Source organism: Streptomyces sp. NPDC058664 (assembly GCF_042716635.1).
In the GTDB taxonomy this organism is placed as follows: domain Bacteria; phylum Actinomycetota; class Actinomycetes; order Streptomycetales; family Streptomycetaceae; genus Streptomyces.
In genome coordinates this window covers 1-56,571 of the sequence record NZ_JBHXRW010000043.1, presented here as the reverse complement: position 1 = coordinate 56,571, position 56,571 = coordinate 1, and the positions used below count along the sequence as shown (strand labels likewise).

Below are 56,571 nucleotides of genomic sequence, written 5' to 3'. Positions count from 1 at the left end.
CAGACGACCCGGGCCTCGCCGGCGTCGGTGGAAACGGTCTCGTACCGTGCGTCGGTGGAAGGGGTCTCGTACTGTGTCACGTCGGTCACAGGGCCATCCTGCCGTCCGTTCCTCTCCTCCCGCCTCTCCTCCCGTCCCTCCCGGGCGGTCAGAACAGCGTGGCGATCTCCGGGCCGTCCAGCTCCTGGAGGAGTTCGGGGCCGTTGTTGCGGACGTTGCTGACGGCGGTGGACACCGGGTAGGCCCGCATCAGTCCCCCCGGCGGCGGGGCGAGCAGCCCGCGCAGCTCCTCCGGGTCGGTGCGCGCCGGGTCGAGCCAGGCGTCCCAGCGGCCCTCCGTGAGCATCAGCGGCATCCGGGGGTGGATGTCGGCGAGCGAGCGGGGGCCCTCGGCCGGGGCCACGCCCAGCGGCCCGGTCTCCGCCTCGGTAGTGATCACCGAGCAGGTCACCCACCACGCGGAGGGGTGGTCGTCGGGGAGGGTCCGGTCGCGCCAGAACTCGTAGATCCCGGCCATCGCGAAGACCGAGCCGTCCGCCGGGGTCACGAAGTACGGCTGCTTCCGGGGCCGCTTCTTCTTCCCCTCGACCTCCAGGTCGCGCTCCCCCGACCCGGTGACCCATTCGTAGTAGCCGTCGGCGGGCAGGATGCACCGGCGGCCCGCGAAGGCCCGCTTGAAGGAGGGCTTCTCGTCCACGGTCTCCGCGCGCGCGTTGATCATCCGGGCGGCGCCCTCCGGGGACTTCGCCCAGGACGGCACGAGGCCCCACCTCAGTGCGCGCAGCTGGCGAACCGGACGAGGGGATTCCGCGTCTTTCAGGGGGCGCTCCAGGACGGCCCAGACCTCTTTGGTGGGCGCCACGTTCCAGTCGGGGGCCAGAGCCTCCTCCGGCTCCCACTTCTCCACCCCGAAGACGTCGACCAGGTCCTCGGGCCGCCTACTCGCCGCATACCTTCCGCACATACGTGCCAGACTGCCACGATCCACGACCCTCCGAGGAGCGGCCCGAGACATGGACCTCTTCAGCCCGCAGACCGCCCCCGACGAATGGCTGGTGATCGCCACCGGCGTCGCCGCCCTCGCCGTCACCGTGCCCCGCCGCGTCTGGCTCCTCGCCCGCAACGCGATCACCATCGCCCACGAGGGCGGCCACGGCCTCCTCGCCCTCGCCACCGGGCGGCGCCTCGAAGCGATCCGGCTGCACTCGGACACCAGCGGGCTGACCGTGAGTCGGGGCCGCCCGACCGGCCTCGGGGTGGTCCTCACCCTCGCCGCCGGCTACCCGGCGGCCCCGCTGCTCGGCCTCGGCGGCGCCGCCCTGCTCGGCACCCACCGGATCACCCTGCTGCTGTGGATCGCGACCGCCCTGCTCCTCGCGATGCTCGTGATGGTCCGCAACGCCTACGGGATCCTCACCGTCCTCCTGACGGGTGCCACCTTCCTCCTCGTCTCCTGGCTGACCGGCCCCGACGTCCAGTCGGCCTTCGCGTACGCGGTGGTCTGGTTCCTCCTCCTCGGTGGCGTCCGCCCCGCCTTCGAGCTCCAGGCGAAACGGCGCCGGGGCGGCACCGGCGACTCGGACGCCGACCAGCTGTCGCGACTCACCCATGTGCCCGCGGGCGTGTGGCTGTTCTTCTTCCACGCGGTCTCGATCTCCACCCTGATCGGCGGCGGGCGCTGGCTCCTGGGTTACTGACTCCCCCGTACAGTGAGTTCCATGACCGCAGCTGCTTCCGCGCACACCGACCCGTCCACCGACCTCTGGCCCGCTCCGTACGCCCGCGGCGCCGTCGACGCGACCGTCACCGTGCCCGGCTCGAAGTCGGTCACCAACCGGGCCCTGGTCCTCGCCGCGCTGGCCTCCGAGCCCGGCTGGCTGCGCCGCCCGCTGCGCTCCCGGGACACCCTCCTGATGGCCGAGGCGTTCCGCACCCTCGGCGTGCGGATCGAGGAGACCGTGTCGTCCAGCTCCGCCGCCGGTGGCGCCGACGGTTCCGGCGAGGCCTGGCGGGTCATCCCCTCCCCGCTGCGCGGCCCTGCGGCCGTCGACGTCGGCAACGCGGGTACGGTCATGCGCTTCCTGCCCCCGGTCGCGGCCCTCGCCGACGGCCCGGTGCGCTTCGACGGCGACCCCCGCTCCCACGAGCGCCCGCTGCACGGCGTGATCGACGCGCTGCGCGCGCTCGGCGCCCGCGTCGACGACGACGGCCGGGGCGCGCTCCCCCTGACCGTGCACGGCGCCGGTGGCCTGGACGGCGGCACGGTCGAGATCGACGCCTCCTCGTCCTCCCAGTTCGTCAGCGCCCTGCTGCTGTCCGGCGCCCGTTTCAACCAGGGCATCGAGGTACGGCACGTGGGCACGCGACTTCCCTCGCTGCCGCACATCCGGATGACCGTCGACATGCTGCGCGCGGTCGGCGCCCAGGTCGACGAGCCGGAGCACGGCGGCGCGCCGGACGTGTGGCGGGTGGCGCCCTCCGCGCTGCGCGGCCGGGATCTGGTCGTGGAGCCCGACCTGTCGAACGCGCAGCCGTTCCTGGCGGCCGCCCTGGTGACCGGCGGCCGGGTGACGGTCCCGGACTGGCCCGCGCGGACCACCCAGCCCGGTGACGCGCTGCGGGAGATCTTCACCGAGATGGGTGGTTCCTGCGAGCTGACCGACGCCGGTCTGACCTTCACCGGCACGGGCCGGATCCACGGCATCGACGTGGACCTCGGCGAGGTCGGCGAGCTGACGCCGGGCATCGCGGCGGTCGCGGCCCTCGCGGACTCCCCGTCCACCCTGCGCGGGGTCGCCCATCTGCGGCTGCACGAGACGGACCGGCTCGCGGCGCTCACCAAGGAGATCAACGAGCTCGGCGGCGACGTCACCGAGACCGAGGACGGTCTGCGCATCCGCCCGCGCCCGCTGCACGGCGGCGTCTTCCGTACCTACCACGACCACCGCATGGCGACGGCCGGCGCGATCATCGGCCTCGCGGTCGAGGGCGTGGAGATCGAGGACGTGGCGACGACGGCGAAGACCTTGCCCGACTTCCCGACGATGTGGACCGACATGCTCGGGGCCGGAATGCTCGGGGCCTGAACCATGCGGCGTTACGGCAAGCACACCGACGAGGACGACATCCGCCAGCGGCCCAACCGCAAGGGCACCCGTCCCCGCACGACCATCCGGCCGAAGCACGAGGACGCCGTCGAGGGCATGGTCCTCACCGTCGACCGAGGCCGGCTCACCTGTCTGGTCGACGACCTGGTCATCACGGCGATGAAGGCGCGCGAGCTGGGCCGCAAGGCCGCCGTGGTCGGCGACCGGGTCTCGATCGTCGGCGACCTGTCCGGCGAGAAGGACACGCTGGCCCGGATCGTGCGGATCAGCCCGCGCAGCTCGGTGCTGCGCCGAACGGCCGACGACGACGACCCGTACGAGCGGGTGGTCGTCGCCAATGCCGACCAGCTGGCGATCGTCACCGCGCTCGCCGATCCCGAGCCGCGCCCCCGGCTGATCGACCGCTGCCTGGTCGCCGCGTACGACGGCGGCCTCAGCCCGCTGCTCGTGCTCACCAAGTCGGACCTGGCGTCGCCGGACGCGCTCCTGGAGATGTACGGCGCGCTCGGCGTGCCGTACGTGGTGACCACCCGCGACGAGTTCGTGGACGGGGTGGCGGCCGAGCGGGTCCACGAGCACCTCAAGGGCCGGACCACCGCGTTCGTGGGGCACTCGGGCGTCGGCAAGACGACCCTGGTCAACGCCCTGGTCCCGCCGGACAGGCGGCGGACCACGGGGGTGGTCAACGCGGTCACAGGACGCGGCCGGCACACCACCACCTCGGCGCTCGCGCTGCCGCTCGACGACAAGGAGGGCGGCTGGGTCATCGACACGCCGGGCGTCCGCTCCTTCGGCCTGCACCACGTCGATCCGTCCCGGGTGATCCTCGCCTTCCCCGACCTCGTACCGGGTACGGAGAACTGCCCGCGCGCGTGCAGCCACGACGAGCCGGACTGCGCGCTCGACGCGTGGGTGGCGGAGGGGCACGCCGATCCGGCGCGCCTGGTGTCGCTGCGGCGGCTCCTCGCGACCAGGGAGCGACGCGAGGGCGACTGAGCCGTCCGCGTTTAGGGCCGACCGCTCCAGGTAAGTGCATAATCGCACCAAGTGCGACGAAGCAGTCACCGACGGCGTGGGAGGCACTGACGATGGCGTGGCTGCTGGTGGTGGTCGCAGGCTTCCTGGAGACCGGTTTCGCGGTCTGCCTGAAGCTCTCCCACGGATTCACCCGGCTGTGGCCGACGATCGCCTTCGCCATCTTCGCCATGGGGAGCTTCGGCCTCCTCACCCTCGCGCTGCGGAAGCTCGACGTGGGTCCGGCGTACGCGGTGTGGACGGGGATCGGCGCGGCCGGGACGGCGATCTACGGCATGGTCTTCCTCGGCGACCTGGTCTCCACGCTCAAGATCATCTCCATCACCCTGGTGATCCTCGGGGTCATCGGACTCCAGCTCTCCGGCTCCTCCCACTGACCGCCGCTCCCCCGCCCCTCCCCGGTCGGGAGGGTGGGCGCCACGACATGGCTGAGGGCGAGCCGTACGGCCAGTTCGCAGCCCGCCGCCCACCGCTCGTCCGCGCAGGCCACGGTCGCCGCCACCAGCTCGCCCGGCGCGGGCGGTCCCTCGTCGGCGCGGCGCTGGGCGGGGACGGCCGCCGGGCGGGCGCCGGACCTGGCGGGCCGGGGCGCCGGCAGCCGCCCGTCCCAGGCGCCGGTGAGCAGGGCCCGGAGCACGGGGCGGGCGGCGGCCCTGGTCACGATCCACTCGGCGACGGCGACCAGGTTCCGCTCGGGCGGGGCCGGGGCGGCGAGCAGGCGCCGGACGCCCTGGAGATAGGTGTCGGCCTCCCGCCGTACCAGGGCGCGGGCGAGCCCCTCCTTGCTGCCGAACTCGTTGTAGAGGGTCTGCCGGGAGACCCGGGCGATGGTGGCGAGGTCGGCCATGCGCACGGCGGACCACGGCCTGTGCGCGAGCGCCGCGTGAGCGGCGTCGAGCAGGGCCTCGCGGGCGGGCGCCATCGCCACCTCCGGGAGGGAACGGTTCTCCGCCCCAGCGTCGGCAGCCGCCCACGGCCTGTCAAGGGCGCCCGTGGACGGTTCTCCGCGTGGGGATCGCACGGGGATAGAGTGCCGACCATGGCCGATTACCACGATGATCTGCGTCTCGCCCACATCCTCGCGGATGCCGCCGACGCGGCCACCATGGACCGATTCCAGGCGCTCGACCTCAAGGTCGAGACCAAGCCGGACATGACCCCCGTGAGCGAGGCCGACAAGGCGGCCGAGGAACTGATCCGGGGGCAGCTCCAGCGGGCCAGGCCGCGTGACGCGATCCTGGGCGAGGAGTACGGCGTGGAGGGCTCGGGCCCGCGCCGCTGGGTGATCGACCCGATCGACGGCACGAAGAACTACGTGCGCGGGGTGCCGGTCTGGGCGACCCTGATCGCGCTGATGGAGGCCGGGGACACCGGGTTCCAGCCGGTGGTCGGCGTGGTGTCGGCCCCGGCGCTCGGCCGGCGCTGGTGGGCGGCGAAGGGCCTGGGGGCGTACACCGGGCGCAGTCTGGCCTCGGCGACCCGGATCGGCGTCTCGAAGGTGGCCTCCCTCGAGGACGCCTCCTTCGCGTACTCCTCGCTGAGCGGCTGGGAGGAGCAGGGCCGCCTCGACGGTTTCCTGGACCTCACGCGCGCGTGCTGGCGGACCCGGGCGTACGGCGACTTCTGGCCGTACATGATGGTCGCCGAAGGGTCCGTGGACATCTGCGCGGAGCCCGAGCTGTCGCTGTGGGACATGGCGGCGGTGGCGGTCGTGGTGCAGGAGGCCGGGGGTACCTACACGGGCCTCGACGGCCGGCACGGCCCGCACAGCGGGAACGCGGCCGCGTCGAACGGGCTGCTCCACGGTGAGCTGCTGAGTTACCTCAACCAGGAGAACGCGGAGGGCTGAGCGCCGCCGTCACTCCCCGGGGGGCGCCTCGCGCGCCCCCTTGTCAGACCTCCGCACCGGTGCCACCCTCAGAATCCCCCCACTTGTGAACTTGTGAATCGTTTCCCATGGGGTGGTACACCAAGGAGGTGGCTCCGTCCATGCTCGTCCGTGACGCCATGAGCACACTGGTCCTCACCATCGGCCCCGCCCACACCCTCCGGCAGGCGGCCCGGCTGATGTCGGCGCGCCGCGTCGGCGCCGCCGTCGTCCTCGACACCGACGCCGGCGGGCTCGGCATCCTCACCGAGCGCGACATCCTCAACTCCCTCGCCCTGGACCAGGACCCCGACCGCGAGACCGCGGGTTCCCACACCACCCGCGACGTCGTGTTCGCCGCCCCCACCTGGACCCTGGCGGAGGCGGCCGAGGCCATGACCCACGGCGGCTTCCGCCACCTCGTCGTCCTCGACGACCGGGGGCCCGTCGGCATCGTCTCCGTACGCGACATCATCCGCTGCTGGATCCCCGCGCACAGCGTCGCCGGCTGAACCACCCGCCGGGAAACGCGGAAGCGGGCCGGATCCCGTACGGAAATCCGGCCCGCTTCCTCTACGACAAGCGCCCTCAGCCGCGCAGGGCCTGGACCGCGGCCTCGAGCCGCTTGCCGAAGTCACCGTCCGCCTGGCGGAAGTTGTTGATCGCGCGCTCGGCGATGTCGTCGCGCGAGACCTTGGCGATGAAGCCCGACAGGTTCTCGATCAGACGGCCCTTCTCGTCCTCCGACATCAGGCGGTAGAGGTTGCCCGCCTGCACGAAGTCGTTGTCCTCGGAGTGCACCGGGGCCGCGTGGTCGCCGGTCACACCCGTCACCGGGACCGGCTGCCACAGCGGGCGGTCGATCTGGTGCGGGCCGCCGAAGGAGTTCGGCTCGTAGTTCTTCGTGCCCTTGTGGCGGCCGTCGTAGAGGAAGCCGTCACGGGAGTTGGTGCGCGCCTCGGTGGCGTGCGGACGGTTCACCGGCAGGTGGTCGGCGTTGATGCCGACGCGGTAGCGGTGGGCGTCGCCGTAGGCGAAGAGCCGGCCCTGGAGCATCTTGTCCGGGGACGGACCGATGCCGGGCACGAAGTGCGCCGGGCTGAAGATGGACTGCTCGACCTCGGCGAAGATGTTCTCCGGGTTGCGGTTGAGCTCCAGCTTGCCGATCTCGATCGGCGGGTAGTCCTCGTGCGGCCACACCTTGGTGAGGTCGAACGGGTTGAAGCGGTAGTTCGCCGCGTCGGCCGCGGGCATGATCTGGACCTGCACGGTCCAGGTCGGGAAGTCGCCGCGCTCGATGGCCTCGCGCAGGTCGCGCTGGTGCGAGTCGGGGTCCACGCCCGAGAGGCGGACGGCCTCCTCGGTGGTGAGGTTCTTGATGCCCTGGTCGGTCTTGAAGTGGTACTTGACCCAGAAGACCTCGCCGGCCTCGTTGTTCCACTGGAACGTGTGCGAGCCGTAGCCGTTCATGTGGCGGTACGAGGCGGGGATGCCGCGGTCGCCGAAGAGCCAGGTCACCTGGTGGGTCGACTCGGGGGAGAGTCCCCAGAAGTCCCAGACGTTGTCCGCCTCCTGCGAGCCCGTGTACGGGTCGCGCTTCTGGGTGTGGATGAAGTCGGGGAACTTGATGGCGTCCTTGATGAAGAACACCGGGGTGTTGTTGCCGACGAGGTCGTAGTTGCCCTCTTCGGTGTAGAACTTCAGCGCCCAGCCGCGGGGGTCGCGCACCGCGTCGGCCGCGCCGAGGTTGCCCGCGACGGTGGAGAAGCGCAGGAAGGTCTCGGTCTCCTTGCCGACCTCGGAGAGGAACGCGGCACGCGTCCACTGCGAGACGTCACGGGTGAGCGTGAAGGTGCCGTAGGCGCCCGCGCCGCGCGCGTGGACCACTCGCTCCGGGATGCGCTCACGGTTGAAGTGGGCGAGCTTCTCCAGGAGGAGCTGGTCCTGTACGAGGACCGGACCGCCGACGCCCGCCGTCTCGCTGTTCTGGTTGTCGGCGACCGGCGCGCCGGCCTCCGTGGTGAGCGGTCCCTGCGTCACGTGCGCCTCCTGCGTCATACCTGCGAGTCCTGTCCTTCGGCCGTGCCCGGCGGGGCCCTTGGCCGATGCCGGTTCAGATCCTACGATAGACATTGTCTAAGTCAAGTGAACTTCCAAAGTCACACCCGTTCGGGATCAAGGTCCCGCGACTGTTAGGCTGGCCCTCATGAGTGACCTGTTGGAACGACTGCGCGGACGCGGCTGGCGGATGACCGCGCAGCGCCGCGTCGTGGCCGAGGTCCTCGACGGGGATCACGTACACCTGACCGCCGACGAGGTCCACGCGCGCGCCGTGACGCGACTGCCCGAGATCTCCCGCGCGACCGTCTACAACACACTGGGCGAGATGGTCACCCTCGGCGAGGTGATGGAGGTCGCGACCGACGGACGCGCCAAGCGGTACGACCCCAACGCCCACCGGCCGCACCAGCACCTCGTCTGCGGGCGCTGCGGCGCGATCCGTGACGTCCACCCGGGCGGCGACCCGCTGGCGGACCTGCCGGACACCGAGCGCTTCGGCTTCACGATCTCCAACGTGGAGGTCACGTACCGGGGCGTCTGCCCGAGCTGCGCGACGACCGCCTGAGCGACATCCGAAGAAGCCCCCGCCGATGCGGGGGCTTCTTCGCGTCGCCGGGCCGCCGGGTCGTTGCGTCACCGGGTCGTTGCGCCGTTGCGTCAGGGAAGGTTTCGTCCTGGGACACGACGAAGGCCCGGATCCGATCGGAATCGGATCCGGGCCTTCGTTGCTACTGAGTAGCGGGGACAGGATTTGAACCTGCGACCTCTGGGTTATGAGCCCAGCGAGCTACCGAGCTGCTCCACCCCGCGTCGGTGAACCAGACTCTACGGGACCCCCGTCACCAGCGCAAATCCGTTAACGCGGCGAGCGGCGCTACGCCGTCAGCTCCTGGTGCAGCGCCTCGCTCAGCCGGGCCGCCCGCTCGGCGACCTCCGCGGGACCCAGCTCCACCGCGCGGGCGCACCAGCGGCGCCCCTCGGTGAGCTCCCCCCGGCGCGCCGCGAGCAGCGCGAGCCGGAGGGCGGCTCGGCCGTGGCCGGCCCGGGCGGCCCGGGTCCACCAGAGGGCGGCCTCCCGCTCGCTGCCCTCGCGGGCGAGGAGCAGCCCCAGGTTGAAGGCGCCGTTGCGGCTGCCCGCCTCCGCCGCCTCGCGGTACCAGCGGTCGGCCTCGGCCAGGTCGCCGCGCCCCGCGGCGAGCATGCCGACCCGCACCTGGGCGCGCCGGTGCCCCTGCTGCGCGGCCCGCTCGTACCACTCCTCGCACTCGGTCTTCTCCTCCCGGGACGCGCCGAGGACGGCGGGGCCGGGGTCGGGGCGACGCGCGTCGAGTACCGAGGCGAGCCGGAAGGCGGCCTCGGCGCTGCCTCCGCCGGCCGCGCACCGCAGGTGCCGCTCGGCGGTCCGCTCGTCGCCGTCGCGGAGGGTCGCGATGCCCACCTGGAGGGCCGCCTCGGTGTGCCCGGCGGCGGCGGCCCGCTCGTACCAGACGAGGGCCGTACGGTCGTCGTCACGGCCCGCGTGGAGGATGCCCAGGTTGAAGGCGGCGTCCACGCTGCCCGCCTCGGCGGCCTTGGAGAACCAGGGCTCCGCGCCGTTGGCGTCGCCGGCCTGGAGGAGCAGCACGGCGAGCGCGTTGGCGGCCTCGCGGTGGCCCGCGTAGGCGGCGCGCCGGTACCACTGCTCGGCCTGCGGGATGCGGTCCTGCGCGGCGCAGAGCAGCCCGAGGTTGTACGCGCCGTTCACGTCGCCCGCGTCCATGGCGGCCCGGTACCAGCGCTCGGCGGTCTGCTGCTCGCCCCTGGCCGCGTGCAGCGCTCCCAGCGCGTTGGCGGCGTTGCCGTCGCCGTCCTGGGCGGCCCGCAGCCACCACACGGCGGCGCTCTCCTCGTCGCCCGCGTCGCGGAGCAGGAAGCCGAGCGCGCAGGCGGCCTTGGCCTCGCCCTCCTTGGCGGAGCTGAGGTACCAGCGGCCGGCCTCCTTGAGCTCGCCCCGGTGCTCCAGGATCGCGCCGAGGTGCAGCGCGGCCCGCCGGTGGCCGCGCGCGGCGGCCTGCCGGAACCACTGCTCGGCCTCGGTCGGCTCTCCCCCGGGGCCGCCGGCGGTCCGTCCGGGAGCGGCGGCGCCCGTGCCGGTGGGCACGACGGCGCCCGTGCCGGGCGCCCTGAGCCGGGTGCCGGTGTCGTGCGGGCCGCGGGTCGTCTCGGTGGCGCGGCGCTCCAGGAGGAGGGCGAGCCGGTACGCGGCCTCGCGGTGGCCCTGCTCGGCGGCCTGGCGCAGCCAGCGCTCGGCGCCGACGTCGCTGCGGTGCTCCAGGAGGTCGGCGAGGGCGTACGCGCCGAGGGCGTGGCCCTGCTCGGCGGCCTGGCGCAGCCAGTACTCGGCGGCCGGCTCGTCGCCGCGCTCGCGGTGGTGGCGGCCGAGGGCGTGGGCGGCGGGCGCGGAGCCGGCGACGGCGGCGACCCGCCACCAGCCGGCGGCCTCTTCGGCGTACCCCCGCTGGTGCAGCAGGACGCCGAGGTTGTTGGCCGCGGCCCGGTCTCCTTCGGCGGTGGCACCGCGCAGATAGGGCTCGGCGCCGTCGAGGTCGCCGCGGCGCAGCAGCAGCGCGCCGAGGGCGCTCATCGAGGCGAGGTCTCCGTGCTCGGCCGCACGCCGGTGGCGGGCCTCGACCTCGGTCTCGTTCTCGGTGTCGGGATCGGTCTCGGCGGTGGTGTCGACGGCCGCATCGACGGCCCCTACTGCCTCGATGATCTCGTCCGCGGCGTTCCTGGCGTGCCGCTGCACAAACCGCCCTGTCTCCAACAGAGTTGCCCTGTCCCCCATAAATACCATCGTCGCACCACCCGCAACCCGAGCACACCTGGTATACCGCAGCCAGTGAGGTCACTCAGCGTTTTGTCGACATGCCCACAGAGAGACAAGTCAAACACGACTCACGCCAACTCGCCCCCTCCCTACCGCTCTTCGGGCCCCGGCGCACGCCGACACACGACGAGGGCCCGGATCCTTATGGATCCGGGCCCTCGTCCTCTGAGTAGCGGGGACAGGATTTGAACCTGCGACCTCTGGGTTATGAGCCCAGCGAGCTACCGAGCTGCTCCACCCCGCGTCGGTGAACCAACAGTATCACGGGCGCGGGGTGGAAAACCTCAGGTCAGCCGCTTGATCCGGTCGCCTTCAGCTTCGCTCCGGCCTCCGCGGCCTTCTGGAGGGCAGCCTGGAGAGCGTCCTGTGCCTTGCCGTACGCGGTCCAGTCACCCTTCTGCAGGGCCGCCTCGCCCTCGTCGTACGCCTTCTGCGCGTCGGCGATCGCCTGCTTGAGCGCGGCGTCGTTCGACACCGGCGGCGGGGTGGTGCCCGGCGGGTCCGTGGGCGAGGTGGGCGGCGGCGTGGTGGGCGCCTCCACCCCGAAGACCGCGTTGAGCGCCAGGGTGAGGTTGTCCTCGAACACCGTGGTGTCCTTGGTCGTGTCACCGTCCGGCTGGTCCGCGTCCACGTACGACACCGCGACCTTCTTCAGGAGCGGGTAGAGCGCGTTGCGTCCCTGGGCGTACACCGGCTCCACGTACAGGAAGCCGCCGTCGAGCGGGACGGTCAGCAGGTTGCCGTACTGGATGTCGGAGTCGGCGCCCTTCATGTCCCGGACGAAGGTGGCCACCGCGGGCAGACCGTTGAGCTTGCTCTGCACCTGGGCCGGTCCCGGGACGTCCTCGGTGACCCGCAGCAGCCTCAGCCGGCCGTACTCCTTGCTGGTGGCGTCGGCGTCGACCGCCATGAAGCCGCCCAGGTTGGGCCGCCCGTTCGGCGTGAACGTCGTCGTCAGCGAGAAGCGCTGCGTCGTGTCCCCGGGCATCTTCATGCTCAGGTAGTACGGCGGGACCGCGTTGCCGTCCTTGTTGGTCGGGTCGTCCGGCACCTGCCAGGCGTCCGAGCCGCTGTAGAACTGCGCGGGGTCGGTGACGTGGTAGCGGGTCAGCAGCTCGCGCTGGACCTTGAACATGTCCTGCGGGTACCGCAGGTGCTGCATCAGGTCGGACTTGATCTCGGACTTCGCCTTGACCGTGTCGGGGAAGGCCTTCATCCAGGTCTTCAGGACCGGGTCCTGGGTGTCCCACTCGTAGAGGGTCACCGTGCCGTCGTAGGCGTCGACGGTGGCCTTCACCGAGTTCCGGATGTAGTTGACCTGGTTCTGCTGGGCCACGACCGCGCGCTGCTGGTTGCCGACGGTCAGCGAGTCGGCCGTGGTGTCGCCGAGCGTGGTGCGCGAGGCGTACGGGTAGCCGTTGGTCGTCGTGTAGGCGTCGATGATCCACTGGATCCGGCCCTCGACGACCGCCGGGTAGGCGTCGCCGTCGATGGTCAGCCAGGGCGCGACCGCCTCGACGCGCTCCTTCGGGGTGCGGTTGTAGAGGATCCGCGAGCCCTCGCCGATGGCCCCCGAGTAGAGGATCTGCGGCTCGCTGAAGGCCACCGCGTACGCGGCGCGGTTGAAGGTGTTGGAGAGGCTGACGCCGCTCTTCTCCTTGTAGCTGGTGGTCTTCTCGCCGTTCTCCTCGTAGTCCAGCTCCTTCTGCGGGCCGCCCACGATCGAGTACTGGTCGGTCTTCTCGCCGTAGTAGATCCGCTGCTGGTACGGGCCGAGCGTCCCCGTGGTCGGCAGGCCGGCCTCGGTGAAGACCGGGGAGCCGTTGGCGTCGGTCTGCGTGCCCGAGGCCATGATCGCCCCGAAGCCGTGGGTGTACGTGAAGTGGTCGTTGATCCAGTTGCGCTTCGGGATGCCCTTGATGTTGAGCTCACGCAGACCGACGACGGTGTCCTTGCCCTGGTAGCGGTCCACGTCCAGGGTCGTCGGGAACTGGTAGTACTTCCGCTTCTGCTCCAGCTGCTGGAACGTCGGCGACACGATGTTCGGGTCGAGGACGCGGTAGCTGGCCGCCGAGTCGGCGTTCGAGCGCAGCTGGTCCTTGGCCTTCACCGTCGACTTGCCCGAGTAGTTCTCGGGCTTCGTCCCGTCGATCGCGTACGCCTTGCGGGTCGCGTCGATGTTCTTCTGGATGTACGGCGCTTCCTTGGCCTGCTCGTTCGGCTGGACCTGGAACTTCTGCACGATGGCCGGGTACAGGCCGCCGATCAGGATCGCGGAGAGCACCATCAGGCCGAAGCCGATCACCGGCAGCTGCCAGGTGCGGCGCCAGAGCGTCGCGAAGAACAGCACGGCACAGATGGCGGCGATGCAGAACAGGATGGTCTTCGCCGGCAGGTACGCGTTGGCGTCGACGTACCGCAGGCCCGTCCAGTTGCCGGTGGCCTTGAAGTCGCTGGACTTCACGGCCAGGCCGTACCGGTCGAGCCAGTACGCCACGGCCTTCAGCGACACGAAGACGCCGAGCAGCACCGACAGGTGCCCGGTGGCGGCGGCGGTGGCCCGCGTGCCCGGGCTGGTGATCCGCAGCCCGCCGTACAGGTAGTGCGTGAGCGCGGCGGCGATCAGCGACAGGACGGCGGCGGCGAAGCCGAAGGCGAGGAGGAAGCGGTACCAGGGCAGGTCGAAGGCGTAGAACGCCACGTCGAGCCCGAACTGCGGGTCCTTCTGGCCGAACTTCACACCGTTGACCCACATCAGCCAGGTGCGCCACTGGCCGGAGGCGGAGGCACCGGCGATCAGCGCCACCAGGGCGGTGACCGCGAGCAGCACCCACTTCTTGAACGGGGCCAGGCCCATCCGGTACCGGTCGAGGCTCTGCTGTTCGAGCGACATCGCGCTGAGCGGCGGCCGCAGCCGGTACGCCAGCCAGATGTTCAGGCCGACGGCGAGGCCCATCAGCAGACCGAAGACGGCGAAGAGGCCGATCTTGGTCCACAGGGTAGTGGTGAAAACGGACGAGTACTGGACCGAGCGGTACCAGAGCCAGTCCGTCCAGAACCCGGCGAACATCACGAACGCCATGGCCAGAACGGCCAGTACCCCGAGAGTCATGAGCAAGGTGCGGGCCCGCCGGGACGGCCGGCCGACTCTCGTCCTCGGCCCGGACGGGCTACCGCCGCGGTCCGGCATCTGGAAAGCCAACGTGCGCCCCTCGATGTTGATGCGTCTGAAAGCAGGCCCCGCGATCGTAGAGCCCACTGGTGCAACTTACTGAGGCTTTACCTAGTTCCCGTGTTCAGGGGAAGAGGAGGCAGGATATTGGTCATGTCCAACGTTTCCCCTTCCGGCCCGGCGATGGCCGCGAGCCCCCTCACCCGCGCGGTGCTCGAGATCGACGAGTACGCGGCGGGCCTCGGCTGGGACCAGCCGGCCCGCCTCTTCGCCCTGGTCGACACCGCACGCCTGCGCGCCAAGGAACCCGCGCTCGCCTCCCAGCTGGGCCTGGGTGACGACGCCACCGCCTACACCCCGATCGAGCAGGAAAAACTGCCGCGCGGAAAGCCCCTCGACGAGTTCCTCGGCACGATCGCCTGGCCGGCGGGCGTGGCCGGCTGCGCCATGACGGTGGAGCGGCTCATGCTGCCGCCGTCGGCGGAGGCCCAGGTCCCGCAGGGCCTGAGCGAGAAGCAGCTCGCCAAGTGGGTGGCCGCCCACCCGGACCGCCAGGAGGTGCGGATGACCGTGGCGGTGCTGCGCGGCGGCGCGCGCGAGGCGGCGATCCGGCTGCGCGAGAAGGACACGGCGACCGAGGTCCTGACCGGTCCGGACCTGGTGCCGGGCCTGGCCGAGGCGCTGTCGGCGACGTTCGAGTCCTGACCCGTCCCGTACGAGAAACACGAGGAAGGGGCGCCCGGTCATGTCGACCGGGCGCCCCTTCGGCGTATCGGCGCGCCCGCCGGTTCCGTCCGTCAGCTCTTCGAGCAGCTCGGCAGGGACTTCGTGTCGCCCGCGCGGAGCTTCTCCAGGGACTTCGTGGCGTCGTCGATGGTGTCCACCTTGACGAGGGTGAGCCCCTCGGGGATGTCGGACGCGGCGGTCCCGCAGTTGTCGGCCGGGGTGAGGAAGTACTCCGCGCCGGCGTTCCGCGCACCGACCAGCTTCATCTCGATGCCGCCGATCGGTCCCACCTTGCCCGCGTCGTCGATGGTGCCGGTACCGGCGACGAACCGGCCGCCCGTGAGGCTCTCCGGGGTGAGCTTGTCGATGATGCCGAGGGCGAACATCAGCCCGGCGCTGGGGCCGCCGACGTCGGCCAGGTTGATGTCGATCGTGAACGGGAAGACGTGGTCGGTGCCCGCCTGGATGCCGACGACGGCCCGGTCGCCCTCCTCCGACGTGGTGGTCGTGATGACCACCTTCCGGGTGACGGTCGGCTCCTTGCGCGCCTTCTCGGCCGCGGCCGCCTCCTTGGCGGGGACGATCGTGAACTCGACGTCCTGGCCCGGCTTCCGCTTGACCACCTGCTTCGCGACATCGGCCTGCGCGGCGATCGGCACGCCGTCGACGGCCTTGATCACGTCACCGGCGTGCAGCTTGCCCTCGGAGGGCGAGCCCTTGATCACGCTGCCGACGACGACCCGGGAGACCACCGGGATCCCCAGCTCCCCGAGGGCGGCCACCTTGGCGCTCTCCTGGGACTGGCTGAACTCCTCGGCGTTCTCCTGGCTCGACTGCTCCTCGGTCTTGCCGTCCGGGTAGAGCGTGTCGTGCGGCACCACCACGTTGTCGTGGGCCAGCCAGCCGTAGACGGCCTCCACGGCGTTCATCTTGTAGTCCGCGCTGGTGACCCGGACCGTCGTCATGTTCAGGTGGCCGTCGGTCGGGTAGGTCTTGCGCCCCGCGATGTGGAGCACGGGCTCTCCCCTGGCCTCGCCGAGGGTGTTGACCGTGGGGCCCGGGCTCATCTCCGCGTACGGCACCGGGATCAGGACGCCCGCGATGAGCAGACAGATCAGGACCAGGGTGGAGGCGAGCATCGTCGCGGTGCGGCGTGGCATGGAACGACAGTACGGGACTCGTCCGGGGGTGCACCCCTGGGGCGGTCCGTACGGGGCGGGCCGGAGTCAGCTCGACGGCGAGGTGGTGACGCCACCGGCCGCGGCGGCCGGTTCGAGGTCCGTGCGAGCGGACTGGGAGGTCATGGTGTGGGCGCGTTCCATCGCGTCCCGGAAGCGTGCGTAGCCGGCGAGTTCGGCCACGTCGCCTATGGTCTTGTTCCTCGAAGCCCAGCTTCCCCATATCGCCGCGCCGACGACTGCGAAAAGCGGAATCAGCAACCAGGCCAGCGCTGCCATCCCGGCCTCCCATCCCCAGTGAGTTGATCAGCAGACTGTGTCATCTGTGAGGTCAACGCTCGCGCGTGGGGGCCGGTTACGCAAATCGGGCGTTCGGCTACGCCCTGTCGGCGCGCCTTCTTGCCCTCCTAGCAAGCACCGACCCACTCTTCGGTGCCGTCCGAGAAGGTCTGGTGCTTCCAGATCGGGACCTCGTGCTTGAGGTCGTCGATGAGCTTGCGGCAGGCCTCGAAGGCCTCTCCGCGGTGCGGGCAGGAGACCGCGACGACGACCGCCAGGTCGCCCACACGGAGGTCGCCCACGCGGTGTACGGCGGCCAGCGCGCGGACCGGGTAGTCGGCGACGACCTTCTCCGCCACGCGCCGCAGCTCCGCCTCCGCGGTGGGGTGGCAGGAGTAGCCCAGGGCGTCGACGTCCGCGCCGCCGTCGTGGTTGCGCACGGTGCCCACGAAGAGCGTCGTGCCGCCGGAGGCGTCGTCCCCGACCGCCCGGAAGACCTCGTCGACGGAGAGCGGGGTCTCCCGGATCGCGAGGAGCTTGATCGGGTCGGCTGCTGCCTGCTCGCCGGGGTGGTCAAACGTCGGTGCCATGGCCCCATCGTGCCGCACGCGCGCGGGATCCCGGAATAGCGGTTTCGACCGGCGGTCGGCGGCCGCCGTAGGAGGGTCCTACAGATCGCCGCCCACCGGCCCCGCGGGCCGACCCGCGCCGGTCGCATCCCGCGTCGCTTCCGCGGCCGGTCAGATCCCGCGTCGCTTCCGCATCTGCCGGACGAGCGCCGCCGTGCCGAGCAGTGCCACCGTCGCACCCGCCGCGCCGGCCGCCGTGGCGTCCTTGCGGCCCAGGCGGCGGCCGGCGACCGTGTGACGGCCTTCGACCTCTTCCAGGAGCGCGCCGAGGACCTCCTCGTTCGTCCACTTCGGCCGCCAGCCGGCGTCGTGCAGCCGTCCGACGCTCACCACCCAGGGGTGCATCGTGTACGCGAGGTCGCCCGCCGGGGACGGGGTGAGGCCGATGCGGTGGAGGCGGGCGGCCGCGCCGAGGGCGACGGCGGAGGGCAGCTCCATGCGCCGGATGCCGGAGAGCTCCTCGACCTCCTCCTGCTCCAGCCAGCCCTCGCAACCGACGGCGAACTCCCCGTCGACCTTCTCGAGAGCCGCGTACTCCAGGGCACTGACCAGGTCCTCGACGTGGCAGAACTGCCAGGTGGGCCGGGACCCGGCGACGACGAGCAGCCGGGGCGACTCGAAGTAGCGGGTCAGCGCCGTGTCCGTACCGCCGACGAGGACGGCCGGGCGGACGACGGTGACGTTGAGGCCGGGGTGCGCGCGGGGCGCCCGGCGGCCGAGGCGCTCGATCTCCAGCATGTCGCCCACGCCGGTGGCCTCCGCGGTGGCCCTGAGCTCGGCGTCCTCGGAGAGCGGGATGTCGTTCTCGGGCAGGGCGCCGTAGACCATCGCGGAGGTGCACAGCACCACCCGGTGGACGCCGGCCGCCGCCGCGGCGGTCAGCACGGTCTGCGTACCGCGCACGTTGTAGGCCGTCCGGGCGGCGGGGTCGGTCTCCAGGTCGAGATCGACGGCGAGGTGCACGACGACGTCCGCGCCGCGCAGCTTCTCGGCGATGGCCGGGTCGCGGACGTCGAGGATGTGCCACTGCGCCTCGGCGACCTCGCCCCGGCGCTCGTCGATGGCGACGACCTTCTTGACCTCGTCGGAGGCGGCGAGGCGCCTGGTCAGCAGGTCACCGACACCGGACGCGGCACCGGTGACCGCGACGACGGGGCCGCGCGCGGCGGACCGGGTTGAGTGGTTTCGCGCTCCGCGAACCTGAGGATCTGGGGAACTCACCGGGCGTCTCCAGCGGTTGTCTTCAGTACGTACGCGCGTGACGCGTACGGACCAGGTGGCGTCCATCCTGCCGCAGGGCACGGCCCGGCGGAGCACCGAGCCCATTTCCGGCCCGGATGTCTACGCTGGTGGTGTGCAAGGGGCAGTCGCCGTCGGCAGGAGCCGGCGGCCCTACGAGCCGAGGAAACCTGTGAGTGACACCCCATTCGGATTCGGCCTTCCGCCGGAGGAGCCGGAGAACGGCGACGAGGGCAAGAAGAAGGACCCCGCCGGAGGTGGGCAGGGGTCCGGTGGCCAGGGCGGCAACCCGTTCGGGGCGAACCCGTTCGGCTTCGGCGGACTGCCCGGCATGGGCGGCATGGGCGGCCCGGGCGGCGCGGACAACCCGTTCGCGGCGATGTTCGGCTCGCTGAACCCCAACGACCTGGGTGCGGCCTTCCAGCAGCTCGGCCAGATGCTGAGCTACGAGGGCGGTCCCGTGAACTGGGACATGGCCAAGCAGATCGCGCGCCAGGTGGTGGCCCAGGGCACCGCCGACGGCACCAAGGACGCCAGTGTCGGCCCGGCCGAGAAGTCCGCGGTCGAGGAGGCCGTACGCCTCGCCGACCTGTGGCTCGACCAGGTCACCTCGCTGCCCTCCGGGGCGAACACGGCGGTGGCGTGGAGCCGCGCGGAGTGGGTCGAGGCGACGCTGCCCGCGTGGCAGCAGCTGGTGGATCCGGTGGCGGAGCGCGTCGGCGCTGCGATGGGCGACGTCCTGCCGGAGGAGATGCAGGCCATGGCCGGCCCGCTGATCGGCATGATGCGCTCCATGGGCGGTGCCATGTTCGGCCAGCAGATCGGGCAGGCCGTCGGCGCGCTCGCCGGTGAGGTCGTCGGGTCGACCGATGTCGGGCTGCCGCTCGGTCCCGCCAACCGCGCCGCGCTGCTGCCGCTGAACATCGAGGCCTTCGGCAAGGACCTGGGCGTGCCCTCCGACGAGGTGCGGCTCTACCTGGCCCTGCGCGAGGCCGCCCACCAGCGTCTCTTCGCGCACGTGCCGTGGCTGCGGGCGCACCTGTTCGGCGCGGTCGAGGGGTACGCGCGCGGGATCAAGGTCGACACCTCGAAGCTGGAGGAGGCGGTGGGCCAGCTCGACCCGACGCAGCCGGAGCAGCTTCAGGAGGCGCTCCAGCAGGGCATGTTCCAGCCGGAGGACACCCCGCAGCAGAAGGCGGCCCTGGCCCGTCTGGAGACGGCGCTCGCCCTGGTCGAGGGCTGGGTGGACGCGGTGGTCCACGAGGCCGCCAAGTCGCGGCTGACCTCGGCGGACGCGCTGCGCGAGACGCTGCGCAGGCGCCGGGCCTCGGGCGGTCCCGCCGAGCAGACCTTCGCGACCCTGATCGGTCTCGAACTGCGTCCGCGGCGGCTGCGGGACGCGGCGCGCCTGTGGGCCTCGCTGACCGACGCGCGCGGGGTGGACGGCCGGGACGGTCTGTGGGAGCACCCGGACATGCTGCCGACGGCGACCGACCTGGACGACCCCGACGGCTTCGTGCACCGCGAGCACCTCGACTTCTCCGAGCTGGACAAGATGCTCGGCGAGGCGGCGAAGGGCGACGCCCCGGAGGACGGGGACGGGGACGGCAAGGAGTGAGCCTGTACGACGACGCGGTCCTCGTGCTGAAGGAGTACGAGGACCAGCCGGAGCTGCGTGACCTGTATCTGGAGCACCTGGCGGCGCACCCGAACGGCGTGTACAAGCCGTGCGGGGCGGGCCACCTCACCGGCAGCGCGCTGGTCGTCGACCCCTCGCGGGGTCAGGTGCTGCTGACCCTGCACAGGAAGCTGGGCATGTGGCTGCAGATGGGCGGTCACTGCGAGCCCGGGGATCCGACCATGGCGTCGGCGGCGCTGCGCGAGGCGACGGAGGAGTCGGGGATCGCGGGTCTGACGCTGCTGCCGGGCGGTCCGGTGCGGCTCGACCGGCATCCGATCCCGGCGCCCTGCCACTGGCATCTGGACGTGCAGTACGCGGCGCTCGCCCCGGCGGGGGCCGCCGCGGAGATCAGCGAGGAGTCGCTGGACCTGCGCTGGTTCGCGTACGACGAGGTGGCCGGTGTGGCGGACACCTCGGTGGTACGGCTCCTGGAGAGCACGCTGGCCCGTCTGTAGCGGGACACGGCGTCCATGACGGGACACGGGGAAGGGGCGGTCGCCGGGCGACCGCCCCTCACCTGTGTCCGGTGCTCAGTACCTGTGTCCGGTGCTCAGTTCCAGGCGTTGTTCTGGTTCTGGGCGTGGGAGCCGTGCTGGCCCGCGCCGAACTGGGCGGCGATGCCCTGCCCGATCGCCGCGTTCTGCGGGGGCATGACCTCGCTGGGCTGGACGAGGGCGAAGCCCTGGCCGAGGAAGCTGAGCTCCCAGCCCTCGCCGGTGCTGCCCCGGCGGGTGCGGACGCTGGAGTTGTGCGTCTGCGCCTGCATCTGGACGCGCAGCGAGGTGGACCAGGCGACGATCGCGTCCGCGTCGACGTTGACGTACTTGTCGGGCGTGACGTGCATCATCAGCGGCTGCCCCGAGGTCATCAGGGCGACCTTGCCACGGCCGGAGATGTTGAGCTGGTACTTGCCGGAGCCGGAGATGCCGTACTGGCTGTCGACGGCGATGACCTCGGTGTTGAGGGTCGAGTCGAGCGCCAGGACATAGGCGCTGTCGACGGTCAGGCCCTCCTGCTCGACCTCCACGACGTGGACGTACTGGGCGAGGTTGGCGAAGTAGACCGTGCCCTGGCCGGAGCAGCGCATCAGGTCGAGGCCCTCACCGGTGCGGGCCTGGGCCCGCCGCTGGCTCGGGGTCTTGTACTCGCCGTCGAAGTCGACGAGCCCCTGGTACGCGACCATGGCCCCCTTGCGGGCGAGGACGTCGTCCTGTCCGGTGAGGCTGACCCGCAGGAGCTGCGGGTTCTGGATGACGTACCGCTCCTGGCTCTGCTGCTCTGCGTGGTTGAAAAGCGGGCTCTGCATGGTGTGTTCTTCCCCTCAGCCCCGGAGCCGCAGGCGGTCGGTGCTGTCCTCGCTCGGCTGTACGACGACGATGCCCTGTCCGGAGAAGGCCATCTGGAATGCCTCGCCGCTGCCCCGCCCGATGAGGGAGGACGCCTTGAAGCTGCGCTTGCCCTTGACCTTGAGCGCCGGCGACCAGGCGACGAGCGCGTCGGGGTCGACGTACGTCTCGTCGTCGCCGCGGCCGCAGTCGACGACGATCGGCGTGCCGCGCGAGGTCAGCGCGACCCAGCCGGTGCCGGCGATCTCCACGTTGAACAGGCCCTGACCGGCGAACTTGGCGAGCCCCTTGACCTTCTCCACGCCCCACTGGAGGTGGGCGTCGAAGGCGAGGAGGTTGGTGCCGTTGACCGAGATCGAGTCGTTCTGGAGGTTGATCACGACCACGTCGGCGCCGTAGTCGGCGAGGTAGAGCAGTCCGTCGCCGGCGCACTTCATGATCGGCGCACCCTCGCCGGTGATCCACTGCTGCGCGACCTGGCGGGCCGCGGGCGGGTTGGGCTCGTAGGTGATGTACCCCTCGTAGGAGACCATCGAGCCGGTCCGGGCGTAGAGGTCCTGGCCGGAGGCCATGGCCACCTTGAGCATGGTGCGGCCGTGGTTCTCCATCCGGGCCGCGACGGGGGTCGGGGCGTAGCCCGCGAGTTGCTGGTTCATGACTTCGGGCTCCCTCAGACCTCGTAGGGCTGGACGACGATGAAGTTGCCGGGGGCTCCCCGGAACTGGAGGTTCACGGTCTCCCCGCTGTGGCCGGGATAGGCGTTGCGCCGGAGCCGGACCTGGCTGGAGAGGATGACCTGGGACGCGGACGACCAGGCGACGACGGCGTTGCAGTCGGCGAAGGTCGTCGGGGTGACGGGCAGCACCACGGGGATGCCGTGGGTCTTCACGACGACGGTGCCGGTGCCCTGGAACTGCATGGTGAACAGGGCGCCGCCGGGGATGCCGTGGCCCTCGATGCGCCGCACCTCGTACTGGAGGGACTCGTCGAACGCGAGGACGTTCTCGGCGGAGACGCAGATGCCGTCGCCCTGGAGCTCGATCGGGTGCAGATGGGCGCCTTCCTCGGCGAGGAAGAGCTGACCGCGACCGGTGCAGCGCATCAGCTGCATCTCCTGGCCGGTGGCGTTGCCGACGATCCGGCCGGCGAAGCCCGCGCCCTTGTGGGAGAAGTCGACCTTGCCCTGGTACATGACCATGGAGCCCTGCCGGGCGAGGACGGGCGTGCCGCCCATGGCCAGGTCGACCCGCATGAGCTGCTGGTTCTGCGGGGTCCAGCGGGCGCCGGTGGCGGTCTCCTTGTACGGCGCGAGCGCGGCGGCGAGTCCGGGGCCGGTCGCCGGAACGCCCTGCGGGACGCCGGGCTGCTGACCGTACGGCGGCTGCTGCCCGTACGGAGCCGGGGCGGCCTGCCCGTACGGAGCCTGCGGCGGCTGGCCCTGGCCCGGGTACTGGCCGGCCTGTCCCGGGACCTGCCCGGGGTACTGACCGGGCGGCTGGCCCGGGACCTGGCCGTACTGCGGCGGCTGCGGCTGCCCGTACGGACCGGGGGCCGCCGGGGCCGGCGGCGGGACCTGCGCCGGAGCCATCGGCGCCACCATCGTGGGCGCCGTGTGCACCGGCTGCGCCGGAGCGGGCTGCGGCGTGGGCGCCTGCGGGGCGGACGGCGCGCCGAACGCGGGCGCCGGAGCCGGTGCGGCGGGTGCGCCGAAGGCGGGAGCCGGGGCCCCGGGCGCGCCGAAGGCGGGCGGCGTCGCCGCCTGCGGCGGCGGGCCGAAGCCGGGGGCCGCGGCCTGCTGCTGCGCGGCCGGCTCCTCCTCGGCGACCTCGCCGCCGAAGTTCCGCAGGAGCGCGTCGAGACCGCCGTCGAAGCCCTGGCCGACGGCGGCGAACCGCCACACGTCCTTGAGGTAGAAGTCACCGAGCATCACGGCGCGCTCGGTGCTGAACTCCGCGCCCGTGAAGGAGTACCGGGCGACCTCCTCGCCGCCCGCCACGATCCGCAGGTGACCGGGGCCGATCTGGGACATCTGGCCGGCGCCGTCGATCGTCGCGGTGAACGACAGCTTGTGGATGTTCGCGGGGATGCGGTCGAGGGTGACGCGGAACGACTCGGTGTCGCCGGACTGGGCCCCGAGCAGCTGGACGGACTCCTCCGGGGTCTTCGGCTGGTTGAAGAAGACGAAGTAACGGTCGTCGGAGAGCCGCTCTTCCGCGTCGAGCCCGAAACAGCTGATGTCGAAGGTCAACCCGGGCGCCGCGATCTGCACACCCACGTACAGATCGGTTCCCGCGGTGAGATCACTGATCTTGGCCTTGTGGCCGCGTTGGAATTCCCTGGCCATGCGTAACGACCGTCCCCCATCCCGAATGGCGAATGCTCGCGCCAGGCTAACCGCTGAGTGCGACATTGAGACAGGGCAGGTCGTTTTCGGTACGGAATCGGGAAACCCGCTCGCGTCCGCGTACCGGCGCTGTCACTCCTCGCGAGCGGCGGGACGGTGCGGTGGACGTTCGGCGGCGACCACGCCCTCCAGGTAGCCGCGCGCCCGCTCGGTGCGGGGGTACGCCTCGAGGAGCCGCCAGAATCCGGGGCCGTGCCCGGGGACGAGCAGATGGGCCAGCTCGTGCAGGAGGACGTAGTCGACCACGTACTCGGGCATGCCCTGGAGCCGGTGGGAGAGGCGGATGCTGCCCTCGGAGGGGGTGCAGGAACCCCAGCGGGTGTTCTGGTTGGTGACCCAGCGCACGGAACCGGGGCGGGCCCGGCCGTCGAAGTACTGCTCGGACAGGCGCAGCGCCCGCTCGGTCAGCTCACGGTCCCCGAGGACGCTCCGGCTCTCCTTGGCGGCGAGCTTGTCCAGCATGACGCCGACCCAGCGGCGCTCCTCCGCCTCGGACATCCGGGCCGGGATGAGCACCACGGTCCGGTCGCCCTCGCGGTACGCCGAGACGGTCCTGCTCCGCCGCGGGCTTCTGCGGACCTCGACCGCACTCGTCCCCGCACCGAGGTGCGGGGAGTCGGTCACGCTGCGCTGTGGGTCGGCGGGCACGGACCCGACGTTACCCGCTGCCGGCGGGGCGAGTCCCGCCCGAGGAGTGGTTTCGCGAACGATCCGTCCCGGCTCCGCGCCATTCGAATGACTAATCCCTTCGCCTGTGGACAACTTTCGGCGGCTCTCACGGCGACCGGGCAATCTCACCCGGGGACGGCGAATGGACCGTCGACGATCATGACGTCGTCGATCACGAATGCGGATCGGCGCGGGGCGGGGGCGAGGGAAATGCGTCCGATGGTGAAACCGGCGCTGCGGCGGGCCTGGCGGGGACTGCGCTGCGTCCAGTTCGGGGTAGGCCCCGCCCACGCGGTGGTGCTCGACCCCGTCGACCAGGACACGGAAGCGCTGCTCGGACTGCTCGACGGCACCCGGGGGACCGAACTGCTGCGGGCCGAGGCGCGGGCACGGGGGCTGCCGGAGGGGCGCCTCGACGCGCTCCTCGGCCGGCTGGAGTCGGCCGGGCTGCTCGCCGACGCCACGACCGGACGGCCCGGGAGGACGGGGCCCGCGGCCGGCGCGGTGGACCCGGCCCTCGATCCGCTCCGCGCCGACCTGGCCTCCCTCTCCGTGGTCCACCCCGCGCCGGAGCGGGCGGCACGGACCCTGGCCGCCCGGCGGGCCCTGCGCGTCCAGGTCCGTGGTGCCGGGCGGGTGGGGGCGACGGTGGCGGCGCTCCTCGCCGCGGCGGGCGTGGGCGAGGTCGAGGTGCTGGACTCGGGCCGGGTCGAACCCTGGGAGACGGCTCCCGGCGGACTGCCGGCCGAGTCCGTCGGCGAGCGCCGGGCGACGGCGGCCCGACGCCTGGTCGGCCACTGGCGGACCGGCCGGGGCGGTCCTGGCCCGTCGAGAGCCCCGGCATCGGGCCGCCGGAGCGGATCGGTCCGGTCGAGCGCGTCGGCGTCCGGGGGCCGTGGCGGATCGGGTGAGGGCTCCGGCGACGCGGGGCTGTCACTCGTCGTGGTGACGCCGAGGGACGGGCTCGGCGCGTACGTCCCCGATCCGCTCCCGGCCCAGCGGTGGGTCGCCACCGGCACCCCGCACCTGTACGCCGGAGTGCTCGAGGCGACGGGAACGGTCGGGCCGCTCGTACTGCCGGGCGGCACCGCCTGCGCGCGGTGTCTCCAGGAGGAGCGGACCGACCGGGAGCCGGTCTGGCCCCGGCTGCTCGCCCAGTGGCGCTCCGGCGCCCCGCATCCGCTGCCCGCCTGCGACCTGGGCCTCGCGACCGCGGTGGCGGGTCTCGCCGCCGCCCACGCGCTGGCCTTTCTGGACGGGGACCTCCCGGCGAGCACGGGCACCCGCTGGTCGGTTTCCCTGCCGTTACTCGAGTGGCGTGTGGAACGGTTGGCACCTCACCCCGCCTGTCCCTGCGGAGCGGCGCGCGGACGAGAAGGGGAGCGCGCCTCGGCAGCCGGAAGGGCGCAGGACACAATGGCGGGGTAACGGCCCTGCGCGGCACGGCAGTCTGGGTTTTGGAGGGGCGTATGTCTGATCTTCCCCGGAAGGCGGTCACCCGGACCGCCAAGTTGGCCGCGTTGCCGCTCGGCTTCGCGGGCCGGGCCACCTGGGGCCTGGGCAAGCGGATCGGCGGCAGATCGGCGGAGATCGTCGCCCGCGAGCTCCAGCAGCGCACGGCCGAGCAGTTGTTCAAGGTGCTCGGCGAGCTCAAGGGCGGGGCCATGAAGTTCGGGCAGGCGCTGTCCGTCTTCGAGTCCGCGCTGCCGGAGGAGGTGGCCGGACCGTACCGGGCGGCGCTGACGAAGCTTCAGGACGCGGCACCGCCGATGCCGACGCGGACCGTGCACGCCGTCCTCGCCGAGCGGTTGGGCCCGGAGTGGCGGGAACTGTTCCTCGAGTTCGAGGACAAGCCCGCGGCGGCGGCCTCGATCGGCCAGGTGCACCGGGCCGTGTGGCACGACGGGCGCGAGGTCGCGGTGAAGGTGCAGTACCCGGGCGCCGGGGAGGCACTGCTCTCCGACCTGACGCAGCTGAGCCGCTTCGCCCGGCTCCTCGGTCCGCTCATTCCGGGCCTGGACATCAAGCCGCTGATCGCCGAGATGCGGGACCGGGTCTCCGAGGAGCTGGACTACGCCCTGGAGGCGGAGGCCCAGCGGAAGCACGCGGAGGAGTTCGCGGACGATCCCGACGTGGTGGTGCCCGCGGTGGTGCACCAGTCGGAGCAGATCCTCGTGACCGAGTGGATGGACGGGGTCCCGCTGGCCGAGGTGATCGCGGACGGCACGGAGGAGCAGCGGAACTGGGCCGGCCAGCTGCTGGCCCGTTTCCTCTTCTCGGGCCCCGCGCGCACCGGTCTGCTGCACGCCGATCCGCATCCGGGGAACTTCCGGCTGCTGCCGGGACCCGGTGAGGGCGGGCACCCGGAGGAGTGGCGGCTCGGAGTGCTCGACTTCGGCACCGTGGACCGGCTGCCGGGCGGGCTCCCGGAGACGATCGGCACCTGTCTGCGCATGACGCTCGCCGGTGAGGCCGAGACCGTCTACGAGCTGCTGCGCGCGGACGGCTTCGTCAAGGACTCCGTCGCACTCGACCCGGACACGGTCCTGGAGTACCTGCTGCCGATCATCGAGCCCGCCGAGGCGGAGTCCTTCGTCTTCACCCGCGGCTGGATGCGTACCCAGGCGGCCCGGATCGCCGACCCCCGCTCCCCCGCCCACCAGTTGGGCAAGCAGCTCAACCTGCCGCCCTCGTACCTGCTGATACACCGGGTGACGCTGAGCACCATCGGGGTGTTGTGCCAGCTCAACGCGACGGTGTGGCTGCGGGCCGAACTGGAGGAGTGGCTGCCGGGATTCGTGGCACCCGCCGCCGACTGAGCGGGAGGCGGGCGGCCGGGAGACCCGCGGCCGGCGGCGTCACCACCAGGAGGAGTCGAGACGGCCCTCGATGGAGCGGATGTTGGCGCGGGCGCAGTCCTCGCAGAAGTACGTGCGCCGGCCGTTCTCCACCGAGCAGGTCCAGGTCAGCGGCAGCGTGTCGGCGGTCTTGCCGCAGCGTGCGCAGGCGAGGGGTCCCTCGGGGGTACGGGCGTCGTTCATCTTCGTGACGATAACCCGACAGGGCCCCGAGGCCCCGTCAACGCACCGCGGGGGCCGGTCCGTCAGGACCGGCCCCCGCGACGGCGCCCCTGGGGGCGCGAGATCACCTAGTGCATGACGGCCATGGCCAGCGCGCGGCGGGCGCGCAGCGAGGCGCGCTCGGCGTGGCGCTGCATGCGCCGGGCGGCGACCAGGCGCAGGGCCTGGCGTTCCGCGTCGGCCTCACGCCGGCGCTCGTGCATATGAGCACGGGCCAGGGCTTCTGGGATGAGTTGCATTTCACGGGTCCTGTTCTGACGCGCGGTGGGCGCGGCGGCGGGGGAGAAGACTGGGGTCGCGGAGCCGGCGGGCTCGCTGGTGGAAGAGGTCATCGGGGCCTGCTTCTGGGGATCGTGCGTGAGGGGGCGGTCGATGGTTCCGGTGGCGCTCATGCCGCGACCGGGTTCTTGCGCGGGCGGCCGCGGGGCCGCTTCCGGGCTACGACCACGCCCTGGACGAAGAGCTCGCCGCCCCAGACGCCCCAGGGCTCGCGGCGCTCCTTGGCACCGGCCAGGCAGGCCGCCACGAGCGGGCACGTCCGGCAGAGGGACTTCGCGTACTCGACGTCGGCCGGGGACTCCGCGAAGAAGACCTCCGGGTCGTAGGCGCGACAGGGAACGGGTACGCCGAGGTTCTCGATGGCGTCGTCGAGCGCGGTGAGCGTGGTGAGGGGGGTCAAAGCGGGGTCCTCCGTGAGGCCGGGCTGGGGGATCGAATCGGAAGGCGGTACGGACGGGGCGTGCGCTTCGAGTTGCACGGTGGTCTTTCCTCGTCTGGTCGTTCCGGCCTGTTGACCGGAGTTTCGGCTGGTACCGGGTGTGTCTGTCCCGAGGCGCCTTCACGCCGTCGTCCCCGTTCGGGGACAAACAGAAGGGCCGCGGATCCCGGGTGGGGTTCCGCGGCCCTGAAGGCGCCGGTCTGATCATGGATCAGACTGGATCACTCCAGGGTTCGAGCCCACGGAAGGCCCACATCATGTGGTGGTGCTTCGTCGTCTGCTGCTGGTTGCCGGCACCGGTCGCCGCAAGGCCATAGGCCGTGGCCTCGCCTGCTGCTACTGCTTCCAGTGCCTTGGTCGGTCGCTCGTCGCGCCGCTCGATGGCGGCCTTGCCGAGACCGGAGAGACCGGTGACGGGCAGGCCGGCAAAGGGCAGACCGGCGACAGGCAGACCGGTGCCGACGAACGCCGAGGCGGAGAGGCCGAGCGTGCAGGCGGAGACGACCGAGGGATCGGTCATTTTGGCGGTGCTGACGAAGCTGGCGGTGCTGACGTTGCTGGCCTGAATGATGCTGCTGATCACTGAAATCGCCTCCTCTCGGCGTCTCGGAGGGCTCGGGTGCGAGCCGGACCCTCATGTTTACTTGGACAAGTACAACACGGCGACAGGGCTTCGAAGAAGCCGCTGTTTCCGTGGTTAAGAACCTATGGGGCTTGACGGGGCAGGCGCAAACTATTTTTCCGACGAGTTTTCATCAACTCTCGCCGTCTCCTGCCCCGCCCTCCCCACCTGCGCAGATGGCCAGGACATCGTCCCCGAAGCGGCCCAGCTTGCGGGCTCCGACGCCGGAGATCGAGGAGAGCTCACCACCGGTGGCGGGGACGCGCTCGGCGATGGCCATCAGCGTCTTGTCGGTGAACACGCAATACGCCGGCTGGCCGAGCTCCCTCGCCTGCTCGGCGCGCCAGTCCCTGAGCCGCTCGTAGAGCCCCTCGTCCATGTCGGAGGGGCAGTCCTCGCAGCGCATGAGCTTCATCGCGCCCGCCTCGGTGAGGGTGGCTCCGCAGACCCGGCACCGGACGGGGCCGCGCGACTTGCGCCGGCCTGCGGCGGCGCCCCGCTCGATCGAGCCGGAACCGCCGGTGCCGGTGGAGCCGAGGGTGCCGGAGCCGGGCCGCAGCCCCGTGAGGAAGCGGCTGGGGCGCCGGGAGGCGCGGCCGCCCGGGGAGCGGGAGAGCGCCCAGGACAGCGTGAGGTGGAGCCGGGCGCGGGTGACACCGACGTACAGCAGGCGCCGTTCCTCCTCGACCTGCTCGTCGGTCTTGGCGTAGGTGATGGGCATCATGCCCTCGGTGAGGCCGACCAGGAAGACGGCGTCCCATTCGAGGCCCTTGGCGGCGTGCAGCGAGGCGAGGGTGACGCCCTGGACGGTGGGGGCGTGCTGGGCGGCGGCCCGCTCGTCGAGTTCGGCGACCAGGTCGGAGAGGGTGGCTCCGGGCTTGGCGCGGGCGAAGTCCTCGGCGAGCCGGACGAGGGCGGCGAGGGACTCCCAGCGGTCACGGACGGCGCCGGAGCCCGCGGGCGCCGTGCTGGTCCAGCCCTTGGTGGAGAGGACGGCCCTGACCTGTGCGGGCAGGTCCTCGACGTCGTCGAGCAGGGAGTCGTTCCCCCCGGCGCGGGCCGCGCCCCGCAGCGCGATGCCGGCCTCCCGTACCTCCTGGCGCTCGAAGAAGCGCTCGGCGCCGCGGAGCTGGTACGGCACTCCCGCGTCGGCGAGGGCCTGCTCGTAGACCTCGGACTGGGCGTTGATCCGGTAGAGGACGGCGATCTCGCCGGCCGGGACCCCGGCGGCGACGAGGTCGCGGATGCGGCGGGCGGTGCCCTCGGCCTCGGTCGGCTCGTCGGCGTACTCCGTGTAGACGGGCTCGGGGCCCGGGTCGCGCTGGGAGATCAGCTCCAGGCGGTGCTCGGCGGCCCGGCCGCGGGCCTGGCTGAGCAGCCCGTTGGCGAGGTGGACGACCTGCGGGGTGGAGCGGTAGTCGCGGACGAGCTTGACGACCGTGGCGTCCGGGTGCCGGGTGCGGAAGTTCAGGAGGTGGTCGGGGGTGGCGCCGGTGAAGGAGTAGATGGTCTGGCTGGCGTCCCCGACGACGCACAGGTTGTCGCGGTCGCCGAGCCACAGGTCGAGCAGCCGCTGCTGGAGCGGGGAGACGTCCTGGTACTCGTCCACCACGAAGTGCTGGTACTGGCGGCGGATCTGGTCGGCGATGTCGTGCCGGTCCTGGAGGATGCCGACGGTGAGCAGCAGCACGTCCTCGAAGTCGATCACCGAGCGGTCGCGCTTCAGCTGCTCGTACATGGCGTAGATCTGGCCGATTTCCGCCGGGTCCCGGGGGGCGTCCCTGAGGGACTTGGCGACGACGGCCGGGTAGTCGGCGGGGACGGTCTGGGTGACCTTGGCCCATTCGATCTCGCCGGTGACGTCCCTGAGCTCGTTCCGGTCGAGCCGGACCCGGCAGCGGGCCGCGGCCTCGGCGACCAGCTGGACCTTCCGCTCCAGAAGCCGGGGCAGATCACCACCGACGGCTTTCGGCCAGAAGAACTGGAGCTGCCGGAGGGCCGCGGAGTGGAACGTACGGGCCTGGACGCCGCCCGCGCCGAGCTGGCGGAGCCGGCCGCGCATCTCTCCCGCGGCACGGTTGGTGAACGTGACGGCCAGCACACTGGACGGCTGGAGTATGCCCGCCCGCACCCCGTACGCGATCCGGTGGGTGAGGGCCCGCGTCTTGCCCGTGCCGGCTCCCGCCAGCACGCACACCGGACCGTTCAGAGCCAGGGCGACCTCGCGCTGCTCGGGGTCGAGCCCGTCGAGCACCGCGTCGGCCGTCTCGGGGACCTGCGGGAAGAGAGTGGAGTGCGTTGCTGCTGTCACCCCCCAATGCTGCCAGGTCGCGCGCGATCGGCGCCGAGGCTTGTCCACAGGTACGTGCCGCCGGTCATACGAACTCCGGGAATGGGGCGGCCGGGGCGTACGTTCTCCTTCTCGGCACCCGTCAGCGAACAAGAGGAGCGCCTCGCCATGCAGGGCACTGTGACGATGTACAGCACCACGTGGTGCGGCTACTGCCGTCGGCTGAAGAGCCAGATGGACCGTGAGGGCATCGCGTACACCGAGATCAACATCGAGCAGGACCCCGAATCGGCGGCGTTCGTCGAGAAGGCCAACGGCGGCAACCAGACGGTGCCGACCGTTCTCGTGCTCCCCCACAACGACGGCCCCGAGGTCGTCATGACGAACCCGAGCCTCGCCCAGGTGAAGCAGGCGCTCGGCGCCTGACCCGCGCGACGGAACAGTGGCCCCGCCGACCGGTGAGAACCGGTCGGCGGGGCTTTTGTGCGGGCTCGTCCGGATCGGCCCGCTCGGGCGTGGACCCCGGACCGCCCGCGCACCCCGCGCGTCCCATGAAGAGCGCCACAGGCCGATGAATGTTCACCTGCTGTACGAATTGATTCTTGAAGCCATACCTACGCTCTCGTCGGCCCCACCTCTCGACGGGTGATTCACGGCTGCACATCCAGGTGGGGAATCGATGCTCGACCAGATAGTTCGCGGCGTCCGCGCACCTCGCGAGTCCATAGGCGCTCCGAGCCCGGAGGGCGGCGCCGCGGACGGAAGGCCCAAGCGCCTCCACGCACTCGACGGTCTGCGCCTCGTCGCCGCGCTCATGGTGGTCGTGTACCACTACACGGCCCGCGGGCCCGGCTGGTCGACGCCGGTCGCCGACATCTTCCCGGAGACCTTCCGCGTCGCCTCCTACGGCTACCTCGGCGTGGAGTTCTTCTTCCTCATCAGTGGCTTCGTCATCTGCATGAGCGCCTGGGACCGTCCGGTGCGGGACTTCTTCGTCTCGCGCGTGGTGCGCCTCTACCCCGCGTACTGGTTCGCCGTCATCGCCACCTCCGTCACCCTCGCGGTGATCCCCGGCGGGCGTACGCACCTGCCCTGGTACGACATCCTCACCAACTTGACGATGATCCAGGAGCCGCTGGGGGTGAAGCTCGTCGACGGGGTCTACTGGACCCTCTTCATCGAACTGCGCTTCTACCTCCTGTTCGCGCTGCTCGCCTGGTGGGGGCTGACGTACAGCAGGGTGCTGGTGTTCTGCGGCGTGTGGGGCGCGGCCTCGATGCTGGTCCTCAACGAGCCGCCCGGTCCGCTGCGGCTGCTCCTGATCCCCGAGTACAGCTGGTTCTTCATCGCCGGCATGGCGTTCTACCTCATGTACCGGTTCCGCCCGAACCTGATGCTCGTCGGGGTCGTCGCCTTCTGTTACTGCGCCTCGCTCGCCACCACCGTCCGCCAGTTCAAGCGGCTCACCTTCCTCGGTGACCGACCGGTCTGGCCCGTGCTCGTGCTGCTCGCCGTCTGCTTCGGCCTGATGGCGCTGATCGCCACCGGCAAGCTCTCCGGCATCCGGTGGAAGTGGCTGCCGATCGCGGGCGCCCTGACCTACCCGCTGTACCTCCTGCACCAGGTCATCGGCTACGAGTTCATCGCCCACTACGGTGAGCGCGTCGACCCGTGGACGCTGGTCGGCGTCCTGATCGCCGCGATGCTGGTGCTGTCGTACCTGGTCCACCGGATCATCGAGAAGCCGCTCAGCCGGTACCTCAAGCGCAAGCTCGCCCGCGCCTGATCCCCCGCGCATACGAGGAGGTCCCCGTCCGGCGCTGCCGGGCGGGGACCTTCTCGTCGGTGGGCGGGAGCCCGGTCAGACCACGTCGCCCGGCTTCGGGAGCGGCTTGCCGTACCAGCGCTCGATCAGACGGGAGGCGATCGAGATGCCGTACGGCGGGAGGACTTCGCCGGACTCGAAGGCGGCGGCCAGGTCCTCGCGGGAGAACCAGCGGGCCTCCTGGATCTCCTCGCCGTCCACGGTGATCTCCGACGAGGTCGCGCGGGCGAAGAAGCCGAGCATCAGGCTGGACGGGAACGGCCAGGGCTGGCTGGCGATGTACTCGACCTCGCCGACCGTGACGCCGGCCTCCTCGAAGACCTCGCGGACGACGGACTGCTCGATGGACTCGCCGGGCTCGACGAAGCCGGCGAGGGTCGAGAAACGGCCCTCCGGCCAGTGGACCTGGCGGCCGAGGAGGATGCGGTCCTCCTCGTCCGTGACGGCCATGATCACGGCCGGGTCGGTGCGCGGGTAGTGCTCGGCGCCGCAGGCCTGGCAGCGGCGGATGTGACCGGCCGCCGCGATGACCGTGCGCTCGCCGCAGCGCGAGCAGAAGCGGTGGAGGCGCTGCCAGTTCTCCAGGGCGACCGCGTGCACCATGAGGCCCGCGTCCCGGTCCGAGAGCAGCAGCCCGGCCTCGCGGAGGCCCGCCGGGCGTGCGGACTGGTCCATGCGGCCCGGCAGGGAGTCCTTCTGGAGCGCGAAGTACGAGACGCCCTCGGCGTCCGTGCCCAGGAAGTAGCGGTGGGTCTCGGTGACCGGGGCCTCGAACGCCGGGGTCATGACGAGCGCGGTGGTGCCGTCGGGCAGGTCGTCGATCAGCACCTGTCCCCCGGAGACCACGAACACCCGGGTGGTGGGGTGGCTCCAGGCAGCCGCGAGCCACGCCTCGTCGAGGCGGTGGTGCGCGGCGCGGTCGATGCCGCTCGGGGCGGTGAGCGAGATCGGGCGGTCCGCCGGTCCGGTCGTCACGTTCTTCAGGACCGGCGCGTTCTTCAAGGTGCTCACAGGTGCTTCCAACTCCCCCGGATCGGTGTGTGGGTTCAGCGCTCGACGGCGTGGAGGGCGGCGGGCAGGTCGCCCCAGAGATGAGCGGTCGTCTCGACGCCCTTCATGAGGAGATCGAGTTCGATCTTCTCGTCGGGGGCGTGCCAGCCGTCGGACGGGACGGAGATGCCGAGGAACAGGACGGGTGCCCCCAGGACGTCCTGGAGGTCGGCGGCCGGTCCCGAGCCGCCCTCGCGGGTGTAGCGGACCTTGGCGCCGTCGAAGGCCCTGCTCATGGCCCCGGCGACCGCCTTGAGGGCGGGGTGGTCGAGGGGGGTGAGGCAGGGACGGGTCGGGGCGCCGAAGACGATCCCGTACCGGATGCCGGAGGGGACGAGGCCGGCGAGCCAGTCCCGTACCGCGAGTTCGATCTTGTCCGGGTCCTGGCCCGCGACGAGCCGGAACGACAGCTTCAGCCGGGCGGAGGCGGGGACGATCGTCTTGCCGCCGGGGCCCTGGTAGCCGCCGCCGATGCCGTTGACCTCGGCGGTGGGGCGGGCCCAGACCCGCTCCAGGGTGGAGAAGCCCGCCTCGCCGAGGGTGCCGTGCGACTTCGCCGTGCGCAGCCAGGCCGCCTCGTCGAAGGGCAGCTCGGCGACGAGGGCGCGCTCGGCCTCGGTGAGTTCCGTCACCCCGTCGTAGAAACCGGGGATCGCGACGCGCTCGTGCTCGTCGTGGAGGGCGGCGACGATCCGGCCGACGACGGTGGCCGGGTTCGGGACGGCGCCGCCGAAGGAGCCGGAGTGGATGTCCTGGTCGGGGCCGTACAGCTCGATCTCGCAGTCGGCGACCCCGCGCATGCCGGTGCAGACGGTGGGGGTGGTCTCGGACCACATGCCGGTGTCGGAGACGATCACGGCGTCGGCGGCGAGCCGTCCGGCGTGCGTCTCGACGAGCTCGCGGAAGTGCGGGGAGCCGGACTCCTCCTCGCCCTCGACGATCAGCTTGAGGTTGACGGCGGGCGCCGTGCGGCCGGTGGCGGCGAGGTGGGCGCGGACGCCGAGGGTGTGGAAGAACACCTGGCCCTTGTCGTCGGCCGCCCCGCGCGCGTACATCCTGCCGTCGATCACGGTCGGCTCGAAGGGGTCCGTGTGCCAGCCGTCCTCGCGGGCCGCGGGCTGCACGTCGTGGTGGCCGTAGACGAGGACCGTGGGGGCGTCCGGGTCTCCGGAGGGCCACTCGGCGAAGACGGCGGGGGCGCCGTCGGTCTCCCACACCTCGACGGTGGTGAACCCGGTCTCGGTGAGCTTGGCGGCGAGCCACTCGGCACTGCGCCGTACGTCCCCCGCCCGGTCCGGCTGCGCCGACACGGAAGGGATGCGCAGCCACTCGGTGAGGTCGCCGAGGAAGGCGGCACGGTGCTGCTCGATGTACGTGCGTACGGCGTGGACGGCGCTGTCCGGGGTCTCGCTCATGTACCCGAGCCTATCCGGCGTCCGTGGGTGCTCCGCCAAGCAGGATGGCCTCCAGCTCGGCCCGGCCCGGCAGGCGGGCGGGACGGGCGACCTCACCCGTACGGACGTAGACGAAGGCGGCCGCGACGTCCTCGGGCGGGAGGCCGTGCTGCTCGGCCCAGGCGAGCCGGTAGATCGCGAGCTGGAGGGGGTCGGCGGTGCGCACCCGGCTGGTCTTCCAGTCGACGATCTCGTACGCGCCGGAGTCCGGGTCCCGGTAGACGGCGTCGATCCGGCCACGGACGACCCGGCCCGCGAGCGAGAGGTGGACGGGGACCTCGACGCGGTACGGGGTGCGGTGGGCGTACGGGGTGCGGGCGAAGGCCTCCTTGAGCTCGTCGAGGTCCCGCTCGTCGAGGATCTCGGGCTCGCCCGCGAAGTCCTCGCCGCCCGGCAGCTCCTCCGGGCCGAGGAACGGCAGCGGCAGCTCCTCGAAACGGGACTCCACCCACGCGTGGAACCGGGTGCCCCGGCGGGCGGCCGGTTGCGGCGCCTTGGGCATGGGCCGGGCCAGCTCCTGGGCGAAGCCGTCGGGGTCGGCGGCGAGGCGCAGCACCTGGGAGGCGGAGAGGTACGCGGGGAGCAGCACGTCACGGGTGGTCGCGCGGGCGCGGCGGAGTTCGGCGGTGAGGGCGGTGAGGTCGCGGTCCCAGGAGGCGAGGGTCCTCTCGTCCTCGGGGGTGAGATCGGGGTACGGCTCCGAGGGCGGGTCCTCGGGGTCGCGGGGGGCCGGGATCGCGTCCGCGTGGGTGTCCTCGGGGAGGGCCTCTTCTTCCCAGATGGGCTCCTCCTCTTCGGGCCAGGGGTCCTCCGGGTGCGGGTCCTGGGGGTCGGGCGCCGTGCCGCGGGGGCTGTGCCCACCCTCCCCCAGACTTCGTCCGGGGGTGCTCCCACCGCCCTGCGGGACGATTGCCCACAACCGGTGACGAACGAGATCCGCCGCCTCCTTGCGGCGCTTGAACGACTCCTCGTCCAGTGGCAGGGGCCAGGCCTGGTCGCCGTCCCGCTCCGTCAAGGACGGGTTCTCCGCGTCCTTCTCCGGTTCCTCCGTCCAGACCTCGATGTCTCCGTGGCCGGCCGCGCAGTGGTCGTACAGGGCCTGGAGGAAGTCCGAGGGGCCCCGGGGCTTCTTCTGGGACGGGCCCCACCAGTGGGCGGAGCCGAGCAGCAGGGAGCGGGGGCGGGTGAAGGTGACGTAGCCGAGGCGGAGCTCCTCGGTGTGCTGGTGGTCCCGCATCTCGTTCTTGAACGCCGTGAGGGCCTTGGCGTTCCAGGTGTCGATGTCCGGCAGCGTCGCCGCGTCGCCGCGCAGGGCGTGCGGGAGCACCTGGGGCTGGGAGGTCCACGACTCACGCGCGCGCGTGCTGGGGAACTGGCCGGTGACGAGGCCGGGGACGGCGACGACGTCCCACTCCAGGCCCTTGGACTTGTGGGCGGTGAGGACCTTGACGGTGTTCTCACCGCCCGGGAGCGCGCTGTCGAGGCCCTTCTCGAACTGGACGGCCGTCCGCAGGAAGCCGAGGAACGCGAGCAGGCTCGCCTCGCCGTCGAGGGAGGCGAAGCCGGCGGCGATGTCGAGGAAGTGGCCGAGGGTCTCGCGGCGGCGGGCGGCGAGCGCGTGCGGGGAGGCGGACAGCTCGACTTCGAGGCCGGTCGCCGTGAGCACCCGGTGCAGGACGTCCATGAGGGGGTCGGCGAGCGAGCCGCGCAGGGCGCGCAGTTCGGCGGCGAGGCGGGCGAAGCGGACCCGGGCTTCGGCGGAGAACGCCAGGCCGTCGTCGGCGGCGCCGCCGGAGTCGAGGAAGGTGTCGAGGGCGTCGGCGAGGGAGACGACCTCGGCCGGGTCGACGCCCTCGACGGCGGCGGCGAGCCGCTGCTCGGGGTCCGGTTCCGCGCCGCCCCGGTGGACCAGGAGGCGGGCGCGGCGGCCGAGGAGGGCGAGGTCGCGGGGGCCGATCCGCCAGCGCGGGCCGGTGAGGAGCCGGACGAGGGAGGCGTTGGCCCCGGGGTCCTGGAGGACTTCGCAGACGGCGACCAGGTCGGCGATCTCGGGCAGGTGGAGGAGGCCGGAGAGGCCGACGACCTCGACGGGCACGTCGCGGGCGACGAGGGCGGCGTGGATGGCGGGGAAGTCGGTGGCGGTGCGGCAGAGGACGGCGATCTCGCCGGGTTCGCGGCCGGTGTGGACGAGGTGGGCGAGGGAGTCGGCGAGCCAGTCGATCTCCTCGGCGTGGGTGGGGAGGAGCGCGATGCGCACGCTGCCGTCGTTCTCGGCGCCGGGTGCGGGCCGCAGCGCCTCCACGCCCGCGTGCATGGCGCGCAGGGGTGCGGCGAGTCCGTTGGCGAGATCGAGGAGCCGGCCGCCGCTGCGCCGGTTCTCGGAGAGGGAGTAGCGGGTCGCGGGGCTGCCGTCCCGGTGCGGGAAGTGCTCGGGGAAGTCGTCCAGGTTGGCGACGGAGGCGCCGCGCCAGCCGTAGATGGCCTGGCAGGGGTCGCCGACGGCGGTCACGGCGTGGCCGGTGCCGCTGCCGGTCGGGCCCTGGCCGAAGAGGCCGGAGAGCAGCAGCCGTTGGGCGACGGACGTGTCCTGGTACTCGTCGAGGAGGACGACGCGGAACTCGTCACGGAGGATCTCGCCGACCTCGGGCCGGGTGGTGGCCAGCTCGGCGGAGCGGGCGATCTGGTCGCCGAAGTCGAGCAGGTCGCGGGAGCGTTTCGCGGCGCGGTAGCGGACGACGAGGTCGAGGAGTTCCCGGCGGGCGGCGGCGGCCTCGGGGATCTTGCGCAGTTCGGCGTTGCTGAGCTTGGCGTCGGCGAGGGCGGTGAGCAGCGCGGAGTCGTACTCCTGGAGCTGTTCGGGCCGTACGAGGTGTTCGGCGAGCTCGGCGTCGAGGGCGAGCAGGTCGGTGATGAGGGTCGGGAAGGACCGGGTGAGGGCCGGGTACGGGCCGGGGGCCTCGCGCAGGACGCGCGCGGCGAGCTGGTAGCGGGTGGCGTCGGCGAGGAGCCGGGAGGTGGGTTCGAGGCCGATGCGGAGGCCGTGGTCGGTGAGGAGCTGTCCGGCGAAGGCGTGGTACGTGGAGATGCGGGGCTCACCCGGCGGGTTGTCCGGGTCGATGACGTCGGGGTCGGTGACTCCGGCGCGGACGAGGGCGGTGCGGACGCGCTCGGCGAGTTCCCCGGCGGCCTTGTTGGTGAAGGTGAGACCGAGGACCTGCTCGGGTGCCACCTGGCCGGTGCCGACCAGCCAGACCACCCGGGCGGCCATCACCGTCGTCTTGCCGGAGCCGGCTCCGGCCACGACGACCTGCGGGGCGGGCGGCGCGGTGATGCAGGCCGTCTGCTCCGGGGTGAACGGGATGCCGAGGAGCTCCTTGAGCTGCTCCGGGTCGGTGATGCGTGCGGTCACCTCAAGAGGCTAATGGCGACCGCCGACAGCGCGGTCCGGTACGGCTCCTCCCGCCTGTGGCTCGTCTCACGCGGGGCCGGCCCGATCCCGCCGGCCGGCCCGGTCCCCCAGGTGGCGTGTCTCACGCCGGCCCGGTCCGGACCAGTTTGGAGAGGTCCACCGTCTCGTCGGCGGGCGGGACGACCACGTCGACGGGCTTGTCGTAGTCGGAGAGCGTGATCGAGCCGGGTTCGGCGCCGCCGGTCTTGACCGTCTTCAGGATGTACGGCTTGCCCTCCCGGGAGACGGACACGGTGGAGGTCTCTCCGCCTGCCTTCTTCTTCACCAGGGTCGCGACGGGGGTGCCGTCGACCTCGGCGTCGGGTCCCCTGGTCAGGGCGCCGCCCTTGTCCTCCTCCTTGTCGTTCTTGTTCTTGTCGAGGTCGGAGAGCAGGCCCTTCAGGTCGCAGACGTTGCCGAGGTCGCCGCTGCCGGGCTGTCCCGGGGCGATCTTCAGCCAGCGGCCCTTGACCAGCTCGATCGTGGCGGCGATCTGTGCCTCGGCCATCCCCTGGGAGGCCATGGAGACACGCCAGAAGGTCTCGTCGCCCTTGAGGTAGGTGATCCGGTCGGCCTTGCGGAGTTCGGCGGTGCCGCCCTTGATCTTCATCACGCCGGTGCATTCCTCGCGGTCGTCGAGGGCGAGGTCGATGTCGAGCGGCTGCCCGTCCGTGACGATCCGGCCGGCCATGCGGAGCGAGGTGGCCGACCGGGTCGCGGTGACGGCCCTGTCGGCGATCTCTTCGGCCGTGAGGTCGGCGAACGGATCGGGGGACGGTGCGACGGACAGTGCGGACACCGCGGACAGGGAGGGGCCGGACAGGGAGGGAGCGGCGGCCGGGAGGTCCGGGGCCGCCCAGGCCGCCACCGGCGCGGGGCCCGCGACGACGGCGACGACGGCGACGACGGACGCGGCACGGAGCTTTCGGTGGGACGCCATCGCGCGCCTCCTCACGGTTTCCCCGACTCCTGTCCCCCCAGGGTCGCTCCGCGCGCGCGTACCCGCTACTCCGCGCCCCGCGGGACCGTCCCTGGTCAGTCGACGACCTGGCGGCCCTCCGGCCGGGCGCTGCACGAGGACCGGAAGGAGCAGGTCGTGCAGTGCTGTCCGGTGGTGGGGGTGAAGCGCTCGTCGAGGACCCGGCCCGCGGCGTTGGCGAGCAGCTCACCGACCCACTCCCCCGCGAGCGGTTCCTGCGCCTGGACTTTCGGGAGGGCGTCGCCGCCCTCCTTCTGCGGGGCGCTCTGCCGCAGTTGTACGAGTTCGGCGCCGCCCGGCTCCGGACGGCGGCCGTCGAAGACCTCGTCGAGGGCGCCCTCGCGGACCGCGAGCTGGTAGACGGCGAGCTGCGGGTGGTGGGCGACCTCGTCGCGGGTGGGGGCCGACTTGCCGGTCTTGAAGTCGACGACGTACGCGCGACCCTGTTCGTCGGTCTCGACCCGGTCCATGGAGCCCCGGATGCGGACCTCGTACTCCCCGGCCTCCAGGGTCACGTCGAAGCCGTGTTCCGAGGCGGCGGGGGTGCGGCCGCCGCGGTCCATGACGTGCCAGCTCAGGAAGCGTTCGAGTGCCACGCGCGCGTGCTGCTTCTCCTGGGCCGACTTCCAGGGGGCGTCGAAGGCGAGGGCGTCCCAGACGGAGTCGAGGCGGGCCATGAGGACATCGAGGTCGGCGGGGGTCCGGCCGGAGGCGACCTCGTCGGCGAGGACGTGGACGACGTTGCCGAAGCCCTGGGCGGCGGTGGCGGGGGCCGCGGCCTTGACCTCGCGGCCGAGGAACCACTGGAGGGAGCAGGTGGTGACCAGGTTCTCCAGGGAGCTCGGCGAGAGGGCGACCGGCCGGTCGCGCTCGCGCAGCGGCACCGCACTGTGCGTCGGCTCGAACAGTCCCCACCAGCGGTCCGGGTGCGCGGCCGGGACCAGCGGCTGGCCGTCCTCGTCGGTGAGGGCCGCGAGCCGGGCGAGACGGTGGGCGGCCGCGTCGCGGAGCGCGGGCGAGGCGTCCGGGTCGACGGTGGTGGCGCGCAGTTCGGCGACCAGCGCGGAGACGGCGAGGGGACGGCGGGGGCGGCCGGGGACGTCCCTGGGCTCGGCGCCGAGCTCGGTGAGGAAACGGGAGGGCTGGTCGCCGTCCTCCGCCGCGGCCTTCACCGCGGTGACGACGAGCCGGTCACGCGCGCGCGTGGCGGCCACGTAGAAGAGCCGGCGTTCCTCGGCGAGGAGGGCGCCGGGGGTGAGCGGCTCGGCGAGGCCGTCGCGGCCGATGCGGTCGGCTTCGAGGAGGGAGCCGCGGCGGCGCAGGTCGGGCCAGAGGCCCTCCTGGACGCCGGCGACGACGACGAGCCGCCATTCGAGGCCCTTGGAGCGGTGGGCGGTCATCAGGCGGACGGCGTCGGGCCGGGTGTGACGGCGGGTGAGGGTGTCGGCGGCGATGTCCTGGGCGTCGAGCTCTTCGAGGAAGTTGAGGACACCGCGGCCGCCGACGCGCTCCTCGGCGCGGGCCGCGGTCTCGAAGAGGGCACAGACGGCGTCGAGGTCACGGTCGGCGTTGCGGCCCGCGGGGCCGCCGCGGAGGGCGGCGCGCTCGAGGCGGCCGGGCCAGGGGGTGCCGCTCCAGAGGACCCAGAGGGCCTCTTCTGCGGTGCCGCCGGCTTCGAGCAGCGCCCGGGTCTCGGCGAGCAGGTCACCGAGCCGCTTGGCGCCCCGCGCGTACGCCGGATCGTGTGCGGCCAGTCGCTCGGGTTCCGCGAGGGCGCGGGCGAGCAGGACGTCGGAGGGGGGCGGGACGTTGTTGCCTCCGGCGCGCTCCTCGTCCCTGAGGGCCCGCCCCAGGCGGCGGAGGTCGGCCGGGTCCACTCCCGCGAGGGGGGAGGCGAGGAGTTCGAGGGCGGTCTCGACGGGGAGCCAGGTGGCGGTGGCGTCCGGCTCGGGCTCGGGCTCGGTGGGGGCGTCGTCCGGCTGCGCGCCGGGGGCGGGGTGCGGAGGGAGCGCCGGCGGTGCGGCGGCGTGGGTGGTTGTGCCCACCCGTTCCGCCCCGGCGGGACGCATGCCCACGACCTGGTCCGACGCGGGTACGGGCTCGCTCACAACCTGGTCCGCGGAGGACACCGCCCGGAGCGCCAGTAGCAGGGGTGCCACCGCCGGTTCGTGGCGGAGGGGAGTGTCCGCCGCGTCCGTCTCCACCGGGACGCCCGCCGAGGTGAGGGCGCGGCGGAGGGGCGGGAGGGAGGCGGCGGCGCGGGTGAGGACGGCCATGTCCTGCCAGGGGACGCCGTCCTCCAGGTGGGCGCGGCGCAGCAGGTCGGCGATGTTCTCGGCCTCCGCCGAGGCCGTGGGGTACGTGTACGCCTCCGCCCCGCCCCCGTCCCGTGCCGCCGTGAGTTCGCGGTGGGCGCGGACCTTGTCGGCGGGGAGCCGGGGCATCGGCATCCGCAGGGCGAGCAGCCGGGTCGCTTCGAGCAGGTCGGATCCGGAGCGGCGGGCGGTGCGCAGGACGCGTACGTCCGCGCCGCCGAAGGAGGAGGGGAAGTCGAGGATGCCGTTCACGTCGGCGCCCCGGAAGGCGTAGATGGACTGGTCCGGGTCGCCGAAGGCGACCACCGTGCGGCGGCCGCCGCCCGTGAGCGCGTGGAGGAGCCGGACCTGCGCCGGGTCGGTGTCCTGGTACTCGTCGACGTACACCGCGTCGTACGCGGGCAGGCTGATGTCCTCGGCGAGGAGCACGGCCCGGTGGACGAGCTCCGTGTAGTCGAGGACGCCCTGGAGGTCGAGGACGTCGAGGTACTCGGCGAGGAAGCCGGCGGCGGCCTTCCAGTCCGGGCGGCCGACGCGGTCGGCGAAGCGGGCGAGGGCGTCGGGTCCGAGGCCCAGTTCGCGGGAGCGCGCGAGGACGGCCCTCACCTCGTCGGCGAAGCCGCGGGTGGTGAGGCAGGCGCGCAGTTCGTCGGGCCAGCCGATCCGTCCGAGGCCGGACTTCTCCAGGTCGACGTGGCCGGCGAGCAGCTCGCGTACGGCGAGGTCCTGCTCGGGTCCGGAGAGCAGTCGCAGGGGTTCGGCGAAGAGTTCGGCGTCCTGGTGGGCGCGGATCAGGGCGTAGCAGTACGAGTGGAAGGTGGTGGCCTGCGGCGGGCGGCGGCCGCCGAGCCGGGCGGCCATGCGGTCGCGGAGTTCGACGGCGGCCTTGCGGCTGAAGGTGAGGACGAGGAGGCGTTCGGGGTCGGCGCCCTTCTCCACGCGGGCGGCGACGGCCTCGACCAGGGTGGTGGTCTTGCCGGTGCCGGGTCCGGCGAGGACGAGAAGCGGTCCGCCTGTGTGGTCAACCACTTCCCGCTGGGCTGCGTCCAGCTGAGGGGGATCCATCGGGGCCGGCGTGGTACGCACCAGTCGGTACGCGCCCGGGGTCCGCTGCCGTCCCGGCCCCGGGTACGGCTGTCCCTGGGGCGGCGGCGTACGCCGGGTGGTGGAGGAGGTACTCACGTGGGTCGCCGGTCCTGGTGGGAGTGGTGGTGCGGGTGAGACAGCCGTCCACCACGGCCGGCCACCGAGCTCGTCGGCCCGCCGCCCCGGAAGACGCGAACGCAGACGTTACGCGAAACGGGCCGTCGCCGAGCCGTACTCCGTGTCCCGTTACGTACCGTGTGTGCCGCGCCGGGCACCGCTCGTGCCCCGTCCGGCCCGTGCTCCCCCGGCCGGCGGTCTCAGGTGTGAGTTCCGTCCCAGCGGGCCCGCCGCATGTCGATCCTCGGTACGTGTCCCTCGGCCGCCCGGCCCGCCCCGCGCAGCGGGGTGCCCTCCTCGCGGTAGTGGCCGAGGGCCCTCAGTTCGTGTCCGGGCAGCAGCGTGCCGTCGGCGCGGACCACCCGCCACCAGGGCGCGGTCCCGCCGTACAGGGCCATGACCCGGCCGACCTGGCGGGGTCCGCCCTCGCCCAGCCATTCGGCGACGTCGCCATAGGTCATCACCCGGCCGGGCGGGATCCCGTCGGCGACGTCGAGCACCCGCTCCGCGTACTCGGGCAGTTCCGCGCTCTCCCCCACAGGTTCCTCCATGCTCATCCGTCCCATCGTGCCTCACCCCACCGACATGGCCCTGATGCCTCCGCGTGGCGGCTCTTCGTGCCACCATCGTGCGGGCGGTGACTGGTGATACGAGATCAAGAGCGACAAGTACAAGAACACGGACAAGAACAAACGCACGGGCAAAAGCATCAGCAAGAGCACGGACAAGAGCTCGGACGAGAACGAGAACGACAAGACGCGCATGCAGAGACGGACATGGTGATGGGCCAGGACACGCAGCCTCCCGAGGGGGGCCAGGCCGACGTGCCCGAGCGGGTCTCCGGCGACGAGCCGCTGCTCGCCGCCCGCGTCCACCGACCCTCCGACCTGATGCGGCTGCTCTCCGGTCTCCTCGCCATCGCACTGGTCATCGCCGTCGCCGCGTTCGCCCACGCGACGACCTCGGGCCTGGAGAAGGACATCAACGAGGGCGCCGGCGGCGCCCCGGACGTCTTCGTCAAGATCGCCGGTCTCCTCTCCTCCATCGCCGTCCTGCTCGTCCCCGTCGCCTTCGCCATCGAGCGCCTGATCAAACGCGACGGGCTGCGCATCGCGGACGGCGTCCTCGCCGCGGTCCTCGCGCACGGCGTCACCCTCGCCACCGATCTCTGGGTCGCCCAGGCCGCGCCCGGCACGATCCAGGACGCGCTGACCCAGCCGCAGTCCGGCGGCGGGCTCACCGACCCGGTGCACAACTACCTGGCCCCGGTGATCGCGTACATGACCGCCGTCGGCATGGCCCGCAGGCCGCGCTGGCGGGTGTCGCTCTGGATGGTGCTGCTGCTCGACGCGTTCACCATGCTGGTGGCCGGCTACACCACCGCGCTCTCGATCATCCTGACCGTCCTGATCGGCTGGACGGTGGCGTACGGCACGCTGTACGCGGTCGGCTCCCCCAACGTCCGGCCCACCGGGCAGACCCTCCTCGCCGGCCTGCGCCGGGTCGGCTTCCGGCCGGTGACGGCACTGCGCGCCGAGGGCGTGCCCGACTCCGCGGACAGCGCGGACCGGGGCCGCCGCTACATCGTGACCCTGGAGGACGGGCCGCCGCTCGACGTCACCGTCGTCGACCGCGAGCAGCAGGCCCACGGCTTCTTCTACCGCGCGTGGCGGCGGATCACCCTGCGGACGATCACCACCCGCCGTTCCATCGTGTCGCTGCGGCAGGCCCTGGAACAGGAGGCGCTCCTCGCCTACGCGGCGATCGCCGCCGGGGCGAACGCGCCGAAGCTGATCGCCACATCGGAGCTCGGTCCGGACGCCGTGATGCTCGTGTACGAGCACATCGGCGGCCGGAGCCTGGACTCGCTGGACGACCACGACATCACCGACGAGCTGGTCCGCAGCGCTTTCCGGCAGGTACGGGCGCTCCAGTCGCGCCGGATCGCGCACCGCAGGCTCACGGGCGACGCCATCCTGGTGGATCGTTCCGGCAGGGTGATCCTCACCGATCTGCGGGGCGGCGAGATCGCCGCGGGCGACCTGGTCCTGCGGATGGACATCGCCCAGCTGCTCACCACCCTCGGTCTGCGGGTCGGGGCGGAGCGGGCGGTCGCCGCCGCCGTCGAGGTGCTCGGCCCCGACACCGTCGCCGACTGCCTCCCGCTGCTCCAGCCCATCGCGCTGAGCCGCTCCACGCGCGCGACGCTGCGGAGACTGGCCAGGGAGCGGTCGGCCAGGGAGCGGGAGGCCGTGCTCGCCGCCTCGGAGGCCGCCAAGCGCGAGCGGGAACTGTTGAAGGCCCAGGCCGTGCGGGCCACCGCGGACCCCACGGCCGTACGCGCCGAGGCCAAGGCCGAGAAGAAGGCCGACAAGAAGGCCGACAAGAAGGCCCTCGACACGGCGCTCGACGAGGCCCGCGAGGAGGACCTGCTGGCCCAGATCCGCCGACAGGTGCTGCTCATCCGGCCGCAGGCCCCGGTGGAGCCGGTCCGTCTGGAGCGGATCAAGCCGCGGACCCTGATCAGTCTGATCGCCGGCGCGGTCGCCGCGTACTTCCTGCTCTCGCAGGTCGCCAGTACGCCGCTGTCGACGATCAGCGAGGCGGACTGGCGGTGGGTGGCGGCCGCGGTGCTGTTCTCCGCGCTCAGCTACGTGGCGGCGGCGATGAGCCTGCTGGGCTTCGTGCCGGAGCGGGTCGGGTTCTGGCGGACGGTGGTGGCGCAGGTCGCGGGATCGTTCGTGAAGATCCTCGCCCCCGCGGCGGTCGGCGGCGTCGCCCTGAACACCCGTTTCCTCCAGCGCGCCGGGGTACGGCCGGGGCTCGCGGTGGCGAGCGTCGGCGCCTCGCAGCTCTTCGGGCTCGGGGCGCACATCCTGCTCCTGCTCTCCTTCGGCTATCTGACGGGGACGGAGAAGTCGCAGTCCTTCACGCCGTCGAGGACGGTCATCGCCGGTCTCCTTACGGTCGCGGTACTCGTCCTCGTGATGACGGCCATCCCGTTCATGCGGAAGTTCGTGTCGACCCGGCTGCGGTCGCTCTTCGCCGGTGTGGTGCCGCGCATGCTGGACGTGCTCCAGCGGCCGATGAAGCTGCTGACCGGCATCGGCGGGATGCTGCTGCTCACCGCCTCGTTCGTGCTCTGCCTCGACGCCTCGATCCGGGCCTTCGGCCACGGTCACCAGACGATCAGCTACGCGAGCGTGGCGGTCGTCTTCCTCGCGGGCAACGCCATCGGCTCGGCGGCGCCGACGCCGGGCGGTGTCGTCGCGGTCGAGGGCGCGCTGACCCTCGGTCTCGTGGCGGTGGACCTGCCGCTCGAGGTCGCGACCCCCGCGGTGCTGCTGTACCGCCTGCTGACGCTGTGGATCCCGGTGCTGCCGGGCTGGCTCTGCTTCAACTGGCTGACGAAACGCGAAGCGCTGTGATCACCGGCACCCGGTAGCCCGGGACCGGCCTCGTGGAGCCCCTGGCCCGGGCTCCGGGCACGCCGGTGGTCCGGGCTCGGGCCACGCCCCGGTGATCCGGGCTCCGGCCGCGCCGGTGGTTCCGGACCCCGGCCGCGCCCGGTGATCCGGACCCCGGCCGCGCCGGTGGTCCGGGCCCCGGTCCCGCCCGGCCACCCGCATGGACCCCCGTCCCGCGCGGCGGCGGGGGCCGCGGCCCACGATGGGGGCATGCCGATCTCCGCCGCCCAGCGCGCCGCTCTGCTCACCGCCACCACCGTGCTGCTCGCCGCCGGGTGCTCGGACGGCGGAGACGGGGCGGCGGACCCGTCGAGGCCGAGCGGCTCGGCCGCGCTCTCGGCGCTGACGGCGCAGAAGCTGTCCTGGGCCCCCTGCCCGGCGCCGTCCGCCGCCGAGGGCGGCGGGGAGCCGCCCTCCCCGCTCCCCGGCGGCACCGCCTGGGAGTGCTCCTTCCTCCAGACGCCGCTGGACTGGTCGGTGCCGGAGGGCGAGACCATCGAGCTGGCGCTCATCCGGGCCCGGGCCCGTGACAAGGCCCGGCGGATCGGTTCGCTCGTCTTCAACTTCGGCGGTCCCGGCGGCTCCGGCGTCTCCGCGCTGCCCGGTTTCGCCGAGAAGTACGAGACCCTGCGCGGCCGCTACGACCTGGTGTCCTTCGACCCGCGCGGGGTGGGCCGCAGCGACCCGGTCGAGTGCGCGACCGACAAGGAGCTCGACGCGTACTACGCCCTGGACTTCTCGCCCGACGACGAGGCCGAGGAGCGGACGCTGTCCGACGCGCAGAAGAAGTACGCGGCCGGCTGCGAGAAGGACGCGGGACCGGCCCTGCCGCACGTCGGCACGGAGAACGCGGCCCGGGACATGGAGCTGATGCGGCAGGTCCTCGGGGACGACAAGCTCCACTACTTCGGCATCTCGTACGGCACCGAACTCGGCGGCGTCTACGCCCACCTCTTCCCGAAGAACGTCGGCCGGGCCGTCTTCGACGCCGTCGTCGACCCGGAGGCGGGCGTCGAGGAGGGCGCGCTCGGCCAGGCGAAGGGCTTCCAGCTGGCCCTGGACAACTTCGCGCAGGACTGTGTGGACCGCGGCGACGAGTGCGCCCTGCCCGGTACGAGCGTCGCCGAGATCGAGGCCTTCGTCATGGAGCTGCTCGCGGCGCTCGACAAGAAGCCGATCCCGGGCATCGGCGACCGGAAGCTCACCCAGACGCAGGCCACCAACGGCATCGCGCAGGCCCTGTACTCCAAGGAGTTCTGGACCTATCTGGAGCAGGGTCTCGAAGCGGCGGACGGCGGCGACGGGGCGCTGCTCCTCTCCCTCTCCGACTCGATGAACGGGCGCAGCCAGAACGGCTCCTACAGCAACATCCAGGCCGCCAACACCGCCATCAACTGCGTGGACTTCAAGGAGCGCTACACCCTCGGCCAGGCGAAGGAGCGGCTCGGCGAGTTCCGGGAGGCCTCCCCCGTCTTCGGGGACTTCATGGGCTGGGCCCTCTCCAGCTGCTCGCAGTGGCCGGTGGCGGGCACCTGGGAGCACCCGGACGTCTCCGCGCCCGGTGCGGCCCCGATCCTGGTCATCGGCAACACCGGCGACCCGGCCACGCCGTACGCGGGCGCCCGGTCGATGGTGAAGGCGCTCGGGCAGGGCGTCGGCGTGGAGCTGACGTACGAGGGCGAGGGCCACGGCGCCTACAACATCGGCGGCGCGTGCGTGAAGAAGGCGGTCGACGCGTACCTCCTGGACGGCAGGGTCCCGGCCTCGGGGACGGTCTGCAAGTAGGCCGCCCGCCCGGCCGGGACGGCCGCCCCGCCCAGGACGGCCGCCCCGCCTAGGATGGCCGCCTTGCCGGGATCTGGGGGGACGCATGCCCACACACATGTCCATACGCGTACACATGGCCGTGCTGGCCGCGACCGGGGTGCTGGTCGCGGGCTGTACGAGCACGGAGGGCGGGGCCCCGGGCGCCACGTCGGCCCCGTCCACGGCCGGCGACGCCAAGCCCTCGGTCACCGCCTCGGCGACGGCCGCCCCCGCGCTCCCCGGACCCCTCACCGGCCAGCGCCCCGACTGGAGGCGCTGCCCGGCCCCGGAAGGCGGGCAGGGGCCCGGCACGAAGTGGCGCTGCGCCACGGTGACGGTGCCGGTGGACTACGCGAAGCCGGAGGGCGCCACCCTCCCGGTCGCGCTGATCCGCAAGGAGGCCACCGACGAGCGGGCCCGCATCGGTTCGCTCCTCTTCAACTTCGGCGGCCCCGGGGCCTCCGGGGTCGCGATGCTGCCGCAGCTGGAGGAGGAGTACCGGACGCTCGGCGAGCGCTACGACCTGGTCGGCTTCGACCCGCGGGGCGTGGGCCGCAGCGCCGGCGTGGTCTGCCGGAGCGACGCCGAACAGGCCGCCGCCGAGGCCTCGGTCGACCTCACCCCGGACACGGCGGCCGAGGAGGCCGCGTACCTCGAGGACGGCGCCGAATTCGGCGCCGGCTGCGCCCGCCGCTCCGGCGGGCTGCTCGCCCACACGACGACCACCGCGACCGCCCGCGACCTGGACCTGGTCCGGCAGGTCCTCGGGGACGAGAAGCTCCACTACTTCGGCATCTCGTACGGGACGCAGCTGGGCGGCACGTACGCCCACCTCTTCCCCTCGCGCGTGGGCCGGCTCGTCCTCGACGCGGTCGTCGACCCGACCGCCGACGGCGTCGGGCACGCCCGCCACCAGACGATCGGCTTCCAGCGGGCCCTGGACAGCTACCTGAAGAGCACCGGTCAGGACCGGAAGGCCGGGACCGAGCGGATCTCGGGTCTGCTGCGGAAGCTGGACCGGGAGCCGCTGGCCGTCGGCGGGCGGAAGCTCACCGAGAGCCTGGCGCTCACGGGCATCGCGGTCACGCTGTACGGGCAGGGCAACTGGCCCCTTCTCACCGAGGCCCTGAGCGAGGCCGAGCAGGGCCGCGGCGACGCCCTGCTCCAGCTCGCCGACTACTACAACGACCGGGACGAGAAGGGTCGTTACTCCACCCAGTCGCACTCCCAGCGGGCCATCTCCTGCGCCGACTCCAGCGAGCGGCCGACCGCCGCGCAGGCGAAGGCGCTGCTGCCGGAATTCCGCTCCCTCTCCCCGGTGTTCGGCGCGTTCCTCGCCTGGGACACGGCCGGCTGGTGCGCGGACTGGCCGGTGAAGGGCGAGCGGGCCACGCCGGAGGCGAGCGCCCCGGGCGCCGCCCCCGTCCTGGTCGTGGGGACGACGGGCGACCCGGCCACGCCGTACGAGGGCGCGGAGAGGATGGCGAAGGAGCTCGGGGACGGGGTCGGCGTCCTGCTCACCAACAAGGGTGAGGGCCACGGCGCCTACGGCACCTCGCGGTGCGTGACGCGGACGGTCGACGCGTACCTCCTGGAGGGCACGGTCCCGAAGTACGGCACGACCTGCTGAGCTCACGAGGAGCCCACGGGAAAGGCCCCGGACCTCGCGAGGAGTCGCGCGGTCCGGGGCCTTCCGTGTGCCGTCCAGCCGTCCGGCCGTCTAGTAGACCGGCTTCTCGGGCTCGATCTGGTGGACCCAGCCGATCACGCCGCCACCGACGTGCACCGCGTCCGCGAAGCCCGCGGACTTGAGCACGGCGAGGACTTCCGCACTGCGGACACCCGTCTTGCAGTGCAGGACGATCCGCTTGTCCTGCGGGAGGTCCTGGAGGGCCGCGCCCATCAGGAACTCGTTCTTGGGGATCAGCCGCGCGCCCGGGATCGAGACGATCTCGTACTCGTTGGGCTCGCGGACGTCGATGATGTCGATGCCCTCGCCCTCGTCGATCCACTCCTTGAGCTGCTTCGGAGTGATCGTGGAGCCGAGCGCCGCCTCCTGGGCCTCCTCGGACACGACGCCGCAGAAGGCCTCGTAGTCGATGAGCTCGGTGACGGTCGGGTTGTCGCCGCAGACCGCGCAGTTCGGGTCCTTGCGGACCTTGACCTGGCGGTACTGCATCTCCAGGGCGTCGTAGATCATCAGGCGGCCGACCAGCGGGTCGCCGACGCCGGCGAGCACCTTGATGGCCTCGGTGACCTGGATGGAGCCGATGGACGCGCACAGCACGCCCAGGACGCCGCCCTCGGCGCAGGAGGGGACCATGCCCGGCGGCGGGGGCTCCGGGTAGAGGCAGCGGTAGCAGGGGCCGTACTCGGACCAGAAGACGGACGCCTGACCGTCGAAGCGGTAGATCGAACCCCAGACGTACGGCTTGTTCAGCAGCACGCAGGCGTCGTTCACCAGGTAGCGGGTGGCGAAGTTGTCCGTGCCGTCGACGATCAGGTCGTACTGGCCGAAGATCTCCATCACGTTCTCGGCCTCGAGCCGCTCCTCGTGAAGGATCACGTTCACGTACGGGTTGATGCCGAGCACGCTGTCGCGCGCCGAGGCGGCCTTGGAGCGGCCGATGTCGGCCTGGCTGTGGATGATCTGGCGCTGGAGGTTCGACTCGTCGACCTCGTCGAACTCCACGATGCCGAGCGTGCCCACGCCGGCGGCGGCCAGGTACATCAGCGCCGGGGAGCCGAGGCCACCGGCGCCGACACACAGCACCTTGGCGTTCTTCAGCCGCTTCTGCCCGTCCATCCCGACGTCCGGGATGATCAGGTGGCGGGAGTACCTGCGGACCTCGTCTACGGTGAGCTCGGCAGCGGGCTCGACCAGGGGTGGCAGCGACACGGGGACTCCGGTGGTCGGTATGTCAGTACGGTTGTTCTCCCCGTAACACTGCCACGCCCCTTCTCATTCCGAGACACCCGGTCCGATCCGCGAGACGATTTCGTCCCAGTAGCCGGGCAGCGAGTGGAATGGGGTGGTTTGTCCCGAGGCCCCCGTCCGGTCCGTGAAGAAGATCGTCCCGGCCCCCTGCCAGCGGGCGATCCGCAGGGCCTCGTCGAGATGCGTGCGCGGGACCCCGTGCACGAGATGGACGAACTTCGACTCCGCGTACTCGGCGGTCCACTCGGCCACCTGCGACCAGCGGTAGTCCACCCAGGCCCCGGAGAACGTCACCAGCTGGTCGGCGGTCTCGGCGTACCCCGGATGGGGGTGGGTGCCGTGCCCGAGGACGAGATGGGCCTCGCCGCCGAGGACCGCCTCCAGGGTCGCGGCGACCCGCCGCACGCCGGCCAGGTCCGCCCGGTCCGCGGGGCAGCGGTCCAGGTAGTAGCCGTCCACCTTGTACCAGTCGAGGAAGCGGTGGGCTTCGGAGACGAGCTCCCCGAACGGCCGGGAGCCGTACGCCGCGTCCAGGTGTCCGAGGACCTTGACCCCGGCGTTGCGGAGCCTCCCCGCCGCCTCCAGGCAGTGCGGGTCGGGACGGCTCCCCGGCCCGTCCGCCACGTTGAGCACCGCCCAGTGCAGCGGGGTCCCCGGGCGGGTCAGCTCGCCCCACTCGACCGGGGCGAGCAGCGGGTGGGCGTAGCCGGGCACGCCCACCCCGAGGGCCTGGATCGCCCCGGTGGCCGTGCTCGTCGTCAGATGCGACACGCCGCCTCCATCCAGATGTCGGCGAGCGACTCCTCCAGGTTGATCCGGGGCCGCCAGCCGAGCCGGTCGCGGGCGGTGCGGACGTCGGCCTGCTGCCAGGGGCCGCAGCCGTCGGGGTACGGGTAGGGGGCGGCGGCCAGCTGGTCGGCGATGGTCCCCTCGCTACGGGGGGCGCCGATCATCGGGCGCTGCGACATGCCGTGCGGGGCGTCCAGCTCGTGCAGGTTGCCGGCGTAGCCCGCGACCCTGGCCAGGACGGCGGCGGCGTCCCTGAGCCGGACGGCGCGGCCGGTGGCGATGTTGACGACGCCCTGGGCGGCGGAGAGCGAGGCCGCGTGGACGGCCCGCGCGACGTCCCGTACGTCGACGAAGTCCCGCTGCACCCCGAGGCCGCTGAGCTTGAGCTCGCCGTCACCGGCCTGCATGGCCCGGCGCATCGCCTCGGCGAGACGGCCGAGCGGCGAGCCCGCGGGCGTGCCGGGACCCACGGGCGAGAACACCCGGAGCACCACGGCGTCGAGCCCCGACCCGAGGACGAGTTCGGTCGCCGCCAGCTTCGAAACCCCGTACGGGCCGCCGGGGCGCGGCACGGCGTCCTCGGCGGTGGAGGAGCCGGGCTGGCTCGGCCCGTACTCCGAGGCGCAGCCGACCTGGACGAGCCGGGCGCCGCAGCCGCTGCGGCGCAGGGCCTCGCAGACCGTGGCGACGGCGACGGTGTTGTGCCGGGTCAGGTCACGGGCGCCGCCGCGGGTGGCGCCGGCGCAGTTGACGACGACGCCGGGGTGGACGGCGTCGAGGAAGCGGGTCAGCGCTCCGGGGCTGCCGGAGGCGAGGTCGAAGCGCACGTCGGCGTCGTCGCCCCGGCCGAGTGCGGTGAGGTGGACGGCCGGGTCGGCGAGCAGCCGGTCGGCGACGAAGCGCCCGATGAAGCCGTTGGCTCCGAGCAGTAGCACCCTCATCGTGCGGCCCCTTCGTGCCGACCGGCCGGTGCTGGGGGTTGCGGGGTCATGGTCTTCGGTCTCCTTGCGGGGTGATGAGAGAGGCGACGGGGCACGCCCGCGGCGTCGGCTCCGCGGGGGCGCGGGGGGTTCACGGGATGGTGTGGGCCGAGGCCCGGACGAGGGCGCCGGTCGCGTGGGCCAGCAGACCCAGCGCGGCGGCGCCGCAGACGAGGGTGGGTACGGCCCCGGGGCCCCAGGTGTCGACGACGGCGCGCACCGGGGTGGCGAGCGCGTCGAAGCCGGGGACGGGGACGCGGGCCGCCAGGACGCTCGCGAGGGCGAGCGCCTCGGCCGCGCCGGCGGCCGCGAGGGCGGCGGTGGCCGTCCCGGGGAAGCCGTGGACGGTGAGGAGCCGGGCGAACAGCAGGAGCGCGCCGAGGGCCAGGGCCTCGGAGCTGAACCCGGTGAGGCCGAGCAGGACGGTGAGGGCGAGCAGCTGGAGGGTCACGGTGCCGAGGAGCAGCGGCCGGGTGCCGGCGGCGAAGTCGGCGAGCCCCCGGCTGTCGGCGATCCTGCGGCGCGCCCGGTTCGCGAAGAGCTGGGCGCACCAGGCGGCGGGGGCGACGGCGAGGGCGAGGCCCAGGACCGGTCCGGGGGTCAGCTCCCAGGGGCCGTCGGGGCCGCCGCTGAGGACCTGGGCCAGGAGGCCGTCGCCGCAGACCGCGTACGCCAGGAGCCAGAGCGTCCAGAGACCGGCGGCGGGCACGGTGCCGCCCTCGGGGGCACGGAAGGGACCGCGCCGGACGGCGAGGAGGAGGGCCCCGGCGAGCAGGAGCGCGCCGGCCACGCCGACGGCGAGGCGTGCGGGGCCGTGGGTGACGGCGAGTCCGATGCCGGTGAGGGCCGCGGCGGCGCCGGGTGTGAGGACGGCGAGCACCCAGGCGTCCGTGCGGAGCGCGGCCGGCACCGGGGGCGGGGCGGCGCTCTCGCCGCCCCGGGGCACGCGCGCGTAGAGCTCCTCGGCGAGCGAGAAGACGTCCCGGTGGCGGAACCGTGCGGCGGTCCGGTCGGTGAACCCCTGGGCTTCGAGCCCGGCGGCGATCTCCAGCGGGTCGACGGCGCGCGCGCAGAGCTCCTGGTGCCGGTGCATGAGCACTCTGACGGGATCGGCGTTCCCGCGCCGTGCGCGGGGGGCGGGAGCGGCGGGACCGGGCGTACCGGACGGGGCGCTCGACGTACCGGCCGCGTCGGCCGGGGTGTCGGTGTCGTCCGCCGTCGGAGTCTTCGCCGGAGCCGGTGAAGGGGCGGCGGGCGTGATGGCGGGGGCCGGGGCTATCCCGGGTGGTGGGGCGTCGGCGGGGCCCTTCCGGGTGCCCGTGTCCGGGTCGAGGGTTCCGCCGGTGCACGGGGTCGGCGCGGGGGCGCCGAGGAGGGCTTCGGAACGGGCGTCCCAGGCTCCGGGGCTCGTCGGGGCGGCGGAGCCGCGCATGGGGGTGCCTCCTTCAGGCATCGGGGGCTCCTGTCCCGGCGGCCACGGTCCTGTGCGCCCAGCTGCCCGGTACGTGTGCCTCGGCGGGGTGGGCGAAGGGCACGCCGTCCCCGGGGCGGTGGCGCACCGGCGCGTGGGAGAGGAGCTCCAGGTAGATGTCGCGGAACGCGGCGAGGTTCTGTTCGACGGTGAAGAGTTCGAGCGCGCGGGCGCGGGCGGCGGCACCCAGGCGGTACCGGCGCTCCGGCTCGCGGAGCAGCGCGAGGCAGGCGTCGGCGAGCGCCCGGGGATTGCGCGGGGGAACGACGAGGCCGGTGCCGCCGATGATCTCGACGACCGCGCCGACGTCGGTCGAGACGGTGGCGCGCGCGCAGAACATCGCCTCGACGAGGTTGGCGGGGAATCCCTCGACGACGCTGGACAGGACGACGACCGCGCCGGAGGCGTAGACGTCCTCCAGGGTGGGCGCCTCGGGGCCGCCGAGCTCCTCGAAGGTGACCGGGTTCTCTCCGACGGCGTGGGCCCCGGCGGCCTCGTCGGGGAAGAGCTGGGCGGCGAGTCCCGCGCAGTGCGCGAGGTACGCGCCGGCTCCGGCCTCCCGTACGGGCAGCCCGACGATCCTCAGCCGGGCGTCGGGCTGCCGGGCGCGGACCTCGGCGAACGCGTGCAGCAGGGCGACGAGGTCCTTGGCGGGCTCCACCCGTCCGACCCAGACCAGGGTGGTGGGGTCGCCGCTCTCCTCGTCCTCGCCGACCTCGGCGAAGCGGTCGGCCGCCATGCCGGGGTGGACGGTGCGGATCCGGGCCCGGTCGGCGCCGCACTTCTCCTGCCAGCGGCGGGTGTGGGCGTTGCCGGGGGTGAGGAGCGCGGCCTGCCCGTAGACCTCGGCGGCGAGCCGGCCGTGGAGGGCGGCGAGCAGGGTCCGCAGCGGGCCGGAGCGGTCGGCGCCGGCGGCCGAGAGGTAGTGGGAGCGGAGCTGTACGCCGTACTCGGTGACGAGCAGCGGGGTCCCGAAGAAGTGTTTGGCCAGCAGGCCCGGGAGGGCGGTGGTGCCCCCGGCCGCCGCGTGGCAGAGGTCGGCGGCGCCGAGTGCGTCGTCCGCGTACCAGTCGAGGGAGAGCGGGCGCAGGGTGCGGGCCAGGTGCTCGGTGAAGGCGAGGTGGTCGGGGAGGCCGGCGGCGGCCGCGCCCCGGCGTGCGCCGGGCGCGCGGCAGGCGGATTCGAGGATGCGGACGGCGTCGTCGGAGCGGAGCGCGCCGGGCAGTCCGCCGCGCTCGCGGGCGAGTTCGGCGAGCGCGTAGAGCCCGGCGGCGAAGGCGCTCGCCCCGCGAGGGCCGCCCACCGCCGCAGCGCCCACCACCGTGTCGCCCGACGCCGTGTCGTCCACCGCCGTGCCGTCCACCGCCGCGTCGCCCATCGCGGTGTCGTCCTCCGCGCAGAGGCCGAGCGCCAGCTGCCGGAAGGCCTCGGTGAAGCGGCGGCGGTCACGCCGGCCGTAGGCGCGGCGGGCGGCGCGGTGGTCGCCGAGGACGGTCCGCTCCAGGAACGTCCTGGCTCCCGGGGCCGCGTCGGAACCCGAGGGGTCGGCGGTCCGCACGAGGCGGGCGTTCGGGGGGAGCTCCGACGGGGTGCCGGTCCCGCCCAGGGCGTACAGGTCGAACCGGTGCCGGCCGAGTCCCCGTACGAGACGTTCGCACCAGAGTCCGGACTCACCCCCGGCGTACGGGTGGCCACCCTCCGTGAGCAGTCCGATCCGCACGAGTGCACCCCCGATCTCCGTTGACGGCGGCCACCGTTGGTCCGGCGACTCGCAGCGGGACGAACGTAAGCGGAGACACCCGTGGTGGGGGGGGGGGGGGGGGGGGGGCGCACCAGGGACGGGGGGGGGAGGGGGGAGTAAATAAAAGAAAGAAAAA

General features: G+C 72.7%; 47 protein-coding genes and 2 tRNA genes (1 of these 49 only partly in view). 17 read left to right on the top strand and 32 right to left on the bottom strand.

All coding sequences use genetic code 11. The features are described from left to right. Both ACFWUY_RS29235 and ACFWUY_RS29230 read right to left on the bottom strand, forming a co-directional pair. Positions 1-80, bottom strand: the start of a protein-coding gene (locus ACFWUY_RS29235; RefSeq protein WP_384116157.1) for an alpha/beta family hydrolase. The gene continues 580 nt to the left of window position 1, outside the view; the window shows 80 of its 660 coding nt (coding positions 1-80); it begins with the start codon at positions 78-80; the stop codon falls past the left edge of the window. Positions 81-148: 68 nt separating this feature from the next. Further along, the gene (locus ACFWUY_RS29230) at positions 149-964 is read right to left on the bottom strand and encodes an SOS response-associated peptidase (RefSeq protein WP_384116085.1); all 816 of its coding nucleotides are present in this window, start codon (positions 962-964) and stop codon (positions 149-151) included. A 49-nt stretch (positions 965-1,013) separates the two neighbouring features. Between ACFWUY_RS29230 and ACFWUY_RS29225 the strand changes: the two genes are divergently transcribed. The 4 genes from ACFWUY_RS29225 (at position 1,014) to ACFWUY_RS29210 (ending at position 4,519) form a co-directional block, all read left to right on the top strand. Further along, positions 1,014-1,697: a M50 family metallopeptidase gene (locus ACFWUY_RS29225; RefSeq protein ID WP_384116078.1), complete on the top strand. Its 684-nt coding sequence runs from the start codon at positions 1,014-1,016 to the stop codon at positions 1,695-1,697. A gap of 21 nt (positions 1,698-1,718) precedes the next feature. Continuing rightward, positions 1,719-3,086 carry a 3-phosphoshikimate 1-carboxyvinyltransferase gene (gene aroA, locus ACFWUY_RS29220; protein ID WP_384116075.1) on the top strand — a complete coding sequence of 456 codons (1,368 nt, stop codon included), beginning with the start codon at positions 1,719-1,721 and terminating at the stop codon, positions 3,084-3,086. 3 nt (positions 3,087-3,089) lie between these two features. Beyond that, complete coding sequence (rsgA, locus tag ACFWUY_RS29215) at positions 3,090-4,103, top strand: ribosome small subunit-dependent GTPase A (protein ID WP_384116071.1); 1,014 nt, start codon at positions 3,090-3,092, stop codon at positions 4,101-4,103. 92 nt (positions 4,104-4,195) lie between these two features. Continuing rightward, positions 4,196-4,519 (top strand): DMT family transporter, encoded by a 324-nt coding sequence (locus tag ACFWUY_RS29210; RefSeq protein WP_384116064.1) that lies wholly within the window; start codon positions 4,196-4,198, stop codon positions 4,517-4,519. On the opposite strand, the gene ACFWUY_RS29205 is transcribed toward ACFWUY_RS29210, so the two are convergent. After that, the gene (locus ACFWUY_RS29205; protein WP_384116151.1) at positions 4,411-5,064 is read right to left on the bottom strand and encodes a TetR/AcrR family transcriptional regulator; all 654 of its coding nucleotides are present in this window, start codon (positions 5,062-5,064) and stop codon (positions 4,411-4,413) included. The two genes, ACFWUY_RS29210 and ACFWUY_RS29205, sit on opposite strands and share 109 nt — an antisense overlap. A 117-nt stretch (positions 5,065-5,181) precedes the next feature. Between ACFWUY_RS29205 and hisN the strand changes: the two genes are divergently transcribed. After that, positions 5,182-5,991 (top strand): histidinol-phosphatase, encoded by an 810-nt coding sequence (gene hisN, locus ACFWUY_RS29200; RefSeq protein ID WP_384116056.1) that lies wholly within the window; start codon positions 5,182-5,184, stop codon positions 5,989-5,991. A gap of 140 nt (positions 5,992-6,131) precedes the next feature. Further along, positions 6,132-6,521 carry a cyclic nucleotide-binding/CBS domain-containing protein gene (locus tag ACFWUY_RS29195; RefSeq protein ID WP_384116052.1) on the top strand — a complete coding sequence of 130 codons (390 nt, stop codon included), beginning with the start codon at positions 6,132-6,134 and terminating at the stop codon, positions 6,519-6,521. Positions 6,522-6,597: 76 nt separating this feature from the next. Here the strand turns inward: ACFWUY_RS29195 and ACFWUY_RS29190 are convergent, their stop codons facing one another. Beyond that, complete coding sequence (locus tag ACFWUY_RS29190; protein ID WP_384116049.1) at positions 6,598-8,067, bottom strand: catalase; 1,470 nt, start codon at positions 8,065-8,067, stop codon at positions 6,598-6,600. Between the two features lie 148 nt (positions 8,068-8,215). Between ACFWUY_RS29190 and ACFWUY_RS29185 the strand changes: the two genes are divergently transcribed. Further along, on the top strand, positions 8,216-8,635 hold the full coding sequence (locus ACFWUY_RS29185) for a Fur family transcriptional regulator (RefSeq protein WP_384116046.1): 420 nt from the start codon (positions 8,216-8,218) through the stop codon (positions 8,633-8,635). Positions 8,636-8,806: 171 nt separating this feature from the next. Here ACFWUY_RS29185 and ACFWUY_RS29180 read toward each other — a convergent pair. From ACFWUY_RS29180 to ACFWUY_RS29165, 4 genes are all read right to left on the bottom strand, one after another. Further along, positions 8,807-8,880: transfer RNA gene (locus ACFWUY_RS29180), tRNA-Met, on the bottom strand. Between the two features lie 64 nt (positions 8,881-8,944). Further along, on the bottom strand, positions 8,945-10,903 hold the full coding sequence (locus tag ACFWUY_RS29175; RefSeq protein ID WP_384116043.1) for a tetratricopeptide repeat protein: 1,959 nt from the start codon (positions 10,901-10,903) through the stop codon (positions 8,945-8,947). A 203-nt stretch (positions 10,904-11,106) separates the two neighbouring features. Continuing rightward, positions 11,107-11,180 (bottom strand) — tRNA-Met (locus tag ACFWUY_RS29170). 45 nt (positions 11,181-11,225) lie between these two features. Next, entirely contained in the window at positions 11,226-14,126 is a 2,901-nt protein-coding gene (locus ACFWUY_RS29165) for a UPF0182 family protein (RefSeq protein ID WP_384116146.1), read from the bottom strand. A gap of 135 nt (positions 14,127-14,261) precedes the next feature. Between ACFWUY_RS29165 and ACFWUY_RS29160 the strand changes: the two genes are divergently transcribed. After that, positions 14,262-14,813, top strand: coding sequence for a PPA1309 family protein (locus tag ACFWUY_RS29160; protein ID WP_384116040.1), 552 nt, complete (start codon positions 14,262-14,264; stop codon positions 14,811-14,813). Positions 14,814-14,905: 92 nt separating this feature from the next. On the opposite strand, the gene ACFWUY_RS29155 is transcribed toward ACFWUY_RS29160, so the two are convergent. The 4 genes from ACFWUY_RS29155 to ACFWUY_RS29140 form a co-directional block, all read right to left on the bottom strand. Beyond that, positions 14,906-15,994, bottom strand: a complete 1,089-nt coding sequence (locus tag ACFWUY_RS29155) for a PDZ domain-containing protein (protein WP_384116037.1) — start codon at positions 15,992-15,994, stop codon at positions 14,906-14,908. Positions 15,995-16,060: 66 nt separating this feature from the next. Beyond that, entirely contained in the window at positions 16,061-16,291 is a 231-nt protein-coding gene (locus tag ACFWUY_RS29150; RefSeq protein ID WP_384116034.1) for a hypothetical protein, read from the bottom strand. A gap of 128 nt (positions 16,292-16,419) precedes the next feature. Further along, positions 16,420-16,881 carry a molybdenum cofactor biosynthesis protein MoaE gene (locus ACFWUY_RS29145; RefSeq protein ID WP_384116031.1) on the bottom strand — a complete coding sequence of 154 codons (462 nt, stop codon included), beginning with the start codon at positions 16,879-16,881 and terminating at the stop codon, positions 16,420-16,422. A 150-nt stretch (positions 16,882-17,031) separates the two neighbouring features. Further along, positions 17,032-18,141 (bottom strand): SDR family oxidoreductase, encoded by a 1,110-nt coding sequence (locus ACFWUY_RS29140; protein WP_384116028.1) that lies wholly within the window; start codon positions 18,139-18,141, stop codon positions 17,032-17,034. Positions 18,142-18,331: 190 nt separating this feature from the next. On the opposite strand from ACFWUY_RS29140, the gene ACFWUY_RS29135 reads away from it, so the two are divergent. Both ACFWUY_RS29135 and ACFWUY_RS29130 read left to right on the top strand, forming a co-directional pair. After that, positions 18,332-19,777 (top strand): zinc-dependent metalloprotease, encoded by a 1,446-nt coding sequence (locus ACFWUY_RS29135; RefSeq protein WP_384116025.1) that lies wholly within the window; start codon positions 18,332-18,334, stop codon positions 19,775-19,777. Beyond that, a complete protein-coding gene (locus tag ACFWUY_RS29130) occupies positions 19,774-20,295 on the top strand; it encodes an NUDIX hydrolase (protein ID WP_384116022.1) in 522 nt (173 codons plus the stop codon). The genes ACFWUY_RS29135 and ACFWUY_RS29130 overlap by 4 nt, the downstream gene beginning before the upstream one ends. 95 nt (positions 20,296-20,390) lie before the next feature. Here the strand turns inward: ACFWUY_RS29130 and ACFWUY_RS29125 are convergent, their stop codons facing one another. From ACFWUY_RS29125 to ACFWUY_RS29110, 4 genes are all read right to left on the bottom strand, one after another. Then, a complete protein-coding gene (locus ACFWUY_RS29125) occupies positions 20,391-21,146 on the bottom strand; it encodes an AIM24 family protein (protein ID WP_384116020.1) in 756 nt (251 codons plus the stop codon). Positions 21,147-21,161: 15 nt separating this feature from the next. Then, entirely contained in the window at positions 21,162-21,842 is a 681-nt protein-coding gene (locus ACFWUY_RS29120; protein ID WP_384116017.1) for an AIM24 family protein, read from the bottom strand. A gap of 14 nt (positions 21,843-21,856) precedes the next feature. Further along, positions 21,857-23,530 carry a TerD family protein gene (locus ACFWUY_RS29115; protein ID WP_384116014.1) on the bottom strand — a complete coding sequence of 558 codons (1,674 nt, stop codon included), beginning with the start codon at positions 23,528-23,530 and terminating at the stop codon, positions 21,857-21,859. Between the two features lie 132 nt (positions 23,531-23,662). Continuing rightward, a complete protein-coding gene (locus ACFWUY_RS29110; protein WP_384116012.1) occupies positions 23,663-24,238 on the bottom strand; it encodes a SprT-like domain-containing protein in 576 nt (191 codons plus the stop codon). A 231-nt stretch (positions 24,239-24,469) separates the two neighbouring features. On the opposite strand from ACFWUY_RS29110, the gene ACFWUY_RS29105 reads away from it, so the two are divergent. Both ACFWUY_RS29105 and ACFWUY_RS29100 read left to right on the top strand, forming a co-directional pair. Continuing rightward, positions 24,470-25,687 (top strand): TOMM precursor leader peptide-binding protein, encoded by a 1,218-nt coding sequence (locus tag ACFWUY_RS29105; protein ID WP_384116009.1) that lies wholly within the window; start codon positions 24,470-24,472, stop codon positions 25,685-25,687. A gap of 41 nt (positions 25,688-25,728) precedes the next feature. Further along, positions 25,729-27,078, top strand: a complete 1,350-nt coding sequence (locus ACFWUY_RS29100; RefSeq protein WP_384116006.1) for an ABC1 kinase family protein — start codon at positions 25,729-25,731, stop codon at positions 27,076-27,078. A gap of 39 nt (positions 27,079-27,117) precedes the next feature. On the opposite strand, the gene ACFWUY_RS29095 is transcribed toward ACFWUY_RS29100, so the two are convergent. The 5 genes from ACFWUY_RS29095 to ACFWUY_RS29075 all read right to left on the bottom strand — a co-directional run bounded on the left by ACFWUY_RS29095 (position 27,118) and on the right by ACFWUY_RS29075 (position 30,990). Further along, positions 27,118-27,300: a hypothetical protein gene (locus ACFWUY_RS29095; protein WP_384116003.1), complete on the bottom strand. Its 183-nt coding sequence runs from the start codon at positions 27,298-27,300 to the stop codon at positions 27,118-27,120. 107 nt (positions 27,301-27,407) lie between these two features. Further along, positions 27,408-27,731, bottom strand: coding sequence for a hypothetical protein (locus tag ACFWUY_RS29090; protein ID WP_384116000.1), 324 nt, complete (start codon positions 27,729-27,731; stop codon positions 27,408-27,410). Then, positions 27,728-28,096 (bottom strand): WhiB family transcriptional regulator, encoded by a 369-nt coding sequence (locus tag ACFWUY_RS29085; RefSeq protein ID WP_384115997.1) that lies wholly within the window; start codon positions 28,094-28,096, stop codon positions 27,728-27,730. Before ACFWUY_RS29085 ends, ACFWUY_RS29090 begins: the two co-directional genes overlap by 4 nt. A gap of 172 nt (positions 28,097-28,268) precedes the next feature. Next, positions 28,269-28,640, bottom strand: a complete 372-nt coding sequence (locus ACFWUY_RS29080; protein ID WP_384115994.1) for a hypothetical protein — start codon at positions 28,638-28,640, stop codon at positions 28,269-28,271. A gap of 172 nt (positions 28,641-28,812) precedes the next feature. After that, positions 28,813-30,990: an ATP-dependent DNA helicase UvrD2 gene (locus tag ACFWUY_RS29075; RefSeq protein WP_384115991.1), complete on the bottom strand. Its 2,178-nt coding sequence runs from the start codon at positions 30,988-30,990 to the stop codon at positions 28,813-28,815. A gap of 147 nt (positions 30,991-31,137) precedes the next feature. On the opposite strand from ACFWUY_RS29075, the gene ACFWUY_RS29070 reads away from it, so the two are divergent. Then, positions 31,138-31,395, top strand: coding sequence for a mycoredoxin (locus tag ACFWUY_RS29070; protein WP_384115988.1), 258 nt, complete (start codon positions 31,138-31,140; stop codon positions 31,393-31,395). 253 nt (positions 31,396-31,648) lie between these two features. Then, positions 31,649-32,755, top strand: coding sequence for an acyltransferase family protein (locus ACFWUY_RS29065; protein ID WP_384115985.1), 1,107 nt, complete (start codon positions 31,649-31,651; stop codon positions 32,753-32,755). 75 nt (positions 32,756-32,830) lie between these two features. Here ACFWUY_RS29065 and nudC read toward each other — a convergent pair whose 3' ends face one another. The 6 genes from nudC to ACFWUY_RS29035 form a co-directional block, all read right to left on the bottom strand. Continuing rightward, on the bottom strand, positions 32,831-33,805 hold the full coding sequence (gene nudC, locus ACFWUY_RS29060) for an NAD(+) diphosphatase (protein ID WP_384115981.1): 975 nt from the start codon (positions 33,803-33,805) through the stop codon (positions 32,831-32,833). Positions 33,806-33,840: 35 nt separating this feature from the next. Beyond that, a complete protein-coding gene (locus ACFWUY_RS29055) occupies positions 33,841-35,259 on the bottom strand; it encodes a dipeptidase (protein ID WP_384115978.1) in 1,419 nt (472 codons plus the stop codon). Positions 35,260-35,269: 10 nt separating this feature from the next. Further along, the gene (locus ACFWUY_RS29050) at positions 35,270-38,707 is read right to left on the bottom strand and encodes an ATP-dependent helicase (protein ID WP_384115975.1); all 3,438 of its coding nucleotides are present in this window, start codon (positions 38,705-38,707) and stop codon (positions 35,270-35,272) included. 121 nt (positions 38,708-38,828) lie between these two features. Next, positions 38,829-39,686: a hypothetical protein gene (locus ACFWUY_RS29045; RefSeq protein ID WP_384115971.1), complete on the bottom strand. Its 858-nt coding sequence runs from the start codon at positions 39,684-39,686 to the stop codon at positions 38,829-38,831. Positions 39,687-39,781: 95 nt separating this feature from the next. After that, positions 39,782-43,222, bottom strand: coding sequence for an ATP-dependent helicase (locus ACFWUY_RS29040; protein ID WP_384115968.1), 3,441 nt, complete (start codon positions 43,220-43,222; stop codon positions 39,782-39,784). 221 nt (positions 43,223-43,443) lie between these two features. Beyond that, positions 43,444-43,809: an MGMT family protein gene (locus tag ACFWUY_RS29035; RefSeq protein WP_384115965.1), complete on the bottom strand. Its 366-nt coding sequence runs from the start codon at positions 43,807-43,809 to the stop codon at positions 43,444-43,446. A gap of 210 nt (positions 43,810-44,019) precedes the next feature. Between ACFWUY_RS29035 and ACFWUY_RS29030 the strand changes: the two genes are divergently transcribed. The 3 genes from ACFWUY_RS29030 to ACFWUY_RS29020 all read left to right on the top strand — a co-directional run bounded on the left by ACFWUY_RS29030 (position 44,020) and on the right by ACFWUY_RS29020 (position 50,146). After that, entirely contained in the window at positions 44,020-46,671 is a 2,652-nt protein-coding gene (locus tag ACFWUY_RS29030; protein ID WP_384115962.1) for a lysylphosphatidylglycerol synthase domain-containing protein, read from the top strand. Positions 46,672-46,920: 249 nt separating this feature from the next. Further along, positions 46,921-48,495 (top strand): alpha/beta hydrolase, encoded by a 1,575-nt coding sequence (locus ACFWUY_RS29025; protein ID WP_384115959.1) that lies wholly within the window; start codon positions 46,921-46,923, stop codon positions 48,493-48,495. A gap of 97 nt (positions 48,496-48,592) precedes the next feature. Then, the gene (locus ACFWUY_RS29020) at positions 48,593-50,146 is read left to right on the top strand and encodes an alpha/beta fold hydrolase (protein WP_384115956.1); all 1,554 of its coding nucleotides are present in this window, start codon (positions 48,593-48,595) and stop codon (positions 50,144-50,146) included. Positions 50,147-50,236: 90 nt separating this feature from the next. On the opposite strand, the gene moeZ is transcribed toward ACFWUY_RS29020, so the two are convergent. From moeZ to ACFWUY_RS28995, 5 genes are all read right to left on the bottom strand, one after another. Next, positions 50,237-51,415, bottom strand: coding sequence for an adenylyltransferase/sulfurtransferase MoeZ (gene moeZ / locus ACFWUY_RS29015; protein WP_384115953.1), 1,179 nt, complete (start codon positions 51,413-51,415; stop codon positions 50,237-50,239). A gap of 63 nt (positions 51,416-51,478) precedes the next feature. Further along, positions 51,479-52,225 (bottom strand): spherulation-specific family 4 protein, encoded by a 747-nt coding sequence (locus ACFWUY_RS29010; RefSeq protein WP_384115951.1) that lies wholly within the window; start codon positions 52,223-52,225, stop codon positions 51,479-51,481. After that, complete coding sequence (locus ACFWUY_RS29005) at positions 52,213-53,184, bottom strand: NAD-dependent epimerase/dehydratase family protein (RefSeq protein ID WP_384115948.1); 972 nt, start codon at positions 53,182-53,184, stop codon at positions 52,213-52,215. Before ACFWUY_RS29005 ends, ACFWUY_RS29010 begins: the two co-directional genes overlap by 13 nt. A gap of 130 nt (positions 53,185-53,314) precedes the next feature. Beyond that, positions 53,315-54,676 carry a hypothetical protein gene (locus ACFWUY_RS29000; RefSeq protein WP_384115945.1) on the bottom strand — a complete coding sequence of 454 codons (1,362 nt, stop codon included), beginning with the start codon at positions 54,674-54,676 and terminating at the stop codon, positions 53,315-53,317. Then, complete coding sequence (locus ACFWUY_RS28995) at positions 54,669-56,414, bottom strand: glycosyltransferase (RefSeq protein ID WP_384115942.1); 1,746 nt, start codon at positions 56,412-56,414, stop codon at positions 54,669-54,671. Before ACFWUY_RS28995 ends, ACFWUY_RS29000 begins: the two co-directional genes overlap by 8 nt. Positions 56,415-56,571: the final 157 nt, after the last annotated feature.

Excerpts from the sequence above, each read along its gene's own strand:
- ACFWUY_RS29230 (WP_384116085.1), bottom strand. The coding sequence starts at position 964 with ATGTGCGGAAGGTATGCGGCGAGTAGGCGGCCCGAGGACCTGGTCGAC.
- ACFWUY_RS29225 (WP_384116078.1), top strand. The coding sequence starts at position 1,014 with ATGGACCTCTTCAGCCCGCAGACCGCCCCCGACGAATGGCTGGTGATC.
- aroA (WP_384116075.1), top strand. The coding sequence starts at position 1,719 with ATGACCGCAGCTGCTTCCGCGCACACCGACCCGTCCACCGACCTCTGG.
- rsgA (WP_384116071.1), top strand. The coding sequence starts at position 3,090 with ATGCGGCGTTACGGCAAGCACACCGACGAGGACGACATCCGCCAGCGG.
- ACFWUY_RS29210 (WP_384116064.1), top strand. The coding sequence starts at position 4,196 with ATGGCGTGGCTGCTGGTGGTGGTCGCAGGCTTCCTGGAGACCGGTTTC.
- ACFWUY_RS29205 (WP_384116151.1), bottom strand. The coding sequence starts at position 5,064 with ATGGCGCCCGCCCGCGAGGCCCTGCTCGACGCCGCTCACGCGGCGCTC.
- hisN (WP_384116056.1), top strand. The coding sequence starts at position 5,182 with ATGGCCGATTACCACGATGATCTGCGTCTCGCCCACATCCTCGCGGAT.
- ACFWUY_RS29195 (WP_384116052.1), top strand. The coding sequence starts at position 6,132 with ATGCTCGTCCGTGACGCCATGAGCACACTGGTCCTCACCATCGGCCCC.
- ACFWUY_RS29190 (WP_384116049.1), bottom strand. The coding sequence starts at position 8,067 with ATGACGCAGGAGGCGCACGTGACGCAGGGACCGCTCACCACGGAGGCC.
- ACFWUY_RS29185 (WP_384116046.1), top strand. The coding sequence starts at position 8,216 with ATGAGTGACCTGTTGGAACGACTGCGCGGACGCGGCTGGCGGATGACC.
- ACFWUY_RS29175 (WP_384116043.1), bottom strand. The coding sequence starts at position 10,903 with ATGGTATTTATGGGGGACAGGGCAACTCTGTTGGAGACAGGGCGGTTT.
- ACFWUY_RS29165 (WP_384116146.1), bottom strand. The coding sequence starts at position 14,126 with ATGCCGGACCGCGGCGGTAGCCCGTCCGGGCCGAGGACGAGAGTCGGC.
- ACFWUY_RS29160 (WP_384116040.1), top strand. The coding sequence starts at position 14,262 with ATGTCCAACGTTTCCCCTTCCGGCCCGGCGATGGCCGCGAGCCCCCTC.
- ACFWUY_RS29155 (WP_384116037.1), bottom strand. The coding sequence starts at position 15,994 with ATGCCACGCCGCACCGCGACGATGCTCGCCTCCACCCTGGTCCTGATC.
- ACFWUY_RS29150 (WP_384116034.1), bottom strand. The coding sequence starts at position 16,291 with ATGGCAGCGCTGGCCTGGTTGCTGATTCCGCTTTTCGCAGTCGTCGGC.
- ACFWUY_RS29145 (WP_384116031.1), bottom strand. The coding sequence starts at position 16,881 with ATGGCACCGACGTTTGACCACCCCGGCGAGCAGGCAGCAGCCGACCCG.
- ACFWUY_RS29125 (WP_384116020.1), bottom strand. The coding sequence starts at position 21,146 with ATGCAGAGCCCGCTTTTCAACCACGCAGAGCAGCAGAGCCAGGAGCGG.
- ACFWUY_RS29120 (WP_384116017.1), bottom strand. The coding sequence starts at position 21,842 with ATGAACCAGCAACTCGCGGGCTACGCCCCGACCCCCGTCGCGGCCCGG.
- ACFWUY_RS29115 (WP_384116014.1), bottom strand. The coding sequence starts at position 23,530 with ATGGCCAGGGAATTCCAACGCGGCCACAAGGCCAAGATCAGTGATCTC.
- ACFWUY_RS29105 (WP_384116009.1), top strand. The coding sequence starts at position 24,470 with ATGCGTCCGATGGTGAAACCGGCGCTGCGGCGGGCCTGGCGGGGACTG.
- ACFWUY_RS29100 (WP_384116006.1), top strand. The coding sequence starts at position 25,729 with ATGTCTGATCTTCCCCGGAAGGCGGTCACCCGGACCGCCAAGTTGGCC.
- ACFWUY_RS29095 (WP_384116003.1), bottom strand. The coding sequence starts at position 27,300 with ATGAACGACGCCCGTACCCCCGAGGGACCCCTCGCCTGCGCACGCTGC.
- ACFWUY_RS29090 (WP_384116000.1), bottom strand. The coding sequence starts at position 27,731 with ATGAGCGCCACCGGAACCATCGACCGCCCCCTCACGCACGATCCCCAG.
- ACFWUY_RS29070 (WP_384115988.1), top strand. The coding sequence starts at position 31,138 with ATGCAGGGCACTGTGACGATGTACAGCACCACGTGGTGCGGCTACTGC.
- ACFWUY_RS29065 (WP_384115985.1), top strand. The coding sequence starts at position 31,649 with ATGCTCGACCAGATAGTTCGCGGCGTCCGCGCACCTCGCGAGTCCATA.
- ACFWUY_RS29055 (WP_384115978.1), bottom strand. The coding sequence starts at position 35,259 with ATGAGCGAGACCCCGGACAGCGCCGTCCACGCCGTACGCACGTACATC.
- ACFWUY_RS29045 (WP_384115971.1), bottom strand. The coding sequence starts at position 39,686 with ATGGCGTCCCACCGAAAGCTCCGTGCCGCGTCCGTCGTCGCCGTCGTC.
- ACFWUY_RS29035 (WP_384115965.1), bottom strand. The coding sequence starts at position 43,809 with ATGGGACGGATGAGCATGGAGGAACCTGTGGGGGAGAGCGCGGAACTG.
- ACFWUY_RS29030 (WP_384115962.1), top strand. The coding sequence starts at position 44,020 with ATGGTGATGGGCCAGGACACGCAGCCTCCCGAGGGGGGCCAGGCCGAC.
- ACFWUY_RS29025 (WP_384115959.1), top strand. The coding sequence starts at position 46,921 with ATGCCGATCTCCGCCGCCCAGCGCGCCGCTCTGCTCACCGCCACCACC.
- ACFWUY_RS29020 (WP_384115956.1), top strand. The coding sequence starts at position 48,593 with ATGTCCATACGCGTACACATGGCCGTGCTGGCCGCGACCGGGGTGCTG.
- ACFWUY_RS29005 (WP_384115948.1), bottom strand. The coding sequence starts at position 53,184 with ATGAGGGTGCTACTGCTCGGAGCCAACGGCTTCATCGGGCGCTTCGTC.
- ACFWUY_RS29000 (WP_384115945.1), bottom strand. The coding sequence starts at position 54,676 with ATGCCTGAAGGAGGCACCCCCATGCGCGGCTCCGCCGCCCCGACGAGC.